General features: G+C 62.0%; 58 protein-coding genes (2 of these 58 running past the window's edge). 32 read left to right on the top strand and 26 right to left on the bottom strand.

Annotation, left to right across the window (positions count from 1 at the left end):
• From MOD31_RS15725 to MOD31_RS15740, 4 genes are all read left to right on the top strand, one after another.
• A protein-coding gene (locus MOD31_RS15725; protein ID WP_250821081.1) for a LacI family DNA-binding transcriptional regulator crosses the window boundary here: on the top strand, positions 1-244 show its final stretch. Its footprint begins 866 nt before the window's first position; 244 of the gene's 1,110 nt are visible here — the last part of the coding sequence; the start codon falls outside the window, past its left edge; its stop codon occupies positions 242-244.
• A gap of 213 nt (positions 245-457) precedes the next feature.
• The gene (locus MOD31_RS15730) at positions 458-1,780 is read left to right on the top strand and encodes an ABC transporter substrate-binding protein (protein WP_142937116.1); all 1,323 of its coding nucleotides are present in this window, start codon (positions 458-460) and stop codon (positions 1,778-1,780) included.
• An 11-nt stretch (positions 1,781-1,791) separates the two neighbouring features.
• Positions 1,792-2,763, top strand: coding sequence for a carbohydrate ABC transporter permease (locus MOD31_RS15735; RefSeq protein ID WP_223941586.1), 972 nt, complete (start codon positions 1,792-1,794; stop codon positions 2,761-2,763).
• Positions 2,757-3,593 carry a carbohydrate ABC transporter permease gene (locus MOD31_RS15740; RefSeq protein WP_142936929.1) on the top strand — a complete coding sequence of 279 codons (837 nt, stop codon included), beginning with the start codon at positions 2,757-2,759 and terminating at the stop codon, positions 3,591-3,593. Before MOD31_RS15735 ends, MOD31_RS15740 begins: the two co-directional genes overlap by 7 nt.
• Positions 3,594-3,610: 17 nt before the next feature.
• Here MOD31_RS15740 and MOD31_RS15745 read toward each other — a convergent pair whose 3' ends face one another.
• Both MOD31_RS15745 and MOD31_RS21980 read right to left on the bottom strand, forming a co-directional pair.
• A complete protein-coding gene (locus MOD31_RS15745; protein WP_250821082.1) occupies positions 3,611-4,336 on the bottom strand; it encodes a PKD domain-containing protein in 726 nt (241 codons plus the stop codon).
• 235 nt (positions 4,337-4,571) lie between these two features.
• Positions 4,572-5,312 carry a DUF6318 family protein gene (locus MOD31_RS21980; RefSeq protein WP_308196382.1) on the bottom strand — a complete coding sequence of 247 codons (741 nt, stop codon included), beginning with the start codon at positions 5,310-5,312 and terminating at the stop codon, positions 4,572-4,574.
• Positions 5,313-5,505: 193 nt separating this feature from the next.
• Between MOD31_RS21980 and MOD31_RS15755 the strand changes: the two genes are divergently transcribed.
• The 11 genes from MOD31_RS15755 (at position 5,506) to MOD31_RS15805 (ending at position 12,052) form a co-directional block, all read left to right on the top strand.
• The gene (locus MOD31_RS15755; protein WP_166840946.1) at positions 5,506-5,649 is read left to right on the top strand and encodes a hypothetical protein; all 144 of its coding nucleotides are present in this window, start codon (positions 5,506-5,508) and stop codon (positions 5,647-5,649) included.
• A 92-nt stretch (positions 5,650-5,741) separates the two neighbouring features.
• Positions 5,742-6,188, top strand: a complete 447-nt coding sequence (locus tag MOD31_RS15760) for an Asp23/Gls24 family envelope stress response protein (RefSeq protein WP_142936926.1) — start codon at positions 5,742-5,744, stop codon at positions 6,186-6,188.
• Positions 6,185-6,376: a hypothetical protein gene (locus MOD31_RS15765; protein WP_142936925.1), complete on the top strand. Its 192-nt coding sequence runs from the start codon at positions 6,185-6,187 to the stop codon at positions 6,374-6,376. Before MOD31_RS15760 ends, MOD31_RS15765 begins: the two co-directional genes overlap by 4 nt.
• Entirely contained in the window at positions 6,373-6,753 is a 381-nt protein-coding gene (locus MOD31_RS15770) for a hypothetical protein (protein WP_142936924.1), read from the top strand. Before MOD31_RS15765 ends, MOD31_RS15770 begins: the two co-directional genes overlap by 4 nt.
• Entirely contained in the window at positions 6,750-7,397 is a 648-nt protein-coding gene (locus MOD31_RS15775; RefSeq protein WP_142936923.1) for a DUF6286 domain-containing protein, read from the top strand. The genes MOD31_RS15770 and MOD31_RS15775 overlap by 4 nt, the downstream gene beginning before the upstream one ends.
• A complete protein-coding gene (locus tag MOD31_RS15780; protein ID WP_250821084.1) occupies positions 7,394-8,005 on the top strand; it encodes a hypothetical protein in 612 nt (203 codons plus the stop codon). The genes MOD31_RS15775 and MOD31_RS15780 overlap by 4 nt, the downstream gene beginning before the upstream one ends.
• A gap of 109 nt (positions 8,006-8,114) precedes the next feature.
• A complete protein-coding gene (locus tag MOD31_RS15785; protein ID WP_142936921.1) occupies positions 8,115-8,981 on the top strand; it encodes a DUF4397 domain-containing protein in 867 nt (288 codons plus the stop codon).
• A gap of 137 nt (positions 8,982-9,118) precedes the next feature.
• Positions 9,119-9,829, top strand: coding sequence for a class F sortase (locus MOD31_RS15790; RefSeq protein ID WP_250821085.1), 711 nt, complete (start codon positions 9,119-9,121; stop codon positions 9,827-9,829).
• Between the two features lie 16 nt (positions 9,830-9,845).
• On the top strand, positions 9,846-10,460 hold the full coding sequence (locus MOD31_RS15795; RefSeq protein ID WP_142937113.1) for an RNA polymerase sigma factor: 615 nt from the start codon (positions 9,846-9,848) through the stop codon (positions 10,458-10,460).
• Positions 10,447-11,262: an anti-sigma factor domain-containing protein gene (locus MOD31_RS15800; protein ID WP_250821086.1), complete on the top strand. Its 816-nt coding sequence runs from the start codon at positions 10,447-10,449 to the stop codon at positions 11,260-11,262. Before MOD31_RS15795 ends, MOD31_RS15800 begins: the two co-directional genes overlap by 14 nt.
• Before the next feature lie 148 nt (positions 11,263-11,410).
• Positions 11,411-12,052, top strand: coding sequence for a DNA alkylation repair protein (locus MOD31_RS15805; protein ID WP_250821115.1), 642 nt, complete (start codon positions 11,411-11,413; stop codon positions 12,050-12,052).
• 9 nt (positions 12,053-12,061) lie between these two features.
• Here the strand turns inward: MOD31_RS15805 and MOD31_RS15810 are convergent, their stop codons facing one another.
• Positions 12,062-12,463, bottom strand: a complete 402-nt coding sequence (locus tag MOD31_RS15810; protein ID WP_024819271.1) for a helix-turn-helix transcriptional regulator — start codon at positions 12,461-12,463, stop codon at positions 12,062-12,064.
• A 260-nt stretch (positions 12,464-12,723) separates the two neighbouring features.
• Between MOD31_RS15810 and MOD31_RS15815 the strand changes: the two genes are divergently transcribed.
• From MOD31_RS15815 to MOD31_RS15830, 4 genes are all read left to right on the top strand, one after another.
• Positions 12,724-14,070, top strand: a complete 1,347-nt coding sequence (locus tag MOD31_RS15815; RefSeq protein ID WP_142936918.1) for an ABC transporter substrate-binding protein — start codon at positions 12,724-12,726, stop codon at positions 14,068-14,070.
• Positions 14,071-14,166: 96 nt separating this feature from the next.
• The gene (locus MOD31_RS15820; RefSeq protein WP_250821087.1) at positions 14,167-15,132 is read left to right on the top strand and encodes a carbohydrate ABC transporter permease; all 966 of its coding nucleotides are present in this window, start codon (positions 14,167-14,169) and stop codon (positions 15,130-15,132) included.
• Positions 15,129-16,091, top strand: coding sequence for a carbohydrate ABC transporter permease (locus tag MOD31_RS15825; RefSeq protein WP_142936916.1), 963 nt, complete (start codon positions 15,129-15,131; stop codon positions 16,089-16,091). The genes MOD31_RS15820 and MOD31_RS15825 overlap by 4 nt, the downstream gene beginning before the upstream one ends.
• A 113-nt stretch (positions 16,092-16,204) precedes the next feature.
• The gene (locus MOD31_RS15830; protein WP_142936915.1) at positions 16,205-17,254 is read left to right on the top strand and encodes a LacI family DNA-binding transcriptional regulator; all 1,050 of its coding nucleotides are present in this window, start codon (positions 16,205-16,207) and stop codon (positions 17,252-17,254) included.
• A gap of 33 nt (positions 17,255-17,287) precedes the next feature.
• On the opposite strand, the gene MOD31_RS15835 is transcribed toward MOD31_RS15830, so the two are convergent.
• The 5 genes from MOD31_RS15835 to MOD31_RS15855 all read right to left on the bottom strand — a co-directional run bounded on the left by MOD31_RS15835 (position 17,288) and on the right by MOD31_RS15855 (position 21,546).
• The gene (locus MOD31_RS15835) at positions 17,288-18,175 is read right to left on the bottom strand and encodes a hypothetical protein (protein WP_142936914.1); all 888 of its coding nucleotides are present in this window, start codon (positions 18,173-18,175) and stop codon (positions 17,288-17,290) included.
• Positions 18,176-18,208: 33 nt separating this feature from the next.
• The gene (locus MOD31_RS15840; RefSeq protein ID WP_250821088.1) at positions 18,209-19,015 is read right to left on the bottom strand and encodes an exodeoxyribonuclease III; all 807 of its coding nucleotides are present in this window, start codon (positions 19,013-19,015) and stop codon (positions 18,209-18,211) included.
• A gap of 62 nt (positions 19,016-19,077) precedes the next feature.
• Entirely contained in the window at positions 19,078-19,644 is a 567-nt protein-coding gene (locus MOD31_RS15845; RefSeq protein WP_250821089.1) for an HdeD family acid-resistance protein, read from the bottom strand.
• A gap of 28 nt (positions 19,645-19,672) precedes the next feature.
• Positions 19,673-20,299 carry a response regulator transcription factor gene (locus tag MOD31_RS15850; RefSeq protein WP_142936911.1) on the bottom strand — a complete coding sequence of 209 codons (627 nt, stop codon included), beginning with the start codon at positions 20,297-20,299 and terminating at the stop codon, positions 19,673-19,675.
• Positions 20,296-21,546, bottom strand: coding sequence for a sensor histidine kinase (locus MOD31_RS15855; RefSeq protein ID WP_250821090.1), 1,251 nt, complete (start codon positions 21,544-21,546; stop codon positions 20,296-20,298). The genes MOD31_RS15850 and MOD31_RS15855 overlap by 4 nt, the downstream gene beginning before the upstream one ends.
• Before the next feature lie 195 nt (positions 21,547-21,741).
• Between MOD31_RS15855 and MOD31_RS15860 the strand changes: the two genes are divergently transcribed.
• Both MOD31_RS15860 and MOD31_RS15865 read left to right on the top strand, forming a co-directional pair.
• Positions 21,742-22,314 carry a heme-binding protein gene (locus MOD31_RS15860; RefSeq protein WP_223941598.1) on the top strand — a complete coding sequence of 191 codons (573 nt, stop codon included), beginning with the start codon at positions 21,742-21,744 and terminating at the stop codon, positions 22,312-22,314.
• Between the two features lie 32 nt (positions 22,315-22,346).
• The gene (locus MOD31_RS15865; RefSeq protein ID WP_250821116.1) at positions 22,347-23,090 is read left to right on the top strand and encodes an ankyrin repeat domain-containing protein; all 744 of its coding nucleotides are present in this window, start codon (positions 22,347-22,349) and stop codon (positions 23,088-23,090) included.
• Here MOD31_RS15865 and MOD31_RS15870 read toward each other — a convergent pair whose 3' ends face one another.
• Genes MOD31_RS15870 through MOD31_RS15880 form a run of 3 tightly spaced genes read right to left on the bottom strand, consistent with a single transcriptional unit; the run spans position 23,091 to position 25,763 of the window.
• Positions 23,091-24,305 (bottom strand): acetyl-CoA acetyltransferase, encoded by a 1,215-nt coding sequence (locus MOD31_RS15870; RefSeq protein ID WP_250821091.1) that lies wholly within the window; start codon positions 24,303-24,305, stop codon positions 23,091-23,093.
• Entirely contained in the window at positions 24,302-25,012 is a 711-nt protein-coding gene (locus tag MOD31_RS15875) for a CoA transferase subunit B (protein WP_250821092.1), read from the bottom strand. The genes MOD31_RS15870 and MOD31_RS15875 overlap by 4 nt, the downstream gene beginning before the upstream one ends.
• A gap of 19 nt (positions 25,013-25,031) precedes the next feature.
• Positions 25,032-25,763: a CoA transferase subunit A gene (locus MOD31_RS15880; RefSeq protein WP_250821093.1), complete on the bottom strand. Its 732-nt coding sequence runs from the start codon at positions 25,761-25,763 to the stop codon at positions 25,032-25,034.
• A gap of 180 nt (positions 25,764-25,943) precedes the next feature.
• Here MOD31_RS15880 and MOD31_RS15885 point away from each other — a divergent pair, with 180 nt between their 5' ends.
• Positions 25,944-26,717: an IclR family transcriptional regulator gene (locus MOD31_RS15885; protein WP_250821094.1), complete on the top strand. Its 774-nt coding sequence runs from the start codon at positions 25,944-25,946 to the stop codon at positions 26,715-26,717.
• Between the two features lie 44 nt (positions 26,718-26,761).
• Here MOD31_RS15885 and MOD31_RS15890 read toward each other — a convergent pair whose 3' ends face one another.
• The gene (locus MOD31_RS15890) at positions 26,762-27,352 is read right to left on the bottom strand and encodes a GNAT family N-acetyltransferase (RefSeq protein ID WP_142936906.1); all 591 of its coding nucleotides are present in this window, start codon (positions 27,350-27,352) and stop codon (positions 26,762-26,764) included.
• 208 nt (positions 27,353-27,560) lie between these two features.
• Between MOD31_RS15890 and MOD31_RS15895 the strand changes: the two genes are divergently transcribed.
• Positions 27,561-28,241 carry a fasciclin domain-containing protein gene (locus tag MOD31_RS15895; protein ID WP_142936905.1) on the top strand — a complete coding sequence of 227 codons (681 nt, stop codon included), beginning with the start codon at positions 27,561-27,563 and terminating at the stop codon, positions 28,239-28,241.
• Between the two features lie 88 nt (positions 28,242-28,329).
• On the opposite strand, the gene MOD31_RS15900 is transcribed toward MOD31_RS15895, so the two are convergent.
• From MOD31_RS15900 to purU, 9 genes are all read right to left on the bottom strand, one after another.
• Positions 28,330-30,270: a BCCT family transporter gene (locus MOD31_RS15900; RefSeq protein WP_250821095.1), complete on the bottom strand. Its 1,941-nt coding sequence runs from the start codon at positions 30,268-30,270 to the stop codon at positions 28,330-28,332.
• Positions 30,271-30,574: 304 nt separating this feature from the next.
• Positions 30,575-31,381, bottom strand: coding sequence for an IclR family transcriptional regulator (locus MOD31_RS15905; protein ID WP_250821096.1), 807 nt, complete (start codon positions 31,379-31,381; stop codon positions 30,575-30,577).
• A gap of 164 nt (positions 31,382-31,545) precedes the next feature.
• On the bottom strand, positions 31,546-32,775 hold the full coding sequence (locus MOD31_RS15910) for a molybdopterin molybdotransferase MoeA (protein ID WP_250821097.1): 1,230 nt from the start codon (positions 32,773-32,775) through the stop codon (positions 31,546-31,548).
• Between the two features lie 112 nt (positions 32,776-32,887).
• Entirely contained in the window at positions 32,888-34,105 is a 1,218-nt protein-coding gene (gene fdhA / locus MOD31_RS15915) for a formaldehyde dehydrogenase, glutathione-independent (RefSeq protein WP_166841187.1), read from the bottom strand.
• 161 nt (positions 34,106-34,266) lie between these two features.
• Positions 34,267-36,585 carry an FdhF/YdeP family oxidoreductase gene (locus MOD31_RS15920; protein WP_250821098.1) on the bottom strand — a complete coding sequence of 773 codons (2,319 nt, stop codon included), beginning with the start codon at positions 36,583-36,585 and terminating at the stop codon, positions 34,267-34,269.
• 10 nt (positions 36,586-36,595) lie between these two features.
• On the bottom strand, positions 36,596-37,495 hold the full coding sequence (locus MOD31_RS15925) for a bifunctional 5,10-methylenetetrahydrofolate dehydrogenase/5,10-methenyltetrahydrofolate cyclohydrolase (RefSeq protein ID WP_223941606.1): 900 nt from the start codon (positions 37,493-37,495) through the stop codon (positions 36,596-36,598).
• Positions 37,492-38,118 (bottom strand): cyclodeaminase/cyclohydrolase family protein, encoded by a 627-nt coding sequence (locus MOD31_RS15930; RefSeq protein WP_250821099.1) that lies wholly within the window; start codon positions 38,116-38,118, stop codon positions 37,492-37,494. The genes MOD31_RS15925 and MOD31_RS15930 overlap by 4 nt, the downstream gene beginning before the upstream one ends.
• Positions 38,119-38,121: 3 nt before the next feature.
• On the bottom strand, positions 38,122-40,614 hold the full coding sequence (locus tag MOD31_RS15935; protein WP_142936897.1) for an FAD-dependent oxidoreductase: 2,493 nt from the start codon (positions 40,612-40,614) through the stop codon (positions 38,122-38,124).
• A gap of 57 nt (positions 40,615-40,671) precedes the next feature.
• The gene (purU, locus tag MOD31_RS15940) at positions 40,672-41,586 is read right to left on the bottom strand and encodes a formyltetrahydrofolate deformylase (protein WP_142936896.1); all 915 of its coding nucleotides are present in this window, start codon (positions 41,584-41,586) and stop codon (positions 40,672-40,674) included.
• Positions 41,587-41,703: 117 nt separating this feature from the next.
• Here purU and MOD31_RS15945 point away from each other — a divergent pair, with 117 nt between their 5' ends.
• Positions 41,704-42,384, top strand: a complete 681-nt coding sequence (locus MOD31_RS15945) for a GntR family transcriptional regulator (protein ID WP_142936895.1) — start codon at positions 41,704-41,706, stop codon at positions 42,382-42,384.
• 28 nt (positions 42,385-42,412) lie between these two features.
• On the opposite strand, the gene MOD31_RS15950 is transcribed toward MOD31_RS15945, so the two are convergent.
• Complete coding sequence (locus tag MOD31_RS15950) at positions 42,413-43,345, bottom strand: LysR family transcriptional regulator (protein ID WP_166841191.1); 933 nt, start codon at positions 43,343-43,345, stop codon at positions 42,413-42,415.
• Between the two features lie 162 nt (positions 43,346-43,507).
• On the opposite strand from MOD31_RS15950, the gene MOD31_RS15955 reads away from it, so the two are divergent.
• The 8 genes from MOD31_RS15955 (at position 43,508) to MOD31_RS15990 (ending at position 52,671) form a co-directional block, all read left to right on the top strand.
• Complete coding sequence (locus MOD31_RS15955) at positions 43,508-44,809, top strand: SRPBCC family protein (protein WP_250821100.1); 1,302 nt, start codon at positions 43,508-43,510, stop codon at positions 44,807-44,809.
• Positions 44,806-46,215, top strand: a complete 1,410-nt coding sequence (locus MOD31_RS15960) for a ferredoxin reductase (protein WP_142936892.1) — start codon at positions 44,806-44,808, stop codon at positions 46,213-46,215. The genes MOD31_RS15955 and MOD31_RS15960 overlap by 4 nt, the downstream gene beginning before the upstream one ends.
• Positions 46,216-46,386: 171 nt before the next feature.
• On the top strand, positions 46,387-46,725 hold the full coding sequence (locus MOD31_RS15965) for a hypothetical protein (protein ID WP_142936891.1): 339 nt from the start codon (positions 46,387-46,389) through the stop codon (positions 46,723-46,725).
• 93 nt (positions 46,726-46,818) lie between these two features.
• Positions 46,819-48,213 carry a deoxyribodipyrimidine photo-lyase gene (locus tag MOD31_RS15970; RefSeq protein ID WP_250821101.1) on the top strand — a complete coding sequence of 465 codons (1,395 nt, stop codon included), beginning with the start codon at positions 46,819-46,821 and terminating at the stop codon, positions 48,211-48,213.
• 140 nt (positions 48,214-48,353) lie between these two features.
• Positions 48,354-49,853, top strand: a complete 1,500-nt coding sequence (locus MOD31_RS15975; RefSeq protein WP_250821102.1) for a CoA-acylating methylmalonate-semialdehyde dehydrogenase — start codon at positions 48,354-48,356, stop codon at positions 49,851-49,853.
• Complete coding sequence (locus MOD31_RS15980) at positions 49,853-50,917, top strand: enoyl-CoA hydratase/isomerase family protein (protein ID WP_250821103.1); 1,065 nt, start codon at positions 49,853-49,855, stop codon at positions 50,915-50,917. Before MOD31_RS15975 ends, MOD31_RS15980 begins: the two co-directional genes overlap by 1 nt.
• Positions 50,918-50,928: 11 nt before the next feature.
• Positions 50,929-51,849 carry a 3-hydroxyisobutyrate dehydrogenase gene (mmsB, locus tag MOD31_RS15985; protein WP_250821104.1) on the top strand — a complete coding sequence of 307 codons (921 nt, stop codon included), beginning with the start codon at positions 50,929-50,931 and terminating at the stop codon, positions 51,847-51,849.
• 42 nt (positions 51,850-51,891) lie between these two features.
• Entirely contained in the window at positions 51,892-52,671 is a 780-nt protein-coding gene (locus MOD31_RS15990) for an enoyl-CoA hydratase (protein WP_142936886.1), read from the top strand.
• A 56-nt stretch (positions 52,672-52,727) separates the two neighbouring features.
• Here the strand turns inward: MOD31_RS15990 and MOD31_RS15995 are convergent, their stop codons facing one another.
• From MOD31_RS15995 to MOD31_RS16010, 4 genes are all read right to left on the bottom strand, one after another.
• Entirely contained in the window at positions 52,728-53,684 is a 957-nt protein-coding gene (locus MOD31_RS15995; protein WP_250821105.1) for a carbohydrate kinase, read from the bottom strand.
• 139 nt (positions 53,685-53,823) lie between these two features.
• Positions 53,824-54,618, bottom strand: coding sequence for an ATP-binding cassette domain-containing protein (locus MOD31_RS16000; protein WP_223941617.1), 795 nt, complete (start codon positions 54,616-54,618; stop codon positions 53,824-53,826).
• Positions 54,615-55,661, bottom strand: a complete 1,047-nt coding sequence (locus tag MOD31_RS16005; RefSeq protein ID WP_223941618.1) for an ABC transporter permease — start codon at positions 55,659-55,661, stop codon at positions 54,615-54,617. The genes MOD31_RS16000 and MOD31_RS16005 overlap by 4 nt, the downstream gene beginning before the upstream one ends.
• An 86-nt stretch (positions 55,662-55,747) precedes the next feature.
• Positions 55,748-55,776: the final stretch of a substrate-binding domain-containing protein gene (locus MOD31_RS16010; RefSeq protein WP_223941619.1), read on the bottom strand. 1,081 nt of this gene lie beyond the right edge of the window; 29 of the gene's 1,110 nt are visible here — the last part of the coding sequence; its start codon lies beyond the right edge, outside the window; its stop codon occupies positions 55,748-55,750.

The raw sequence follows: 55,776 nt of genomic DNA on the forward strand, positions 1-55,776 counted from the left end.
AAACCTGCGTGTACTGAAGGATGTCTCCCTCATCGGCTTTGATGACAGCCCTTGGGCGGCCGTCATGGACCCTCCGTTGACTATGATCCAGCAGCCCATGCGCCAGATGGGCATTGTCGCCTCCCAGCAGCTCATCGCAAGGATCGACGGCGACACTTCTGAACCGAAGAAGCACGTTCTGCCCTCGCAGCTCGTGGCCCGTTCATCAGACGGCCCTGTGCGCGCTGCTCGCGGCGACTCGTAAATTCGCTCCCTTAATTTCCGTTAGGTCTCTTCCACGCTGAGCCAAATCATGATTCACTGTGGTACCGGTATCACAAGTTCCAACCTCCCTGTTCCAACTCAGGACTTACCCCTTCAGCCCGTCAGCGGTGAAGTGCACCCCCAACGGCGGGCGTGACTTCCCACTCCCGTAGGGGACACGGCTGAATCGGCCCTTCTACCGAAAGAAGAAATGATGCGTAAAAGCACCCAATCACTGATGGCATTGCTGGCCGCCGCCGCTTTGGCGCTTACTGGTTGTTCCGACGGCGGAAGCCAGCCGGCCGCTGCCCTGGACCCAAACGCTGAACCTCAGTACACGGGAACGCTCAGCATTCTCACAAAGTTCGGCGGTGACCCGCTTGAGCCGTACTTTGAGGATTTAGCTGCGGAGTACAAGAAGCTACACCCGGAAGTGTCCTTTGAGCTCATCCAGGAGACGGACCAGAGCATCAAGGACAAGACCAAGACGTTGACTGCCTCCCAGGCCATGCCCGACATCTATTTCACATGGGCTGGCAGTTGGGCCAACAACTTCATTGATGGGGGACTCGCAGCAGATCTGACCCCTATCATTGCCCCGGGGACGGAGTGGGGCAATGACTTTGGCGAGTCCGCGCTCAAGGCGTTCGCCAAGGACGGCAAGTACTTCGCAGTTCCGCTCTACAACAACGGCAAGTTCATGGGTTACAACCAGCGCATCTTCAAAGAGCTGGGCCTGACACCGCCGTCCACATTCGATGAACTGATCTCTTCCTGCTCCGTGCTGAAGGGAGCAGGCTACGAGCCGATCTCGTTCGGGAACAAGGACGGTTGGCCGGGGCTCCACTACCTGCAGCAACTGTTCGCTTACGAAGTGCCGGCCGATACGCTGCAAGCCGACTTCAGTCCGGCAACGGCCAAGCTGGAGGACCGGGGCTACCTCAAGGCAATGGACCAGTTCACCCGTTTGGTCAACGAGTGCACCGGCAGCGGCAAGGACTCCAACGGAGTCCTTTACACCACGGCGCAGCAGGCCTTGGCTGAGGGTAAATCAGGTATGTATTACCAGGAGATCCTTGAATTCGACTCCACTGCTTCTGCCGACTCGAAACTCAAGCAGGACGGGTTGGGCATCTTCAAGCTCCCCGCCGCAGCGGATGCCAAGGGCGATACACAAGCGATCGAAGGTTCCCCTGAGGGCTACATCATCAATGCCCGTTCCAAGAACGCCGCACTTGCAGCTGATTTCATGAAGTTCGTTACCAACAGCCAGAACGCTGCCAAGCTCTCTGCCCCGCCGTACGGCCAGCCCAGTGCGGTCAAAGGCGCGGTTTCCACGGAGAACTCTTCCGGACCCGTCATCGAAGGTATCAAGCAGGTGAACGAAGCTTCCGCAGCCATCACATGGCTGGACTCGGTTACTGTTCCTGCTGTTGCTGACGCCTGGTTGGCTGGTGGGGAGGCCTTGGTGGCTGGAACGCAAACCCCGGATCAGGTTCTTGCCTCTGTTCGGGCTGCTTCCAGTGCAGCAAAGTAGCCGGCAACGTCATGACTGTTTCCGATACTGCCTGGAAGCCCGCGGCTTCGCCGCCGGCGCCCGTTTCCGCTAAGTCGCCTCGAAACCGCACCAACAAGTCAGCCCGGTCGCGTCGCTGGCGCAACTTCGTTTGGGTGTTGCCAGCGGTCCTGCTTCTAGGCGTCTTTGCTTACCTGCCACTGGTACAGAACCTGGGCTTCAGTTTCCTCAAGTGGGATATCTACAGTGGCCGCCAGACCTTTGTTGGCGCTGACAACTACGTCCGCATGCTTAACGACCCCATCTTCTGGAAGTCACTCCTTAACAACACCCTTTACGCCATCATCTCCATTGCTTTCCAAGTGTTCGGGGCGATCATCCTTGCAGCGATGATCGAGGGACTACGAAGCCAGCGGTGGCGGGGAATCCTTCGAGCCGTCTATTTCGTACCCTCTGCTATCTCACTGACGGTGGCAGGCCTCTTGTTCTACTTCATCTACGAACCAGAGATGGGCATCCTTAACGCGGCGTTGGATGTCCTTGGCCTGGGGAACTTCACTCAGGCATGGCTGGGACAGGAGAACACGGCCATCTTTGCCATCATCGCCATGAGCCAATGGCAAGGCTTCGGGTATTGCACGCTTCTGTTCTCCGTGGCACTGCAGCGGATCCCTTCCGAACTGTATGAAGCGGCGTCCATCGACGGCGTCGGTCCCCTCCAGCGGTTCTTCTCAATTTCCCTGCCACTCGTCAGGGAAATGACCGGGCTGATGATGATCGTCACCGTATCCGGGGCCTTTCAAGTGTTCAACGAAGTCATGGTGATGACCAGTGGAGGCCCCAACAATTCAAGCCAGGTCCTTGGCACGTGGCTCTACAGAAGCGGATTCGTCCGCAATGACTTTGGCTACGCGGCCGCCGTCGCCACTGCTGTCTTCATCATCACGTTGGTCCTGGCCGTCATACAGCTTCGTATCTCCAAGAAAAGGAGGGTCCAATGGTGACGCGCTCAGCTGTGCTGCTGGTGCTCGGTAGGGTCCTCGTCAAAGCGTTCCTCATTGCACTCGCCGTCGTGGTTGTTTATCCGTTGGTCTGGATGCTGCTCAACGGCGTGAAGTCCAACTCCGAACTGTTCTCCAATCCCTTCGCCCTGCCGGTCGCGTGGAAATGGGACAACTACGTCACCGCATGGAACCGAGGGGTGGGCGACTATCTCACTACAAGCGTCTTGGTCACTGTTGCTTCCACCATTGCCACGGTATTTATCAGCGCTTGGGCTGCCTATGGACTGACCCGGGTAAATATCCCGTTCAACAGGGTGGTGCTGATTCTCATCCTTGGCGGCCTGATGCTCGCTCCCACAGTGGCACTGATCCCGCTGGTCAAGATGTTCCAGAGCTTGGGACTGTACAACAATCTCTGGGCGCTTCTGATTCTGTACACAGCCTTCCGTGTTCCCTTCACGACGTTCCTCATCCGGGCCTACATGATGGATCTGCCCGCAGAGGTGGATGAAGCCGCCTCAGTGGATGGGGCCTCAAAGGCACGCGCGTTTTGGCAAGTCATCTTGCCCATGTGCAAGCCGATCTTGGTTTCGACGGTTCTCCTGAACATCCTGTTTACCTGGAACGAATACCTATTCGCCATGGTGTTCACCAGCGGGGGAGCGCTACAAACCCTTCCCGTGGGGCTCACCAATCTGATGTCCAAGCACGGCACGGACTACCCCGTGGTTTTCGCAGGTATGGCCATTGCGGCAATTCCGGTGATCGTGCTGTTCTTCGCGGGGCAGAGGTATTTCATCCGTGGTCTCGCGGATGGAGTGGGCAAGTAGACGTGTGCGTACTGGGCTTAGCGAGATTCCGTGCCGGGGCAGCCCCAGGAGTTGGGGTTTTCCTGGCAGGTGTCGGCGACGAGTGCTCTTTCTGTTTTCCAGACGTGGATGGTTTTGGTGGGTGTGGTGATGTCCAGGGTGCCGTTGATGGGTAGTGGTGGGCCGTTGTTGACGGAGTAGGTTCCGGTGAAGCTGGTGGTGACTGCTGCTTGGTAGTTGCCGGTTTCTGCGTAGATGTGGCTGGTGCGGGTCTGGTTGTTGAGCCATTCGGCTTCGGGGATGGAGTAGCCGGCGGCTGGTGTGGGGCCGAGGGTGGTGCCGTCGCCGAAGGTGTAGGTGTAGTTGGTGGGTGTGGCGGTGAGGTGGACTGTTTGGCCGAGGATGGTGAGGTCGAAGGTTTGGTCGTTGGTGGTGGTGTAGAAGTTGGTGGGGCCGCCTTTGAGGGTGTGGGGGAAGGGTTGGGCTTGGAGGTTTCCGGGGTTGACGGGTAGTTGGCGGAAGTCGGTGAGGATCCGCGCGGCGATTTTGGGCAGGACGTTTTCGGGTTCGGGGTCATAGAGGCACGTCGGGCCGCTGACCGGGATCCAGTCCGTCCAGCCCGGATTGGTGATTGCTTTGGGGGCCTCCTTCCAGATGACCGGTGTGCCCTCCTCGCCTCCGGGCGCGGTGGCCGGGCATTCGAGGGCATCACAGCCAGGGTCCTTCGTATCGGGACCGTCGGCCCGGCAATGGGTATCGGCCATGTACTGATTGGGGTCGTCGGCTGCGGGCGAGGTTGAAGTTCCGCCGAGACGAGGTTCTAGCTGCCCGCTTGCAGGGTCGATTGTGAACCTGCTGGTTAGGTCAATGGCATCTTGCTGATTGTTGTAGCCTGCCCAGGAATCCGTGTCGGCCTGCGCGGGACCGAATATCGTGAGTGAAAGTATGACGGTCGACATCGCTACGACTGAGGACGTGCGCACTAGCCAAGCGGGACGATTAGTTGATGATGCCAAGGTTGGTCACCGTCCAACCTGCGGAACCATATGTCGCGAATAGGCCAAAAGCAGAGTTTGTGGCCGCTTCCGAGGCACGCCCCGGAGTCCCATCAGCGTTGAAGTAGTCGATCTGCTCTTGGATGACTTGGACCTTCGCTTGTTGGTTCCTTGCTCCGTCTAACCACAGGGACTCAATGGCCGGGATAGAGATGCTGCCGCCGACCGACCACCGACCATGGATGTGGCTATCACTGATGCCTTTCTCTATCCGCTTGCAGGTCTGGCACTCGGGTGCGCTGAGTTGGGACCACATAGATTGATCGCCGGTCTCCGCAGCGTAGTTCTGTTGCGCGTACCAGTACCCAATGAACGCCTCCAGTCCGGCCTTCGAGTTCTCCTTCGCCAGGTCGGGCATGACGGGAACGGGCACGTTCTGTGCTTTCCCCTTGGCATCGGCGGGTTTGTACAAGGCAGGCGCCGTCTCTGTGGTCGCGCTCCCTGGCAGAGCAATCGGTGACGAAGCGCTCGAGGTGGGTGTCGCCGTCGTCGTGCCTGTTGGGGAGGCTGGGCTGCCGGGCGTGCTACTGCCTTGGCAACCGCATAGAAGCACTGCGAAGGCGAGAGCCGCAACTGCCTGCCGGGCGCGAACAGAAGGAAAGGACATAAACGTTTGGCGTGGCATGGTGCGGCTCCCCAGCAGCTGTTTCGGTGATCTGTGCGTCAGTCTAGGTGGGTCAAACATTGGCAACCCAGCCGGAAATTCTCGCTTGTGGATAACTTTCCTGTGGTCTCCGCACAGGTCACCGGCGCACTTGCCTCGCTGGCATGGCAGGCGCCCGCAGCGGAAGTGTCCTCGAATGCAGACTTAGGCGTGAATCCCAGCGTGAACCCAAGCGCATCCACGGGAGCAGGAATTGTCGCAAATGGAGGGCAAAATGCCCGGAGAACTGAAGCCAGTCTCCGAGAAACGTCGTGTTTTCACGCAGTCCGCCGGCTCGGACTTCAGCAAATACGGTGACGGGCAGTTTGAGGAACTTATGAAGCCCATCCAGGACTGGACCGATAAGAACTGCACGTAGCGGGAGCCGGGCGCGTTTCCTTCCCTCCGACGCTTCTCCCAAAGCGTCGGAGCTAGACGCTAGGGTGGTAATCAAGAGAAGGGGAGTGCTCCATGGAAGACCAGAATGTGCAGCTTGATCCCGTGCCCGGGGGCGAAATCCCTGGCACCGGACGCACCATCATCTCCGAGGCCGCCGTCGCCAAAGTTGCGGGTATCGCTGCCCGCACAGTGCCTGGCGTCTACTCCTTGGGCTCCGCTCCGTCCCGAGCGCTGGGCGCTATTCGCGACGCCGTCGGCAGCTCGGACCACGCAGCAGGGGTTCGCGCCGAGGTGGGGGAAACCCAAGTGGCGGTGGACATCACCTTGGTTGCGCTCTACGGTCATCCCCTGCACGGCGTCGCTAACCAGGTCCGCGCCGCTGTATACCGCGCCGTGGAGGAATTGGTTGGTCTTCAAGTGATTGAGGTCAATATCGAAATCACTGATGTTTTCATTGCACCGCCGGCGAAACCCGCCGGAAGCAAGGCAGTGGTAGTGGAAAGGGAGGCACTCCAATGAGCATGACCGTGGTGGGAATTGGTATCGGCGCTTTCGTGGCTTTCATGTCCTTCTCGTTCGGGCTATGGGGTTTCCTGATCTCCCTGCTTTTCATGGGCATAGGCGCCCTGCTCGGCCGCGCGGCTGAGGGCAAACTGGATCTTCGCAGTGTGCTGGATGCCATTACGGGCCGGCGCTCTTCGTCATGAGCGTGGCTGAGGCTGTGGAGAACACCACCAGCCTGGCCGGCCATAACCGGATCAGTACCCAGGCATTGACATCGTTGGCTCGGGCCGCCGCGGCGCAGGCGCTCGGCGTTGACGCCAGCCACATCCGCGCTGATTGGGCGGACGACGACGGCCTGTTGGCTTTGTCCATCGTGGCACCTATCAGCGTCCCGGCTTTGACAGAGGTGTTGCGTGATCCGCAGCGGGTCCAAGGCTTTGGAGGCTCCATCTGGGACCGCGCTGTGGCAGCCAAGGCGTTCGTTCTTGAAACCGTGACCCAGCTCAGCGGATCCCAACTGAGCAGGGTGGATATCAGAATCAGCGGAGCACATGTCACTGAGGGAGGCCGCGTCCAGTGACCCAGGATCAGGAAACACAGCGAGTGAACGCAGCGGATCCGAACAGGGGAGCAAGCCCGGTGGCCGGGGAAGACCCGAGCATGAGCCGTATCCTGCGCCGTGAGACGCATTCGTCCCGCGCGGGAGCGTCCGTGATCGCGGCCGTTCTGGTGATCGTGCTCTGCGGTTACGCTTTGCTCGAAGCAGGAGTCCGCGCCATAGGGCAGCCGCCATGGCTTATCGATCCCACCACGGCCGCGGAGCGCATTATCGCCCTCCCGGAAGGCATCTCACCGCTGCTGCTTGGGGCCAGTGGTGCGGTAATCGCCATGGTGGGGCTGTTCTTCCTGCTGCACGCCGTCCTGCCGGGCAGGCGCGCCCGCCACTTGCTCAGGGACCCGCGCACCGCCGTCGTGGTTGATGACGAGGTCCTGGCCTCGGCACTGGCACGTCGGGCACGAACTGCCGCGAACGTCACCCAGGAACAGGTCATGGTGGTGGTCTCACGGCAACTGGTGGTGGTGAACGTGCGGCCAACGTCCGGCAGCCGTGTCAGCGAAGAAGCAGTATTAACTGCCGTCCAGGCCGAACTTGAGGAAATGTCGCCGGTGCCGATGCCAGCTGTCAGGGTAAATCTGGCGTCCTCGGGGGTGATCGGAGCGTGAACGGAACACCACGGGCCCTTAACCGCATACTTCTTTTCATCATTGGTGTGAAGCTGCTGGCCATCGGGCTGCTTCTCGTGCTGTTGGCCACCGTGCCTGCAGTGGCCACATGGTGGCACGGCTGGTCTGCTTCAGTATGGGCGGGCGCTGAGAATGCCTTCAGGCAGACTCACCTCCCCGGACGTGAAGAGAGCTGGCTGTGGATTGTGGCCGGCGTCGTCCTGGTGGCCATCATCATTGGGATGATCGCCTGGGTTTCCCAGCAAGGAAAAGGCCGCGCCAACCTTCTGGTGGCGAGCGGCGATGACAGCGCGGTTGACGGCGAAGTCCGGATCGGTGGTGGCGTGGCCGAGCAGGCGCTCAGGTCCGCCCTGGCTGAAAGGACGGACCTCGCCGGCGCCTCCGTTGCCACACTCGAAGTGAAGGGCCAGCCCGGACTGCGCATCCGCATCCAACCACGGCAGGGTGTGGCGCCGCATATCCTGGCTGCGGAAGTGTCTCAGCTGGTTGAAGCGTTGGACCTGGTCATCGGTCAGAAGACCCCCGTCCTGGTGCACATGGTTTCCGGTGCCCGGGCAAGGTTTACCAAGGCCGAGAGGGTCCGCTGAGAAACACACCCTCAAAAAATCGAGTGCATCCGCATCCATAACCATCCTCATGTCGGTAGTAGGGGTATCAGCAAAAACCCCGCACGTCGGGCCGATCGAGGAGAAGGACATGCGCAGCAGAATACTTACGGCAGGAGCAGGAGCCAGTGCCGCGGCACTGGCAGCAGCAATCGTTTTGGCTGTCCCCGCGCAAGCGGCGGAGGGCGACGCACATTTGTCTGTACTTCACGGTGTGCCTGGGTTGACCGTTGACGTTTGGGTCAACGGAGCACGAACCTTGGACGACTTCACTCCAGGCACACTGGCCGGCCCGTTGGCACTTCCGCCGGGAGCGTACGATCTCGCAATTACTGCCTCGGACGCCGCCGATGCCTCTGCCCCTGTTATTGGGCCCGTGACGGTGACTTTGGCTGCAAACGGCAACTACACCGCCGTCGCCAACCTCGATGCGGCAGGAAAGCCAACAGCGAACTTCTTCACGAACGACGTCTCGCGCATCGATGCAGGCAAAGGCAAGCTGACCGTCCGACACACTGCAGCGGCACCTGCTGTGGATGTGCTGGCCGGCGGCACGGCCGTTGTGAGCAATCTGGCCAACCCTAACGAGCAAACACTCACACTGGACCCCGGTACGGTCTCAGCCGCAGTGGCTGCAGCGGGCACCACGGCACCTGTCATTGGCCCTGCGGATGTGACAGTGACCGAAGGAACGCACACCATCGTCTACGCGTGGGGAAGTCTCACCGACAAGAATCTTCAATTGGCGGTGCAGACCATTGACGGACTGCATTCGGCACCAGGATCGGTACCCGGCGCACTGGACGGCTCATCGGGCGCTTTGTCTCCAGGTGCCTCGGCAGGTGATGTCTCCACAGAACAGCTGATGCTGGGCGGTGGCCTCGCTGCGGCAACGCTGCTGCTGATCGCTCTGGGGATTCGTAGGGCTCGTGCTGTCACCTCCGGGATCAAGTCCTAAGTCCTTGGAACACGTCCTGGCCGTCCGCAGCGATGGCCAGGGCGTGCCCCGCATCAACAACGGCAGCCGCAGCATCTAGCCGGAGACCCCCAGGAAAACGCGTGATGAAATCAAGTGAGCCACACCAAAGTCGCCCTATGCGCCTCCAAAGCGGTACAGGCCGCCGTCGCAGTGCGCACCAATGGATGGGAGCGCTGGCCGCCGTAGCTGTGCTCTTTCTGACGGCCTGCGGGACCCCGACGCCGTCCACGGCACCGAGTGCCTCCAGCGAGACAAGCGACTCGATCCCCAGCGTGCAGCAGACTCAACCGTCGCCTACTCAACCGTCGATGCCTCCCGCCGAGCCTTCTGCGCCACCTGTCGAAGTCAAGCTGCGGGGCACAACTCCAACGCAGCCCGCGGCGACTCCCCCTCCTGTGTCACTCCAAGTGGCTGGTACGTCCATTGATATGGGCGTAGTACCCGTGGGGGTCGCGCCCGGTGGTGCTATGGAGATACCGGAAACCTTCTATGAGGCAGGCTGGTATCGGTTCGGGCCAGCGCCCGGAGCCGCGGAAGGCTCGGCTGTGCTTGCCGGACACATCGACACCACCTCCGACCAAGCACCGTTCTCCCAGTTGAAATCCTTGCCGGCCGGAACCTTGATCACCGTAGGACGGGAGGGTGCTCCCGCGCTCAACTATCGGGTTGTTTCCGTCACGTTGATGGCCAAGGACGCCTTCGACGGCGAATCTTTGTTCCGTCGCACGGGTCCGCACGAACTCAAGGTTGTCACGTGCGGGGGCAGGTGGCTGGACGAACGAATGGACTACAGCGACAATGTCATTGTCACCGCGGTCCTTGAATAAGTACCCCAACCCGGCCGTGGTCCTCGTCGCTGACGCCGGGAAGGAGTCTCCTTTGGTATCCCCAAACGAGGTTTCATCCGCGTGGGACGATGCTTTGACCACTTCATTTATGGCGGGGGATGAGTCCGCACTTGTGGCCGCTTACAGGGAGTTCGCCCCGCTGGTGCACACGCTCGCCTTGAGGTCTTTGAGAGACCGTTCGGCAGCCGACGACGTCACGCAAGAGGTCTTCATTAGGGTCTGGCGACACCGCGACACCTTCCACCCGGAGGTCTCGCGACTGCCGGCCTGGATAGTGGGCATTGCACGCCACGCCATTGCGGACGCCCATTCTGCCTCTAACCGGGAAGTTCGCAGAATCCTTGCCGTCGCCCAGGTCCAGGACACTGGCGGGGCATCTCCAACAGGGGAAGCGGTTGAGGTAGTGGCCGACAGGCTGCTTCTGGACGGAGAACTGGACCGGCTTGGTGAACCGCAGGGCGCCATCATGAAATTAGCGTTCTACGAGGACCTGACGCATGAGCAGATTTCCCGCAGGCTTGAACTACCCCTTGGTACCGTCAAGAGCCACATTCGACGCAGCTTGATCCACCTAAGAAGCAGACTGGAGGTTGACCGTGCCGCACATTGATCCGGAAGAGTTGAGCCTCCTGGCGCTGTACGGTGCTTGGCTCGATGAGGAGGGCCTACGGCATCTCAATAGCTGCGATGCCTGCTCGGCGGAGTACGCCGCATTGCGCCGCGCCGTGGACGCCATGAAAACCACACCGGACAGCACAAGCTTTGAGGTGCCCGGCCCCAACGTGTGGAGCGGGATTCACCGGGAACTGGGTCTGTCCGATGCAACCCGGGCGGACCCCCTGGGCCCAGCTACGGGCTCCGCAACGGGATCTGCAGCTGGCTCTGCAACTGGGACTGAAACCAGCAAAGCCGGCCACACCGATCCGCCCGAACCAGGGCACCCCCCGGCGCCACCCACAGACATACGTTCCGTCAAGAAGCGTCCCTTGGGGTGGCAACGCCGTGGGACCTGGTTGGCAGTTGCTGCGGCGGGGGCCTTGGTCATCGCGGGTGGAACGCTGTGGAACCTCAATCAAGCGGCAACGCCATTGGCGCGGGCAGAGTTGTCCCCACTCGCACAGCACACTGCCACAGGATCAGCGACAGTCCTTGAGTCCGCGGACGGATCACGAAACCTGGAAGTGAAGCTGAGCAAAGATGAAGCCCAGGGCTACCAGGAGGTCTGGCTCATCGGCACGGACCTTAAACGGCTGATCAGTCTGGGAATCATGAGCTCGGATTCAGGGACCTTCCCGCTTCCGTCAGATCTGAATTTGGACGATTTTCCTATCGTCGACGTCTCTGATGAACCGCTGGATGGAAATCCCGGCCACTCCAGTGTGAGCATCGTGAGGGGTTCGCTAAGTTCCTGAGCCGTCCAAGCGGTTGATGCGCAGCCGTGCGCTGCCCTCGCATTCAGCAACGGGTAGCCTGAATCCCACACCCGAAGGAAAGGAGGCCACGGTGGCTCAAACGACGGCGGCCCAAGAGTTGACGCTCGAAGCGACGGTGTCCGGTCTCATGGCGAAACTTGCGGCATTGGAAGAGCCCCGGGCCCGCGAAGTGAACGAGAAACACGGCGATGACCACGGGGTAAACCTCAGCAAGCTGCGTGCCATCGCGAAGAGGTTGAAGACCCAGCAGGAGCTCTCCCGCGAGCTGTGGAACACCGGTGACACCGCAGCCAGATTGCTGGCGCTCCTGATATGCCGGCCCAAGGCCTTTGACCGGGACGAACTGGACAGCATGTTGCGGGAAGCACGGACCCCCAACGTCCAGGACTGGCTTGTCAACTACGTCGTCAAGAAAAGCCCGCATTCTGAAGAATTGCGGGTTACCTGGTTCGCTGACTCCGATCCCGTGGTGGCAAGCGCTGGCTGGGCGCTGACCTCCGAGCGTGTCGTCAAGAAGCCCGAAGGCCTGGATCTTGTGCAACTGCTGGACGTTATTGAAAGCCACATGAAGGAAGCCCCGGACCGCCTTCAGTGGGCCATGAACCACTGCCTGGCGCAAATCGGGATTGAATTCCCGGAGCAAAGGACCAGGGCCTTGGACATCGGAGAGCGGTTGGAAGTGCTGAAGGACTATCCCACACCGCCCAATTGCACGTCGCCGTTCGCGCCGGCCTGGATCAATGAGATGGTGCGTCGCCAGGCACTGTAGTGTGGCCGATCAGCCTCGGTTGCGGTGCATCATCCGGTAGGTGAGCTCGGCGAGCAGCTCTTCATCGGAGAGGTGCGAGGCCCGGGCAATGGGAGCGCTGGGAACGGTAACCCGGGGAGGTCCCTGCCGTGATTCGTCGCCTGAGCGCATGTCGTCGGGGGTGATCATTTCCGGAGCGAAGTTCGATTTACCTTTGAGGACTTCGGACACCGAACCTGCCCTCCAGCCCAAGGCGTGCTCAAGCTTGCGTTGGTTGATCTCCTGCGTTCGCCGGGTCCCGGATTCCAGTGTGCGGACCGTCTTGATGGCAGTACCTGCCTGCTTGGCCAGCTGAACCTGGCTCAGCCCTTGTGCCAAGCGTTCTTCTTTGATCAGGCGGCCTATGGTTTGCAGTGCTTCAAGTTCATCCACGATTCCTACTTTTCCATAGGCAATAGTAGGCAATCAAATCAGCGAGGCTCGTCAGGCCGCGCGGAGTAGCGCGGAGCAGGCCGTCAACCAGCTCACCGAGCGCTCGAGGACCGCCGCCCGCGGAGAAGCGCAGGCTGCTTGGTATCGATGCGGTTACGTTATGTGTAAGCGCTTGCATTGACTGGCGAATCATGGCTAGTGTGAGCGTCACCACATCAATTGCGCCGCCGAATCTTTGTACTCAGCGAGGAGTCTTTAGCATGAAGAAAACCAAGTACCTGCTACCGGTCGCAGCCGCCGGTGTTCTGGCACTTACCCTTTCCGCCTGTAGCGGAGATGGTGGCGGTGGGGGATCCACCGCCGGCTCGGATGATTGCTCCGCCTACGAAAGCTATGGCAAGCATGACGGGAAGACCGTCTCCGTCTACTCCACCATCGTCGACGTCGAGGCAACCAATCTCGAGGAATCCTGGAAGCAGTTCGAATCCTGCACTGGCATCACCATTAAGTACGAGGGCAGCAAGGAATTCGAAACGCAGATCGGCGTGCGTGCCCAGTCCGGCACCGCCCCGGACGTTGCGATCTTCCCGCAGCCCGGCCTTCTGGCCACCCAGGCACGGGCCGGTTACCTGAAGCCCGCACCGCAGACCGTGTCCGACCTTGTGGACAAGAACTGGTCCCCGGACTGGAAGAAGTACGGCACGGTGGACGGTAAGTTCTACGCCGCTCCGATGCTCGCGAACGTCAAGGGCTTTGTTTGGTACGCGCCCAAGACCTTCAAGGACAAGGGCTGGGAAGTCCCCAAGACGTGGGACGAAATGATCGAGCTGTCCAAGAAGATCGCCGCGGATGACAAGAACATGAAGCCGTGGTGTGCCGGATTCGAGTCCGGAGAAGCAACGGGCTGGCCCGGCACGGACTGGATCGAAGACGTTGTCCTGCGCGCCCACGGCCCCGAGGTCTACGACCAGTGGGTGGCTCACCAGATTCCGTTCAATGACCCCAAGATTGTTGATTCCTTCGACAAGGCCGGCGATATCCTGCTCAACCCGGACATGGTGAACGGCGGCTTCGGTGACGTTCGCTCGATCCTCAGCACCGGGTTCGCCCAGGCCGGCCAGCCGGTCCTCGACGGCACCTGCGCCATGCACCACCAGGCCAACTTCCAGGCAGCCAACTGGCCTGCAGGAACCAACGTGGCTGAAGACGGCGACGTCTGGGCCTTCATCACCCCGCCGATTGACGAAAGCAAGGGCAAGGCAGTCACCGGTGGTGGCGAGATGGTTGGTGCTTACAAGGACACCGCTGAAGTTCAGTCGTTCCTGGCGTACCTGGCCAGCGCCGACTTCGCCAACAACCGCGTGAAGCTTGGCGGCGTGGTCAGTGCCAACAAGGGCTTGGACCCCAACAACGCACAGTCTGACCTGGACAAGCTGACCGTCCAGATCCTCCAGGACAAGGAAACCGTGTTCCGCTTTGACGGTTCGGACCTCATGCCGAGCGCAGTTGGTTCCAACTCCTTCTGGAAGGGCATCGTGCAGTGGATCAACGGCACGTCCTCCCAGGATGTTGCCAACAGCATCGAATCCAGCTGGCCTAAGAGCTAACTCCCAGAGTGCTGCCTCCCCTGACTGGTTGACCCAGCCGGGGAGGCAGTGCTTTTCCCGGAACTTAGTGATTCACTCACGCCCCGGAGGTTGGGTATGGAATTTATTGGAGAAAAACTCCTACAAGTAGTGATAGCCCTTGCGATATTCGCAGCGGTCATCGGCCTCATCATGTTGCTGGTGGACAGGGCGCCTAAGTCAGTCAAAGACAAAGTCACGGTGGCAGGATTCCTTGCTCCTGCGGCAATCCTGATGCTGGTGGGTCTGGTTTATCCGGCCATCCGCACGTCAATGCTGGCCTTCACGGATGCCAGCGGCAACGGCAATGGCTTTGATAACTTCGTGTGGATGTTCACGCAGCCTGAGGCATTGACCACGCTGCGGAACACCGTCATTTGGACCGTCCTGGTTCCACTGCTGTCGACGAGCTTCGGCCTCGCCTACGCAGTCTTCATTGATAAGGCCCGCGGCGAGCGGCTTCTCAAATCGCTGGTCTTCATGCCGATGGCCATCTCCTTTGTGGGCGCCGGCATCATTTGGAAGCTCGTCTACGACTACCGTGGCCCCAACATCGAGCAGACCGGTGTCATCAACTTCTTCAGGGTCGCCCTGGGGATGGATCCCAAGCAGTTCCTGCTGGATGCCCCGGAAAACACCATCTTCCTCATCATCGTGATGGTTTGGATCCAGACCGGCTTCGCCATGGTGATCCTGTCTGCGGCCATCAAGGGTGTCCCGGTGGAACTCATCGAGGCGGCCCGCCTGGACGGTGCCAACGCTTGGCAGCAGTTCCGCAACGTCACAGTCCCCGGCATCCGTGGAGCCCTGGTGGTGGTCTTGACCACCATTACCATCGCAACGCTGAAGGTCTTCGACATCGTGAGAACCATGACCGCCGGCAACTACGACACTTCCGTAGTCGCCAACGAAATGTACACGCAGGCTTTCCGCGCCGGTGAGCCCGGACGGGGTGCCGCGTTGGCCCTGATCCTGTTCCTCATGGTGCTGCCGATCGTCGTGTACAACGCTCGAGTCCTTCGCAAGCAAAGGGAGATCCATTGACAGCCACGCCAGCCCCGAAAGAGGCCTCGAAGGCCACCCGGCAGCGTCCTGGATCCGACCCCACGGAGGACGCCCAGCCCATCATGCGCCGCGTCAAGACCAAGCTCACTTCCAAGTGGGCAACAGCGGCAGCGATCATCATCGCCGTCGTATGGTCCGTGCCGACGTTCGGGCTCTTTGTTACCTCGTTCCGTCCTGCCGCCAAGCAGGTAGGTCCCCGGTCCGACGGCTGGTGGAATGCGTTCGTCGACTGGCAGTTCACGTTCAAGAACTACGCGGATGTCCTCACCCCGGCGGGGTCGCAATCCGCCAACCTCTCGCAATACTTCGTCAACTCCATCGCGATCGTCATCCCGGTCACCATCTTCGTGCTGGTCCTGGCGTCCATGGCTGCGTACGTTTTCGCGTGGGGCAAGTTCAAGGGCCGTGACGCTCTCTTCATCTTCGTCTTTGCCCTGCAGATCATCCCGCTCCAGATGGCCCTGATTCCGCTGCTGCAGTTCTTTACGCAGACCCTGCAGCTCCCGGCGGGTTCGTACGCCCAGCTGTGGATTGCCCACACCATGTTCGGCCTTCCGCTGGGCATCTTCCTGCTGCATAACTTCATCTCCGAAATTCCCGGTGAAGTCATTGAGGCGGCAAGGGTGGACGGCGCCGGACACAGCACCATCTTCTGGCGGATCATCCTGCCGCTGTCGGTACCGGCACTCGCCTCGCTGGCGATCTTCCAGTTCCTGTGGGTTTGGAATGACCTGCTGGTGGCGTTGGTGTTCTCCGGTGGAACGGCAGACGTTGCACCCATTACGCAGCGTCTGGCTGAGATCTCCGGTACCCGCGGTGCCAGGGACTACCTGAACCCGGCAGCAGCGTTCGTCTCCATCATCGTCCCGCTCCTGGTGTTCTTCGGATTGCAGCGCTACTTTGTGCGCGGCCTGCTGTCCGGCGGCCTCAAGGGTTAGGACTGCGGCCTCGGTTACGCAGCGCATTACGCGCCTGCGTAACCGAGGCGGCAATCTACAAATACACATTTAGGGTTTGAAGGCGGAGCAACGGCGGCCGGAGAGGGGAGCCTGTGTCAAAAACAACGGGTAGATCCCAACGCGGCGGCCATACCGGCGTCAGTATTGAGGACGTAGCTGCAGCCGCTGGAGTTTCCACGGCCACCGTTTCACGCGCCGTGCGGGGACTACCGCGGGTGTCTCCCGCCACCCGCGAGAAAATCCTCGAAGTTGCCAGTTCACTGGGATATGTTGCGTCGTCATCGGCATCAGGCTTGGCGACGGGCCGCACCCGCACCATCGGAGTCCTGGCACCTTTTGTGAGCCGGTGGTTCTTCTCCAAAGCCATAGAGGGCGCGGACCGGGAACTCCATTCACGAAAGTACAACCTCTCCCTCTTCAACTTGGGCGGCCACGGCAGCAACCGTGAGCGGCTCTTCAGCTCCACCATGGTCTACAAACAAATCGACGCACTGTTGGTGCTCTGTATGTCCCTGACAGAGGAAGAGCTGGAACACCTCCACAAAATCGACATCCCGCTGGTTGTGGTGGGTGGCCACGTTGAGGACTGCGCGTACATCGGCATCAACGATTACGACGCCGCGTCCACCGCCGTGCGGCATCTGCTGGACCTGGGCCACAAGGACATCGCATTGCTCCATGGCGACGACGAAACGGACCTGAACTTCGACGTTCCCCGCGTGCGTATCCGCGCCTTCCAGGAAGTCATGACCGACGCCGGCCTGGAAGTCCGCCCCGAGTGGGACCAGTGGGGTGACTTCACTGTCGCCAGCGGACAGCAGGCGTTTAACCGGCTCTGGAGCCAACCCGGCCGCAAACCAACAGCCATCTTCTGCTCCTCGGACGAGATGGCTATGGGCGTCATTTTTGAGGCGGGCCGTCATGGCGTCAGGGTGCCGGAAGACCTTTCCGTCATCGGGATTGACGACCACGACTTCTCGTCATCCATTGGCCTGACCACCGTGGGCCAGCGGCCCGACAACCAGGCAGAGCTGGCTACCAAGATGCTGCTGGACGAATTGGACGGCAACCCGGGAGCGGTTCATTCAGAGGTGGCCCCCCACAAGCTGATTGTCCGCGAGACAACGGCCCCGCCCAGCTAAAGGCACGAGCCCAGCTAAAAAGCACGAGCCCAGCTAGGAGGCCCGCGCCAGTTGCCGGATGGGAATCCACCGCGAGGCGAGCCTGCGGTAGGCGGCGGCCGCTCCGGTCATGTCCCCTTCAGCCAGGCACTCGATGCCGAGCCGGACATCCATGGGGGACTCGTCCGGATACACCTTGTCAGCCACGGCACCATAATCCAGCTCCACCATGGACTGGACGTGGAATAGTTCCAGCCACTCCGTGAGCTGTGTCAGGTCATCCAGCATGTCCAAATCAGGTGCGGCCAAGGCCAAATGGGCCACGGCGAAGCGGGCCCTATCCAAGGCTTCAGTAATGGGTGTCCATACCCGGACGGTGAGGATGCGCCCCTCGGACTCCACCACGTCCTTGCGGTCCGACTCACTGAAAAGCGAGAACCAGCTAAACGGAATGCCCCACGTTGAAGCCCGGGTGTGCACCCGTTTTGCGGCCTCCCCGGCGTTGATGCGATCGATCCTGGCTTGGTGCTTGTCACGCTGCGAGACCGGGATAAGGAGATCGGCCAGCGGACTGTGCACGCCATCCATGAGCGCGTTGGCCGCCAAGCCAGCCCGAATCACCAGTTGGCTGGGGCAGAAAAGCAGCCGCCCGGCGTCGTGATCTTCCGTATCCTGGGCCGCAGCGTGCCGTCCTGTGGGCACGCGCGTCATGCGTACCAAGTCCGTGCGGCCGGTGGGGAAAGGGTCGCCGCCGGAACGCGTGATGCGTCCCAGGGAGGCTTGGAGCTCCGCATTTTCGACGGCGGCCCGGGAACCGTTCTTGGTGCCTTCCGCCACGAGCTGTCGCTGCTGTTCGGGCGGGAACGCCTCGATGGGCTCGTAAATGCGCAGTGACGAAGAGAACGGCAGACCCGCCTGGCCCCGATACAGGTTTCCAGTCATATCAACCGCCCCTTTTCGTCAGTGAGCCTGTACTTAGTCCGCCAGCTCCACAATGACCGGAGCGTGGTCCGAAGCGCCTTTGCCCTTGCGTTCCTCGCGGTCGATGGAGGCGCCTGTGACCCGTGACGCCAGGGCCGGGGAGGCGAGGCAGAAGTCGATGCGCATGCCTTCCTTCTTGGGGAAGCGCAGTTGTGTGTAGTCCCAGTAGGTGTAGACGCCGGGGCCCGGGGTGTAGGGACGGACGACGTCGGTGAACCCGGCGGTTTCGAAGGCGTGGAAGGCGGCGCGCTCGGGTTCGCTGACGTGGGTGTAGTTGTTGTTGCGGAACAGCTCGATATCCCAAACGTCCTCATCGAACGGTGCGATGTTCCAGTCACCCATGAGGGCGATCTGGGCGGTGGGCTCGGCTTTGACCCATTCAGCCGCGTGGCCCTGCAGGACGTCCAGCCACTTGATCTTGTACGGCATGTGTTCGTCGTCCAGCGAGCGGCCGTTGGGAACGTACAGGCTCCAGATGCGGACGCCGCCACAGGTGGCAGCGATGGCCCGGGCTTCCTGGGCAGGATCCTTGCCTGCCTTACCGAACGCGGGCTGGTCCAGGAAGGTGCGCTGCACATCTTCCAAGCCCACGCGCGAAGCGATGGCTACACCGTTCCACTGGTTCACGCCGAAGTGCGCAACCTCGTAACCCATGCGCTCAAAGAGCTCCCACGGGAAGTTCTCGTCCTTGCACTTGGTCTCCTGGATGGCCAGGACATCGCAGTCGCTGCGCTCAAGCCAGGCCTCAACGCGGTCGGCACGGGCGCGGAGGGAGTTCACATTCCAGGTAGCTATCTTCACAGCCACTAACTTACCGAACTTGGGGCTGAGCGCATCCCCTGACGGGTTTTTACCTTGACGAACTAGCGGACGTATAGTGCGGAGGAGGATGTGAGTTTGCGGAGCCCGATGCCCGATGCGATCAGGAGCAACCCGGTAACGATCGCGAATCCGGCCAACATCCACACCAGGCCCAAGAGGCCCAGACCCGGATTCACCAGCACCACAATCCCGAACACCGTGGTGATCAGGCCGGTCAGGAACCAAACACCCCAGCTTCGGATGAAGGTCCTCGCGGCCAGCGAAAGAATAATTTGGGAAAGACCCAGGACCAGGGCCCACAATCCGATCAGCACACCGATTGCAGCCGCCGTAATTCCCGGCAAGGCAATTGCAACAATGCCGGCTGCGATGGAGATGAGCCCACCCACTATGGTCCAGCGGGATCGGCCGGCGGGGTCGTAGAAATAGTGGGCCACGCTGGTAATGCCGTCAATAATCGCAAAAACACCGAACATGACAACCACCACCAAAGCGGTGGCACTGGGCACAACAAAGATCAAGAGGCCAAAAACTATGGAAAGGGCTCCCCGGACCAGCAAAGCAGTTCCCGGGTTTTTGAACATTTTGCGATCCGCTGCATCGTCCATAGGGCTCAGCGTAACCAACCGCGTGCCTTTACCGCATCCCCTCACGCCGGATAGCTGTGGCAATTGCTGCGGCACGGGTTTCGACGCCGAGTTTGGCGTAGATATGAGCGAGGTGGGTTTTGACTGTCGCTTCGGAAATGAACAGTCTTTTCCCTAGATCACGGTTGCTGAGGCCCTGGGTTAGGAGGCTGAGCAGTTCGGCTTCGCGGGGCGTGAGAATTTCGTCCGGATTCCGTAATTGTTGGAACAGGCGGGAAGCTACCGGCGCACTCATCACGCTTTTCCCCTGCACCGCGCCACGAACGGCTGCGAAAATTTCTTCCGGCGCAGCATCCTTGAGTAAATAGCCCATGGCACCGGCGTCCACGGCCCGCACAATGTCAGCGTCCGAATCGTAGGTGGTGAACACGATGATGGCTTGCTTCGGGTTCCGCTGTCGCAGCTGTTTGGTGGCTTCAATGCCATCCATTCCAGCGCCCATTGCCAGGTCCATGAGGATTACTGCGGGTGAATGCTCTTGGGTGGCTTTCAGGGCTTCCTCGCCGGAGGACGCCTCCGCGACGACGGCGATGTCACCTTGGGTGCCCAGCAGCGCCTTGAGTCCGCTCCGAACTACCGTATGGTCGTCCACGAGGAGCACCGAGATAGTGTTCACAGGGCCTCCTTCAAAGCATGGGCCGGATCAGCTGGCTGGGTCAGTGGGAACTGCGCCGCGATGATGGTGCCTTCGCCGGGCGAGCTTTCCACGGACAATTCTCCGCCCAACTGCTCAACACGCTGCCGCATGGCACGGAGGCCGTACCCTCCGTTGGCCGACGCCGGAGGTACCGCTGCGGGATCAAAACCGCGACCGTCGTCGAACACGTCCAAGGTGACCGCATCCGGAAGGTAACCGAGCGTCACGCTGGCATGGTCCGCGCGGGCATGGAGTTTGATGTTGGCCACGGCGCTTTGGGTGACGCGGAGCAGGGCATGACGCACCTCGGATGGAAGGGGCCGCGGCTCACCGGTGACGTGGATGCTGACGGTCTCAAAGTATTGCCGTGCCGCATGTTCCAGGGCTTCCGGGAGCGGCCCGGTCTCAAGGCCGGGAGCGGAGAGCTCGTGCACCAGGCTGCGGGTGTCTGCGAGGTTGCGCCTGAGCAAATCTGTTGCTTTGCGGACGTCATGGTGGGCGGATTCGGCTGGCCAGGAGCGTTGGGCGGCCTCGAGGAGGAGCAGGCTGCTGGCCAGGCCTTGGGTGACGGTGTCGTGGATTTCACGGGAAACCCGCTCGCGCTCGGTGGCGATTCCGGCTTCGCGTTGCTTGGCGGCGAGTTGCTCCTGGGCTCGGGTGACGTCGTTGAAGAGCCTGCGTTGCAGTGCCGCATCGCGCTCAATCTTGTCGTAGATCAGCGTGAGCAGGGCGCCCGCCGCGAGAGGCCCCAGCAGCATGGCGATGTCCGTCCAGCCGCTCATGCGGAAGAGCCCGACGGCGGTAGCGGCCGCCGTCGCGCCTCCCGCCACGTAGCCGGCCCAACCGCGGAAGGCCGTGCGCGTGAGGAAGAAAATGGCGAAGGAACACCATGCGAAGCTCGGAGCGACCACCACCAACGCGGCCCACGCTGTCACTAACGCCACCATCCACGGGATCCACAACCGGTGAGTGCGTTGACCCGGCGGCTGCCGGTGAGCCAGTGGTTGGCGGTGAGCCAGCACCGCGGTCACCGCATACAGCGCGCACACGGCCACGGCCAAAGCAACGGTCCACAGGTTGTCCGCGGGGGAGTGTCGCATAACGTACCGGACCGCGGAGGCCACCATCAGGACGGCGAAGCCCAAGTGCACCACAGCATCAATGCGGCCATCAATCCGGCTGCTGTGCTGGTTGCCAGGTTCGAGCCTAGGATGAGCAGTTGGCATGGGTGGTTCCCGTTCCGGGTTTCGGTGGAAGGCGTTCTTTCCATGCTAGATCCCACGCAGTCATTGGTCTCTCCACCTTTTGGCTGATACAGGTGGCGGAAAGGCTGAGCCCGGGAACGGCGCCCGGCCGATGTGGCGTCGGACGGTTCGCGAAAGCATGGAGACGTACCCGATGCTTACTACGAGGAGAACCCTGTGAAGAAGTCCAACAAGATGATCGCCGCCGCCGCTGCCGGAGCATTGCTGCTCACCGGCGGTGTCACTGCTGTGGCCAACGCCGTGTCACCAGCCGCCGCACCCGCCGCGCCCGTGAAAGTTGCCGCAGAAGTTCAGCCGGCACCGGAGAACGTTGTAGCCCAGAACCGCATTTCCGTGGGCGCCTCAAGCGCCGCCGTCAACGCTGCGCTTGCCAAGTGCCAGGCGGACAAGCTGCCGTTCGTGACTGTTGCCCTGGTTGACCGTTTCGGCACCGTTCAGGCCCTGCTCCGCGGTGACAACGCCGCCGAGCACACCATCGAAGCCGCCAAGCAGAAGGCCTACACGGCCGCAGCTTTCGGTGCCCCCACCAGCGAGCTCGCCAAGCGCATCAACGGCAACGGCCCCTCCATCGCCGACCTCCCGGGCACCTTGTTCCTGTCCGGCGGCGTTCCGCTGAAGGTCAACGGCGTTTCCGTTGCAGGGATCGGTGTGGGCGGTGCTCCCGACGGCGCCCTCGACGAAGCCTGTGCAACCGCTGGCGCTGATGCCTTGGCCGTGGCAGCGAAGTAGCCATGAACCCTCTTGGAGTTTTTGTACAGATGATGCCCTTATGGGAGCGTTTTAGGGGCGTTATCTGTACAAAAACGCGGGTGGTGGGGGCGGGCGTGCTGGTGCTCGGGCTGCTGTCCGGATGTACGACGGCGGCGTCCCCGCCTTCCAGCCCGGCCGCGCCTTCCAGCCCGGTGCCGACTCAATCAGTCCCCACCCAAGCCGCGCCGTCGAGCGTAAGTCCCGTCCCGTCGTCGTCGGCTGCTGTACCGGCTCAACAATCAACGGAACTGTCACCGGAGGCCCAACTGGAAATTGACCGACTCCTGATCCTTGCCGCGAAAGCCAACGACGCTGCGAGGGTGCGCGAACTGATCGCGGCCGGCGGCAACGTCAACGCCAAGGACGACATCCAGGACTCCGCGTTCCTTTATGCCGGTGCTGAGGGCTTCAACGAGGTCCTGCAACTGACGCTGGCTGCGGGAGCGGACGTTCGCAGCATCAACAGGTACGGCGGCACGGCCCTGATCCCGGCGAGCGAGCATGGGCACACGGACACCGTGCGGATCCTGATCGCGGCGGGTGTGCCCGTGGACCACGTCAATAACCTGGGCTGGACCGCCCTGCAGGAAGCCATCCTGCTCAATAACGGCGGCCCCAAGCAGCAGGACGTGGTCCGGCAACTGCTCGCGGCCGGAGCCAACCCGGACATCCGTGACCCCCAAGGCCGAACCGCCCTGCAGAACGCAGAGCGGCTCGGGTTCACGGAGATCGCGGCGCTGATCCGGGCGCGCTAGCTACAGCGCTTCCAGCACGCTCACGTAGTTGGCGATGCCCACGCCGCCCATGTTCTGCACAGCTCCGCGGCGGGCGTTCGCTAGTTGCATGTCGCCCGCGGTCCCGCTGAGCTGCATCGCGGCAATAACGTGCTGCGACACGCCAGTGGCACCCACCGGGTGGCCCTTCGCCTTGAGTCCGCCGGAGACGTTGACGGGCAGCTTGCCGTCCTTATAAACCCAGCCTTCCTGGATGGCACGCGCGCCCTCGCCGCGCGGAGTGAGACCCATGGCCTCGTACATAATGAGCTCGGCGATGGTGAAGCAGTCGTGCACCTCGGCGAAGTCCAGATCCTCAATGCCCACGCCCGCCATGGTGAAGGCGCGCTCCCACGAGGCGCGGGTGGCGGCGAACTCGGTAGGGTCGCGCTTCTCCGCCGGGAAAAAGTCGTTGGCATGACCGAAACCAGCAAGACGCACAGGTGCAGTTGCGCCGCCGGTAGCCGACGTTGAAAGCACGACGGCGGCAGCACCGTCCGAGACCGGCGAACAGTCAGTGCGGCGCAGGGGCTCGGCCACCATGGGGTTCTTCTCGGAGATAGTTCGGCAGAACTCCACGCCGAAGTCCCGGTGCATCTGGGCGTACGGGTTGTCCATGCCGTTGTGGTGGTTCTTGGCGGCGATGGAGCCAAGGACATCGCTGAGGCCGTTCTCAAAACCCGGGCCGCTGATTCCAGCGCCGTAACGCTTGCCGTAGTGCTTGGCCACCTCCGCGAACAGGCCCGTGAACCCGGTGGAGGACGCTTTGCCGGCCATCTCGTACGAAGCACCGAGGAGGGCTGCTCCCACGACGTCCGCGCCAGCGTCGGTCATTTTCTCGGCCCCGATCACCAGGACGTTCCGGGCAGTTCCGGCGAGGACGGCCTTGACGCCCTGCTGGAACGCGGCCGATCCGGAGGCGCAAGCATTCTCAGTGCGCGTTGCGGGGACGTTGGCCAGGTCCGCAGACAACTGGAGTGCCAGCGACGACGTGAATCCCAGAGGCTGCATGCCCGAGTTGAACTGTCCAAGGTAGATCTCGTCGATGTCCTTGGGGTCCAGGCCGGAGTTGCTGATGGCTTCGCCGGCAACCTGGACGATCAGCGACTCCAATGTCTCATCGCTCAGTTTCCCGAACTTGCTGTGCCCCCAACCGGTGAGCAGGATGTCTTTGCCGAACTGGTCTTTCAGGCTCATGCGTTGGCTCCTTCAAGCGTGTGTTCCTCAGAGATGGGTTCTTCAGAGGCAAGCGCCACCGCAAACTCAGCCTCGGTCTTGCTACGGATCTCCTCCACCGTGACGCCCGGGGCGAGGCGGGTCAGCAGCAGCCTCGTGCCGCCGTCGTGCGTTTCAGCGTCAGGCACGATGTCGAAAACGGCCAGGTCCGTGATGATCCTGTCCACGCACTTGAGTCCCGTGAGGGGCAGCGTGCATTCGGTGACGATCTTGGCCGAACCGTCCTTGGCATTGTGCTCGGTGAGGACCACCACCCGCGGTGTCCCGGCCACCAAATCCATGGCGCCGCCCATACCCTTGACCATCTTGCCGGGGATGGTCCAGTTGGCAAGGTCGCCGCTGCCGGACACCTGCATGGCGCCCAGGATGGCCACCTTCACGTGCCCGCCGCGGATCATGCCGAACGAGGTAGCGGAGTCGAAAATGCTGCCGCCGGGGGTGATGGTGACGGTCTGCTTGCCGGCGTTGATGAGGTCCGCATCTTCTTCGCCCTCATAGGGGAAGGGGCCCATTCCAAGCAAGCCGTTTTCGCTTTGGAGGACCACCCGCACGCCGTGGGGCAGGTTGTTGGCCACCAGAGTGGGGATGCCGATACCGAGGTTGACGTAGTCGCCGTCGTTCAATTCTTCGGCCGCGATGGTGGCCATCTGGTCACGTGTCCATGCCATGGTGATGTGCTCCTTTGCTTTAGACCGTCAGTGCTTCAGCGCGCTGTGCTTCCGGGCGTTGGCGGACGGTTCGCTGTTCGATGTCCTTGACCCGGTTGGTTGCCTGGACGAGCCGCTGGACGTAGACGCCCGGGGTGACGATGTGGTTGGGGTCCAGCTCGCCCGGCTGCACAATGACCTCCGCCTCGGCGATGGTCACTGTGCCTGCCGTGGCCACCACCGGGTTGAAGTTCCGCGCCGTGTAGCGGTAGATCAGGTTCCCGTCCGTGTCCGCGGTGTGTGCATGAACCAGCGCGACGTCGGCGGTGATGGCGCGCTCGCGGACGTAAGTTACGCCGTCGAACTCTTCCAGCGGCTTGCCTTCGGCAACCAAGGTGCCCACGCCGGTGCGCGTGTAGAAGGCCGGGATACCCGCGCCGCCGGCGCGGAGGCGTTCGGCCAGCGTGCCCTGCGGGGTGAACTCGACTTCGAGTTGGCCAGCCAGGTATTGCTCAGCGAAGAGCTTGTTCTCGCCCACGTAGGAAGCAATGACTTTGCGGACCTGGCCCGCCTCGATCAGCACGCCCAGGCCCTTGCCATCCACACCCATGTTGTTCGAGACGATGGTGAGGTCCTTGGCGCCCGACTCGCGGACGGCGTCGATCAGGTCGGCGGGGATGCCGCTCAAGCCAAAACCTCCGACGGCGATGGTCAGGCCGTCTGCCATCAGGTCGTGGAGCGCTTGGGCTGCGCTTGATTGGATCTTGGCCATGCTGGGCTCCTCTTTGAGTTCGTTTCAGGTGATCCACTTTGTGGACTGTGGTGTCTCTTGAGAAGGAGCCTAGTTTTGCTTGGCAGGACGGTCAATCTTCACTGTGGAAGGAGACTCAGGGTGTGGACGGTACACTGAAAGCTGTCCATATTGTGGATGATTTCTTTTTGAGGGGGTCTCATGGTGGTTCAGGGAGCGCAGGTGGTGGGCCGGGTAGCCCTGCTGCTGCGGCTGGTGGGACGGAAGCCCGAAGGCACGTCACTGGCAGGCTTGGTACGCGAGTCCGGGTTGACCCGGCCAACAGTGCACCGGCTGCTGACGTCGCTGGCTGCTGAGGGATTGCTGGAACACGACTCGGGCTCTGGAAAGTGGGTTCTGGGGCCGGAGATCTTTCTGCTGGGTTCGGTGGCTGCTGCGCGTTTCCCCATGGAGGACATTGCTCGGCCGTCGCTGCGCCGGTTGGCTGCCGAGACAGGGGAGAGTGCCTTCTTTTCCATCCGACGTGGAAACGAAACAGTGTGCGTGCTGCGCGAGGAAGGTTCTTTCCCGGTACGGTCCTTCGTGCTGCACGAAGGCGTGCGCTTTCCGTTGGGAGTGGCGTCAGCGGGGACGGCGATCATGGCTTTCCTGCCTCCCGATGAGCAGGAACTCCTATTGGGGGACTGGCCAGCGCATGCCGGGGAGTTCGCCGTGGGACATCCTGCAGATGTAGTGCGGGAAAATCTCGAACGGACCCGGCTGACCGGTTACTCCGTCAATCCCGGGCTAATCCTTGAAGGTAGCTGGGGCATGGGTGCTGCCGTATTCGACCAGCAGGGACGGCCGGCGTGGGCTCTGTCCTTGACGGGAATTGAACCCAGGTTCCGCCCGGACCGCCAGGATTTCCTTGGCAAGCTGCTGCTCGAGGAAGCACACCGAATGAGCGCGCGGTTGCAGGCCACCGGATCCAACTGAGTCGCATTTGTGCGCGTTTTGAGCGCTCAAAACGCGCTGTGCTGCTACCTTGTTGGGGTGGGTTGGGTGAGGTCCAGGCGCATCAGGACTCGTGGGAAGCCATTAAGGACCGACGTCGTCTCGGTCACCTTCTTGAAGCCAGCCTTTTCGAATAATCTGCGGGTGCCCACGTAGGCCATGGTCAGGTCCACTTTGGAGCCCTTGTTATCCACGGGATAACCCTCAATGGCGGGCGCTCCGTGGCTCTTGGCGAAGTCGATTGCCCCGCGAAGCAGCTCGTGGGAGATCCCTCTGCCTCGATGTCCGGGGCGCACCCGAATGCACCAGACCGACCACACGTTGGTTTCGTCCACGTGGGGGATCTTTCGGTTCTTCGCGAAAGTGGTGTCCGCGCGAGGGTGGACCGCTGCCCACCCCACTACTTGGTCGCCGTCGTACGCCAAAACGCCGGGAGGAGGATCCTCGGCCACCAGCTTCTTCACGAACTTCCCGCGCTCCTGTTTCTGGAGCTCCTGGTTCAGTTTCGACGGGATCCTGTAGCTCAGGCACCAGCACACGTTGGAATCGGGGCTCTTGGGCCCCACCATCGTCTTCACGTCATCGAACACCGTTGCGGGGCGAACCTCGATAGCCATGCGGACCATCCTGTCACCCGCGGTGGGCCTGCGTTCTGCCTATCCCAACAAATTTCAAAACTTTTTCAATCCGGACCCATCCACCCCGTCCCACCCTCCGAATAGCTGGTGAGACACAAACCGCAGGTGAAGCAAAAGCAGCACCTGCAACCCGCGTCCCACCAACCAATGGATCCAACGCCCTGGTTCCAAAAACAAGGAGAATGACATGTTGTCCACAAAGCGCCCCGCCCTCGCCTTCGTTGGCCTCACTGCAGCCGCCCTTCTCGGACTTACTGCCTGTGGTGGTTCAAGCACCACCAGCACCCCGGCAGCTTCCTCTGCTGCTCCGGAAACCTCCATGGCGGCACCGTCGCCGTCCTCCTCCCCCATGAGCAGCGCAGCCATGGATCCGGCCGCTAACCTGGTGGGCCCCGGCTGCGCCGGCTACGCCGCACAGGTTCCGGACGGTGCCGGTTCGGTAGCCGGCATGGCCTTGGATCCGGTAGCCGTGGCAGCGTCGAACAACCCGCTCCTCAAGACACTGACCTCCGCTGTTTCCGGCAAGCTCAATCCCAAGGTTGATCTTGTTTCCACCCTGAATGGCAGCGAATTCACGGTCTTCGCACCCGTTGACGATGCTTTCGCGAAGATCGACCCCGCAACAATCGAGACGCTCAAGACGGACGATGCCCTGCTGAGCAAGATTCTCACCTACCACGTAGTCCCCGGTCAGCTGAGCCCGGACCAGATCGTCGGCACCCACAAGACTGTTCAGGGTGGCGAAGTGACGGTTGCCGGCACCAAGGATGCCCTCACGGTTGACGGAGCTTCCAACGTGATCTGCGGTGGCGTAAAGACCGCCAACGCCACGGTTTACCTGATCGACTCGGTGCTGATGCCCAAATAAGCCATAGGGCTTAGCAACACAAGCAACAAAGCAATACCAACAACAAAGCAGGCGCCGGAATCCGGCGCCTGCTTTGTTGTGTTGGGGACTATCTGTTGGTGTCTTGCTCGGGTTTGCCAACCAAGGGGATGGTGCCTGTGCCTGTTCCTCCGACGCATTCGGTCTCAGTGCACTTTTCAGCGCACTCGTGCCTGGTGACGAGGTCGAACTGAACGCCGCCGTGCTGCTCGACGCCTGTCCGGATGGCCCGTTCCACAACCGAGGTGGCCAAGCGCTTGTGCAACTGCAGGGGGTCGCGCCGAAGGTCCTTGACCAGCGCGAAACAGAGCAGCAGCATGACGATGATGAATGGCAGGGCAGCCACAATGGTCACTCGTTGAAGGCCTGACAATGCTTCCGAGGGTTTGTCGCCGCCGGCAAGCAGCATGACTGCTGCCACGGCGCCGGTGAGGCTTCCCCAGAAGACCACCACTCCGCGCCGCGGGTGCTCAGCACCGTTGGAGCTAAGGGATCCCATCACAATGGAGGCAGCGTCTGCGCCGGTGACGAAGAAGATCGCCACCAGGACCATGGCCAGGACGATCACGGCTGCGGTCAGCCAGCCAGGCATCCCCAGGTTCTTCACGAGGTCGAAGAGAGCGCCGTCGAAGTTGATGGAGGGAGCGCCGTCCACCATGGTCACCAGCCCGGGAGTGCCGGCCTTGTCCGCTTCCTGCTGAACGTGGAAGGCAGCGCCGCCGAAGATACCGAACCAGATCACGCTAACTACGCTGGGCACCAGCAGCACGCCGGTGACGAACTGGCGGATGGTGCGTCCACGGCTGATGCGGGCGATGAACATTCCTACGAAGGGCGTCCAGGAGATCCACCATGCCCAGTAGAAGATGGTCCAGCTCGTCATCCAGCTGCGCAGGGAGTCGTCTCCCACGGCTTCGGTGCGTGAGGACATTTCAGCCAGATCGCGGGCATAGTCACCAACGGCCGAGGGAATCAGGTTGAGGATAAACAGGGTGGGGCCTGCAACAAACACAATGAGGGCCAGGACTACCGCCAGCACCATGTTGATGTTGGACAGCCATTGGATGCCGCGGCTGATGCCGGATACTGCTGATGCCACAAAGCAGAACGTCAGGATGGCAACGATGACCACCAGCACGGGAGTGCCGATTTCACCCAGCCAGCCGTTGGAGGTCATGCCGCTGCCGATCTGCAGGGCACCGAGGCCCAGTGAGGCGGCGGTACCGAAGAGCGTGGCGAAGATGGCCAGAATGTTGATGAACTTGCCCAGCGGGCCCTCCACCATGCGAATGCCAAAGAGTGAGGTGAAGGCTGCGGAGACCAGTTGCTTGCGTCCCAGCCGGTAAGTGCCGTAAGCCATGGCGATGCCGACTACTGCGTACATGGCCCAGGGGTGCAGGGTCCAGTGGAAGATGGATGTGGCCATCGCAGTCTGGATTGCGGCCGGTGTGCGGCCGTCCACTGTTCCCGGCGGTGGCGAAATGTAGTGGTAGAGCGGCTCGGCCACACCATAGAACATGAGTCCGATTCCCATGCCGGCGGCGAACATCATGGCCACCCAGGAGACGGTTCGGAACTCGGGCTTCTCACCATCCTTGCCCAGTGGGATGTTGCCGAACTTGCCCAGGGCGAGCCACAGGACGAAGACGACGAACAAGGAGGCGAGGACCATGAAGAGCCAGCCTGTGTACTCCATGACCCAGTTCAGGGCACCTTTGGAGGTATCGGAGAGGCTGTCGCGTCCCACAAAGCCCCAGATCACGAAGGCGACGGCGATGGCGCCCGTGATCCCGAAGGTGACTTTGTCCAGGGTAAGTTTGCGGTTCCGGCGGGCTGAAACAGCCTGCTCGGTCTTGGCGTGGCGCAGCTCTTCCATGATCTGTTCGTGTTCTGCGGAATCAGGAAGTGCCTCTGCGCCTCCGTCCTCAGCGTTGAGCGCGGCCAAGGTGGTGTCGGGGTCGATAGGTAATTCCTCGGGTGTCAGCGGTTTTGTGTCACTGTTTAAGGCCATGAGCGGGTCCTTTGCTCGGCGTGTCATGAGGCTGCGTTTCTTACGGGCCTTGGTTAATGGATTGGTGGGGAGGTGGGGTGCTTCGCGGAGTGTTCCGCAGGAATCAACAACATCCGCGCTATGCAACAGAGTGCGCTCCGTCACATGCAAAGTCAAGGGATTTTGGCTCTTTGACAGCAGATTGATATATCAATTGGCTGGAAGTAGCTGAGTTGCGTATCATGGGCTCCGTTGCGAATTGCGCATCGTGAATGGCGCCGCGGTAGCAGTCACCCCGGACGGTTGTGAGGTTATGGCCGAAGGGCTAGCGGTGCCTGTAGCCCATGCGGGCGCTGATGGTCAGGCCGGCCTCCCGAAGGCCCTCAATGAGTCCGGGCTGTTCCTCCGGAGAAAAGCGGAACGACGGCCCGGAAATGCTGACGGCGGCTATGACGCTGCCGGCGTGGTTGAAGATCGGCACGGCAATGGCAGTAAGGCCGATTTCAAACTCTTCGTGGACTGTGGCGTACCCGTTCCGGGCCACGTCCAGCAGCTGCTTCTCCAGATCGCCGCGGTTCGTGACAGTTCGAGGCGTCCGTGCGGGCAGGCCCACTGCCTTGAAAACCTGGGCTCGTTCATCGGCGGTCAACGCCGCAAGAAGGACTTTGCCGCTGGAGGTGGCGTGCAGCGGCGTCAGGCTTCCCACCCAGTCGTACGTGGCCAGCGTTGAGGGCCCCATGGCCTGATCCACGTTGACGGCGTAGTTTGACCGCAGGACGGCGAGGTTGACCGTCTCCTTGTATTCGGCGGCCAGCGACTCCAAAACCTGGCGTGCCTCGTGCACCACGCTGAGCCTGCCAGGAATGGACGATGCGAGGCGGAGGATTCCGAAACCCAACTGATACTTGCCGCGTTCACTGTTCTGCCGGACGATCTCACGGCTGACCAAGGACCCCACCAACCGGGACACCGTGGATTTGTGGATGCCCATTTCCTCGGCGATTTCACTCACTCCGGCATCGCCTTCGCGGGCCAGGATTTCCAGGATCTGGAGCGCACGGTCCACCGATTGCACGCCGCCACCTGGGGCGTCCACGTCCTTGTCAGGGTCCGGGTTGTTGTTTGCGGCCATGGTGCCTCGTGTCATTGTCCAAGCAGGCCGCCGTAAGCCGGTAGCCATGTTCGGCCTGCACCCTCGTCTTTCCTCATCCTAGACGGAGTTTTCCACGGGCCTCGACTCGGACCACGGACCCTTTCACACCACGGGCCTCGACTCACACCATGGGCAGCGACCAGCTAAGTCCAGGGCAGCGGCAGCACCGGCACGGGCGCTCCGGCTGCCACGCCTTCAGGAGGCACTGCCATGTATCCATGTGCCCAGGCAAGCCCACGCATCATTCCCGGACCCGTGTGGGAGGCCGGGAACACCAGGCCATGAACTACGGTGCAAGGAATTAGCCGTGTTCGCCGTGGGTCCGGTTCAATGTCAGCCCCGGACGTCATGGGGCTGGCTTCAGTGAGGGGCCTGTTTCCCAGCGCAGCCAGCAGGGGTTCGCCAAGGGTCATCAGCGCCATCATGGCCGCCAGCGGGTTCCCCGGAAGCCCGATGATGAACCGACCATCAGGAAGTTCCGCCAGCACTGCCGGATGTCCCGGGCGCATGGCTATCCCGTCCAGTAAGAGCCTGCCGCCCAGCGCCGTGACGGCGTCGCGGAAATGGTCCGTGCCTGATTTCCCTGTTCCGCCGGTGGTAATCGTGACGTCCGGCCGTTCGGCGTCGGGAACTGAGCCTTCAGGAGCGCCGCTCAGTGCCGCCATCCACTCGTCATACGAGTCGCCGATTCTTTGCTGTCCGCGAGGCTCCCCGCCCAGTTGCGAAATGACAGTATCCAAGTGGGGACCGAAGGCGTCGCGGACCTGTCCCGGTGCAGGCTCACCTGAGGTGACTACTTCGGAGCCGGTAAGCACGACGGCGACCCTCGGCTTGCGTTGTATCCGGACGTGATCGTGGCCTGCTACAGCGGCCAGGGCGATGTGTGCCGGGTTGAGGAGGGTGCCGGCGTGTATGAGGACGTCGCCGGTGGTGGCTTCTTCTCCGGCCGGACGAATGTGACGGCCGGGGAGTGTTTCGTCGGGCGTTGAATCGGGCCTGAGGGTGAGGTGCCCGGCGTCGGAGACGCGGCCGCTCTCCTTGCGCAGGATGGACGTGGCACCTGCGGGGACGAGCCCTCCGGTGGCGATAGCGCTGGCTTGCCCTGCGGCGAGCGGCCCACCCGGCGTGGTTAACTTCCATGGGCCGCCGCCGTTAATGGCCCAACCGTCCATGGCAGATGAGGCATAGTGCGGGAGATTTCGTGGCGCGGTGACGGGGCTGGTGAGCGTGCCGCCGATTGCTTCGCGGAGGGTAACTGCCACGGAGGGTAGCGGCGTGGCGCATGTGTAGGACAGCTGCCGCGCTTCGGCCCAGGTAGGCGCATGCCGCCGGACATGGGTGGTGCCGGGGGCGGCTCTTTCTTGGGTGAGCATGGTTCTTCGCTTCCTGGGGTAGTGCTGCTGTTCCAACGCAGATACCGGGGACTGCACGGCCTTCCCGTAATGCGTGCCGCGCAGTCCCCGGTATCAGTTGATGCGTACTGTATTAGCCCTTCACGTAGCCGTTGGGGTTCAGCACGAACTTTGTTGCCGATCCGGCGTCGAACTCGGCGTAGCCGCGCGGAGCGTCCTCGAGCGGGATGGCCTTGGCGTTGACGGCCTTGGCGATCTGGACCTTGTCATGGAGGATGGCCATCATCAGCTGGCGGTTGTACTTCATGACGGGGCACTGGCCGGTGGTGAAGGACAAGGACTTTGCCCAGCCGGTACCGAGGGACAGTGAGAGGGAGCCGTGCTTGGCTGCCTCGTCGATTCCACCCGGATCGCCAGTGACGTAGAGGCCCGGGATGCCCAGGGAGCCGCCGGCGGCGGTGATGTCCATGAGGGAGTTCAGCACGGTCGCCGGAGCCTCGTGGGAGGCATCCTTGCCGTGGCCGCGGGCTTCGAAACCAACAGCGTCCACGCCGCAATCCACTTCCGGAACTCCAAGGATCTGTGCGATCTGCTCCTTGGGATCGCCGTTGGAGACGTTGACGGTTTCGCAGCCGAAGGATCGCGCCTGCGCCAGCCGGTCCTCGTTCATGTCGCCCACAATCACGACGGCGGCGCCAAGCAACTGGGCGCCGACGGCGGCGGCAAGGCCCACAGGCCCGGCACCAGCGATGTAAACCGTGGATCCTACGCCCACGCCGGCAGTAACCGCGCCGTGGAAGCCGGTGGGGAAAATGTCCGAGAGCATGGTCAAGTCCATGATCTTTTCCAGGGCCTGATCGCGGTCCGGGAAGCGCAGCAGGTTCCAGTCAGCGTAGGGAACCAGCACGAACTCTGCTTGCCCGCCTACCCAGCCGCCCATGTCAACGTAGCCGTAGGCGCTGCCAGGACGGTCGGGGTTGACGTTGAGGCAAATGCCGGTCTTCTGTTCCTTGCAGTTCCGGCAGCGGCCACAGGAGATGTTGAACGGTACGGAGACGATGTCGCCTACCTTGATGAACTCGACGTCGGGTCCCACCTCCACCACTTCGCCGGTGATTTCGTGGCCGAGGACCAGGTCCTTCGGAGCCGTGGTGCGGCCGCGGACCATGTGCTGGTCCGAACCGCAGATGTTGGTGGTTACCGTCCGGAGGATCGCGCCGTGCGGTACTTTCCTTCCGACGTTGGCAGGGTTGACGCCTGGTCCGTCTTTGAGCTCAAACGTGGGGTAGTCAGTGTCGATGATCTCAACGACACCGGGTTCCTTGTAGGCGACTGCTCTGTTTCCTGACATGGTCACTCCCTATTCTTTGGCTGTTACTGACATTGCTGCCCAATGGACCGAAAACGGCGCTTCGATGAGGAAATACCTCCCCAGGTTTCAGGCACCGAAGCACCTTTCACGGCCCACTGGACGGGTGGAAAAACTGGACGGATGAAAATCTCGTTCTGGATCTACGCTTTCTCCAGCCGGATGATCACCGACTTCGAGGTGGGTGTTCCACTGGTATCGGCCACGGAATCCAAGGGCACCAGGACATTTGTTTCCGGGTAGTAGGCGGCGGCGCACCCTTTCGGCGTCGAATAGGACACGATGCGGAAGTTCTCGGCCCGCCGGTCCGTCCCTTGGAACTCGGAAATCAGGTGGACCATGTCGCCGTCGGAGAATCCCAGCTCGGTGATGTCGTCGGCGTTGATGAGCACCACGCGACGGCCACCGTGGATTCCGCGGTAGCGGTCGTCCTTGCCGTAGATGGTGGTGTTGTACTGGTCATGTGAGCGCAGGGTCTGCAGGACCAGCCGGCCGGGCGGGATCTTGATGAACTCCAGCTCGTTGCCCGTGAAGTGTGCTTTCCCGGATGCGGTGTGGAACTTCCTGGCGTCGCGCGGTGGGTGTGGCAGCACGAAGCCGCCGGGGTGCTGGATGCGTGCTTCAAAGTCCTCAAAACCATCGAAGACGGCCTCAATGTGCTTCCGGATCAGGGTGTAGTCGTCCCGCATGGCCAGCCAGGATGCCTGGGGTGTGTTGGGCAGGCGCCCGTGACCGTCCGTAAACAACCTGTCCGCGAGATTGCAGACGATTGCCACTTCCGAGTGGAGGTGGTCGCTTGCAGGTTTGAGGCGTCCCCGTGAGGCGTGGACGGCGCTCATGGAGTCCTCCACGGTGACCCGCTGGTCGCCCGTGCGTTGCGTGTCCTTCTCGGTGCGGCCGAGGGTGGGCAGGATCAAAGCCCGCCGACCCGTGGACAGGTGTGAGTGATTCAGCTTGGTGGAGATCTGCACGCTCAGGCCAGTGTTGGCCAGGGCCTGCTCGGTAACCTCTGAATCGGGGGCGGCCCGCACGAAGTTGCCGCCCATCCCCATGAAGAAACGGACTTTCCCGTCGCGCATGGCGCGGATGGCTGCCACGGTGTCGTAGCCATGCTCCCGGGGGGAGCGGAACCCGAATTCCTGGTCCAGCCGGTCATGGAACGTCGGAGGCATCTTTTCGAAGATGCCCATGGTGCGGTCGCCTTGAACGTTCGAGTGCCCGCGCACGGGGCACACGCCGGCGCCGGGCTTGCCGATATTGCCTTGGAGCAGGAGAACGTTGACCACATCGCGGAGGGTGGGGACGGAATGTTTGTGCTGGGTCAGTCCCATGGCCCAGCACACGATGGTGGCGCTGGAGGCGAGCAAGCGCTCACCCGTCGCATGGATCTGCTCCAGGGTCAGGCCGGTTGCCTCCACAATGTCATCCCACTCCACCTTCTCCAGGTAGCGCAGGTAGTCATCGAGACCCACGGTGTGGTTGTTGATGAAGTGGTGATCCAGCACGGTGTCCAGGCCCGGAGTGTTCCGTCCCGCAGCTTCGGCCTCCAGAAGGTATTTGCCCAGTCCTTGGAACAGGGCTTGGTCTCCACCGGCCCGGATCTGCAGGAAGTCGTCCGTCAGCTGGGTCCCTTGAATCATGCCGGCCAGGTGCTGGGGGTTTTCAAAGTGCAGGAGCCCGGCCTCGGGAAGCGGGTTGACGGACACGATGATCGCGCCGTTCTTCTTCGCTTTTTCCAAGGCGCTGAGCATGCGCGGGTGGTTGGTGCCGGGGTTCTGTCCAGCGACGAAGATCAGTGACGCCGTCTCCAGGTCCGTCAGGCTGACGGAACCCTTGCCGATGCCAATGGTTTCCACCAGTGCGGAGCCGGAGGATTCGTGGCACATGTTGGAGCAGTCCGGCAGATTGTTGGTGCCCAGGCCGCGAACCAAGAGCTGGTACACGAACGCGGCTTCATTGGAGGTCCGGCCGGAGGTGTAGAAAACCGCTTCGTCCGGGTGTTCCATGGCCCGCAACTCTTCGGCCATGAGGTCATAGGCATCTTCCCACTCAATGGTCCTGTAGTGAGTAGCGCCTTCATCGAGGAACATCGGGTGGGTGATCCGGCCTTGCTGGCCCAGCCAGAAGTCATCGCGGGTTTTGAGCTCAGCAACGGAATGGTGGGCAAAGAACTCCGGCGTGACGCGGCGGCGGGTGCCTTCCTCAGCCACTGCCTTGGCGCCGTTCTCGCAGAACTCTGCCGCATTACGCTTTTCATGCTCGGGCCAGGCGCATCCCATGCAGTCGAACCCGTCCAGCTGATTCACAGCTAGAAGGGTCTGAACGCTTCGCAGCGGTCCCATCTGTTCCAGCGAAATTTTCAGGGCGTTGGCAACAGCTGGGATGCCAACGGCCTTGGTCTTGGGTTTGGTGACGGTCAGCTTTGACTCGTCAATGTTCTCGCGTGGAGCTTTGGAATGCATGGGAACCCCTTCAGATCCGGGAAGTGGAAGCGGCCAGCAACCCGCTGTGGGACTGCTGCCGGGCGGCTTCCACAGTGTGCAGGAGCAGGAGCGCGGTGGTCACTGATCCCACCCCGCCCGGGACCGGACTCAGCCCGGCCGCCACGCCGGTGACACTGGCCTCGTCAACGTCTCCCACCAGGGAACCGTCGGCCAGGACGTTCGTGCCGACGTCGATCACCACAGTCTTCTCCGAGACGTGATTCCCGGTCAAGAGCCCGGTCCGCCCAGCAGCAACAACCACGACGTCGGCGGGCCGGGTGTAGTGTTCCAGCGCCCCGGATTTGGAATGGCAGACGGTGACGGTCGCGTCTTTCGCGAGGAGCAGCAAAGACAGCGGCTTGCCCACCACGGCGGAACGCCCGACGACGGCCACGTTCCGTCCCGCTACCGGGATCTGGAAGTGGTCCAGCAGTTCCACCACTGCCCGGGCGGTAGCGGGGGCGAAGGCGGGCTGTCCCACAGCCAAGCGACCGAGACTGAGGGGATTGGCGCCGTCGATATCTTTATCCGGGGCGATGAGCCCCACCAGCCGGTCAGGTCGCACGGCAGCGGGCAGGGGAGTCTGCAGGATGATGCCGTGAACGGTGGGTTCGGCGCTGAGGTCCGTAAGGACGTTGGCCAGGACCTGCTCGGTGGCGTCGTGGCCAAGATCGACTATCCTGCAGCCGATGCCTGCCCGCCCGGCTGCACGTTCAATGGACCGAACGTACCAGTGTGTGGACTCATCGTCCGTTGCCACAACAACAGCCAGCACCGGGTGGAGGCCCTCATCGTCCAAGAGGGTTGACTCCTGCTGGGCCCGCTGCTGGATGAGGGCAGCGAGCGGCTTGCCGGAAAGTACTTCGGTGTTCCCCTGCACTGCGGTCATGAGAGGATCCTTTCGCGGACGCGCTTCACCAAGGCATCTGCCGCCAGCACCACCTTTTCCTCAATCCCGTCCGTCTGTTCTGCCAGGCGGGAGCGGGCATCGCCGTGCTTAATGGCCACGACGTTGATGTCGATGTTGACCCTGGCCGTGGTTGCAGCTGCGCGTGCTGCGTCCGCGGCAGCCGCGACGTCGCTGATGACGTTGGGGTTGGCCACATCAAAGAGTTCGGTGGCAAGGTCCACCACTTCACCGGCAACGTTGATCAACTGCGCGGGAGTGTGGGCCGCCTGGACCAGCGCTTCCTGGATGGCAGCAGACTTTATTGCCTTAAGTTCATCGCTGTCTGACGCGAGCTTGTAGGAGTCGATGACGGACTGGAAAGCGTGCTCATCGGCGTCCGCCAGGCGCAAGGACTCCACCATCAGGTGGTCGGCGGCGCTGGTGATCCGGTTGACCAGAGCGGCGTGTTCCTCATACTTTGCGCCGGTGGTGTATCTGGCCACCATGGCTACCAAAGCGGCACCTTGGGCGGCATGCAGGGCTGCGGCCGCGCCCCCACCGGGGGTGGGCTGGCGTGAGGCAAGCCTGGAGAGGTAATCGTTGATGGCTTCTGAACTGATCATGGATTAGCCCCGGAGCCGGCTCATGGTGGGGTCGTACAGCGGATCTTCGGTGACGGTTGCCTGGATGCGGCGGCCGAAGTATTCGATTTCCACGGAGTCCCCCAAGGACACTGCAGAGGGCAGGTAGGCGTAGGCGATCGGCTTGCGGACCGAGTAGCCGTAGGCGGCGCTGGTTACATAACCCACGGCCTGGTCCTTGTAGAACACCGGTTCCTTGCCCAGCACCAGGCTCCTGCCGTCGTCGACGGTCAAGCAGCGCAAGCGGCGGGCTGAGCCTTCCTCGGTGCGGCCTTCCAAAGCGGCCTTACCGACGAAGTTTTCCTTGGTCATTTTTACGGCAAACCCGAGGCCCGCTTCGTAAGGATCGTGCTCGGTGGTCATGTCCGAGCCCCAGGAACGGTAGCCCTTTTCCAGTCGCAGCGAGCTGAACGCGGCACGGCCTGCGGCAATGACGCCGAACGGCTGGCCGGCCTTCCACAGGGCGTCCCAGAGGCGCTGCCCGTTGTCTGCGCTGGTGTAGAGCTCCCAGCCGAGTTCACCCACGTAGGAAAGGCGCATCGCAGTGACGGTGACCCCTCCGATGGTGACCTTCTTGGAACGGAAGTACTTCAGGCCGTCGTTGCTGAAGTCGTCGCTGCTGACGGTGCTGATGAGGTCGCGGGCCAACGGACCCCACAGGCCGATGCAGCAGGTGCCGCCAGTGGTGTCACGCACCTGGACCCAGTCGCCGGCGTCGCCGTTCTCCGTTTGGTGCCGTGCTGCCCGCTCGAAGTAGGCGGTGTCCATGTTGCCGTTGGCGCCCAGCTGGAAGGTGTCTTCGCTGAGGCGGGCCACCGTGATGTCACTTCGAATGCCGCCGGCCTCGTCCAGAAGGAGCGTGTACGTTACCGCGCCGGGCTTCTTGGACATGTCACCGGTGGTCAGTTCCTGCAGCAACTTCACGGCTCCCGGGCCGGAGATCTCGAGGCGCTTCAGTGGCGTCATGTCATACATGGCAACGGCTGTGCGGGTTTTCCAGGCCTCGGCTGCGGCGATGGGCGAGCTGAACATTCCGGACCAGGCGTCACGGGCCGGGGGCTGCCAATCGTCCGGCATTTCCTTGAGGAGTTCAGCGTTGGCTTCGAACCAGTACGGACGTTCCCAGCCGGCGCCTTCCAGGAAGTAGCCGCCCAGCTGCTTGTGGCGGGCGTGGAATGGGCTGACGCGAAGATTGCGGGGGGAGAGCTTGGGCTGGAGCGGATGCATCACATCGTAGATTTCCACGAAGTTCTGCTGGGACGTTTCGCTGACATATTCGGGGGTCAGCTGAACCTCTTCGAAACGGTGGATGTCGCAGTCTCCCAGATCAATCTGCGACTTTCCGTCCACCAGCAGTTCGGCCACAGCGCGGGCAATGCCGGCGGAGTGGGTCACCCACACGGCCTCTGCAACGAAGAACCCGTCCACTTCCTTGGATTCGCCCACCAGTGAGCCACCGTCCGGGGTGAAGGAGAAGATGCCGTTGAAACCATCCTCGATTTCACTTTCGCGCAGTGCCGGCAGGATCTGCTTGGTGGCCTCCCACGCAGGAAGGAAGTCCTCCAGCGTGAAGTCCAGGCGGGAGGGCATGTTGTGTTCGCTGATGCTGCTGGGCTCGTAGCTACCCAGCTCGTCAAGGTCCACGGGCATGGGGCGGTGAGCGTAAGAGCCAATGCCGTACCGCTCGCCGTGCTCGCGGTAGTAGAGGTCCTGGTCCTGGTGACGCAGGATGGGCAGCTGGGCGCCGTTGGGCAGTTCGTTCTTGCCCTTCTGGGCGGGAACCGGCGTCGTTTTTACGTACTGGTGAGCCAGCGGGAGGAGCGGAACGGACATTCCGATCAACTCGCCCACCTTGGCGCCCCAGAAACCGGCGCAGGAAACCACGATGTCCGCGGGGATCACGCCGTCGGCGGTTTCGACGCCGGTCACGCGGCGGTTGGTCTGCTCAATTCCGGTGACCTCGGTGTTGCCGATGTACTTCACCCCGGCAGCTTCGGTGCGCTTGATCAGCAGCTGCACGGCACGGGCTGCAAGCGCCAGGCCATCGGTGGGGACGTGCAGGCCACCGAGGATGTCTTCCTCATTGATCAGCGGGTAGAGCGCCTTGCACTCCTCGCGGGAGAGGATCTTGCCGTCGATGCCCCATGACTGTGCGTAGCCGAGCTTGCGCTTCAGGTCAGCCAGGCGGGTCTCCGTGGTGGCTACTTCCAGTCCACCCACCTGGTTGAAGCAGCTCTGGCCATCCTCCGTGAGGGACAGGAGCTTTTCCACCGTGTACTTGGCGAACAGTGCCATGGACTTGGACGGGTTGGTCTGGAAAACCAGGCCCGGTGCGTGGGACGTGGAGCCACCGGGCATGTTCAGGGGTCCTTGGTCCAGGACAGTGATGTTGTTCCAACCGCGGGTGACCAGTTCGTCGGCGAGGTTGGTGCCAACAATCCCAGCTCCAATGATGACAATGCGAGGCGTGGATGCCATGGGGTTCTCCTGCTGAAGTTAAAAAGGGGTGAGTCTGCTGGTGTTCTGGGGCGGGGTTTAGCGGAAAACCACTGTGCTGGTCTGGTCCAGCAGCACGCGGTGTTCGCAATGCCACTTCACGGCGCGGGACAACGCCAGGGCTTCGGCGTCCTGGCCCACGGTGGAGAGGGTGGTGGGGCCGTAGCTGTGATCGACGCGGATGACTTCCTGCTCGATGATGGGTCCCTCGTCCAGGTCCGCGGTGACGTAGTGGGCGGTTGCACCCACCAGCTTCACGCCACGGTCGTAGGCCTGGTGGTAGGGACGGGCGCCCTTGAATCCCGGCAGGAAGGAGTGGTGGATGTTGATGGCGCGTCCCTCGAGGGCGCGGCACAAGTCGTCCGAAAGCACCTGCATGTAGCGAGCCAGTACTACGAGGTCCACGTTGTACTCCTCCACCAGGTCCAGGAGCTGCTGCTCGGCTTCAGCCTTGGTGTCAGGCGTGACGGGAATGTAGACGAAGGGCAGGCCGGCGGCTTCTGCCATGGCGCGGTGGGTCTCATGGTTTGAGGCAACCACCACCAGGTCACCGCCGAGGCTGCCGCCCCGCCAACGGAAGATGAGATCGTTCAGGCAGTGCCCGAACTTGGACACCATCACCAGGACCCGCTTCTTGGTTTGGTCGTGGAAGCTGAACTTCATCTCGAAGCGGTCGGCAATTGCGCTGAATTCTTCTTCGAGCCGCTCCGGCGAGTAGGACAGTGGTCCGGAGAAAGCGGTCCGCAGGTGCAGCGTCTGGCGGAGGCCGTCGTCGAACTGCTGGTGTTCTTCAATGTTGAAACCGCGTTCGAACAGGAAGGTGGTGACTGCCTGAACGATCCCGGCCCGTTCGACGCACGACAATGTGAGTACGAACTTCTGTGCCTGCTCGTCTTTGAGCGCTTCCGGCTTGGGCAGTGTGCTTACGGGTGAGTCTGTCGCCATGAGGGTCATGTCGCCTCCTTTAGATATATTCCTGAGTCCCGAACTGATATATTAGGATTGGATTCAGCGTATACTGGTCATTCAGGCAGGTCAATAGATTTCTTTTGGTTGGAAGGAGAAGGCGCCGTGACTTTTGGAACTCTGGCAATCGCCGGTGACGACACGAAGAAATCCCTGGCCGACATCGCCTATGAACGCCTCCGGGACCGGCTCCTGATGTTGGACATCAAGCCCGGCGAGCTCCTCAACGACGATCAGCTGGCCAAAGACCTGGAGGTAGGTCGGACTCCGGTGCGGGAAGCATTGAAACGCCTGGAGCTGGACCGGCTGGTGATTACCTATCCAAGGCGGGGGACGTTTGCCACGCGCGTGGATGTGACTGACCTGGCCTTTATTTCCGAGATCCGGGCACAATTGGAACCCCTCGCTGCTGCGAGGGCGGCTCGCGTTGCATCCGCTGCCACCAAAGAACATCTTCGTGAAGTGATGCGCGCAGTGGAGGACTTTGACGTCGATGCTGCGTCGGTGGTCGAAACTTTGCGGCTCGACGCCAGCGTTCACCGGGGAATCTACGCGGCGGCCGCGAACCCGCACCTCGAAGACATCCTGATTCGCTACGACAATCTGGCAACCCGGATCTGGTGCATGGTCCTGGATCGTTTGCCGGATCTTGAGCACCACGTGCGTGAGCACCTGGATCTGCTGAAGGCTGTCCTTGACGGCGAAGAGGACAAGGCTGCAGAGCTGGCCCGTGTGCACGTCAGTGGCTTTGAGCATGCTGTACGTCAGGCCCTTTTCGCGGCGTAGTTACCGTCTGCAGCCTCGCGCCGGATTGTCAGCGATCGTCTTCCGGCCGGGCCGTGAGGATCCTCTGTGCGCTCTCCTGCAGGATGCCCAGCGATTCCTGGATCAAAGGCGACGCGATGCTGCCCCTGCGCACCGCTGCCACAATTCGGCGTGCGGGCTTGCCTTTACCGGTAATGCGTAGCCGGACCACGTTCTCTGCATTATGCAGGGGTGCGAGTCGCGGCAGCAGGCCAACGCCCAGCCCTGCGCCCACGAAGGCGATTTGGGTTTCCCATTCAACGGCCTCATGAGCTACTCGCGGTGTTACACCAACAGCCGTAAAGGCCGCTGTAAAGAGGGCGTGGTACGTGGATCCGGCGGCTTCTGTGATCCATGGTTCTGCAGCCAGTTCTTCAAGGGTCACAGTTTCCCGTGATGCCAGCCGGTGGGTACCGGGAATGATGACGTCCAGGGGATCGTCCAGCAAGACGGTCTGTTCGAACCGGGGATCGTCCTCCACGTAGGTGTCTGACTGCATGGCAACAATCACTGCAAGGTCTATTCGCTCGGCCACCAGCAAATCGAAGCAGCGGGCCGGATTTGCTTCCAGCACCTGCACCTCCAGCAGGGGACGCGTGGAGCGAAGGGTGGCGGCCAGCGGCGCCAGCAACTGGGCGGCCGCCGTCGAGAAGCCGCCGAGCCCAAAACGTGACTGCACCTGATCGCCGGCCTCCATCGCCGCTGCGCGCAGGCTCTCCCATTCGGCAATGAGGGTGTCCGAACCGGCCACCAGAAAGCGGCCCGTGGCGGTCAGCCGCACGCCCCGGCCGTCCTTGGTCAGTAGCTGCATTCCCAGCATGCGCTGGAGCTCCCGCAGCTGAGCGGAGACGGCGGAAGGAGAGTATCCGGTGAGCTCCGCGGTGGCGCCAATGGTGCCGCAGCGGGCAAACACCCGGAGTGTGATGAGCCTCGCATCGATCATGCACCTATTGTGCACGGTTATCTTCTGAATCTTGCGCTTTTGTTGTGGTTCAATGATCCCTAATCTCATGATTACAAGGTTTTCGACATCGCCGCTCGCCCCCCAAGCAGCAGTGCTCCCCACGAAACACACTCTGACCCACGCCTCCCGGGAGGAAAACATATGTCTGCTCCAGTCTTGCCCCTCAACTCACGCGGAAAACTCGCCTCTTCTTTGCCTGCAGAGCAGCTGGCAGAGATCAGCGCGTTGTTCGAGTTCCGGCGCAAGGGTTATTCCCTCGACGCGCCCTTCTACACCGATGCCACGATCTTCAAGATGGACATGGAAGCCATTTTTGGCCAGCACTGGATCTTTGCCGGCAGCGTCGCCGAGCTACCGGAGCCGGGCGACTACATCACGGTTGACTACGGTCCTTACTCCCTGATCGTTCTGCGCAATGACGACGGCGGCGTGAACGTCCTGCACAACGTCTGCCGCCACCGCGGCGCACGGGTCCTCACCGAGGCTGCAGGGGCCACTGGAAACCTGGTGTGCGGCTACCACTCCTGGACCTATTCCCCCGAGGGCAACCTGATCCATGCCTCCGCTCCCGGCGAGGCCAAGTTCGACAAGAATTGCTTCGCCCTGAAGCGGGCACACGGCCGCGAGGTTGCCGGGCTCATCTTCGTCTGCATTGCCGATGAGCCGCCCACCGATTTTGACGAAACCTCAAAGATCTTTGAGCCGTACCTTGCGCCCCACGATCTGTCCAAGACGAAGATTGCCTACCAGCAGAACATCATCGAGGAGGGCAACTGGAAGCTCGTCATGGAGAACAACCGTGAGTGCTACCACTGCGACGGCCACCCGGAGCTCGCCTGTTCGCTGTTTCCCACGTGGGGACTGACGGAGGGCCTGATCCCGGCCCACCTCGAGGAAGTGTGGGACCGCAACAAGGAAGCACAATCCTCGCTTGAGGAGCGTTGCCGCCGCTATGGCCTTCCCTACGAGGTGGTGGAGGAGCTGGACACCCGCATTGCAGGAATCCGTATTTCACGTGAATCCCTCGACGGTGAGGGCGAATCGTTCTCGGCCGACGGGCGCAGGCTTTCCAAGAAACTGCTTGGTGATCTGCCGGACTTCCGCCTTGGCCGCTGCTCGATGCACCTGCAGCCCAACAGCTGGTTCCACTTCCAGAGCGATCACGTCATCACGTTCGGTGTCTTCCCCATCAACGAACACCAGTCCTTGGTTCGCACCACCTGGCTGGTAGCTGACGACGCAGTGGAAGGCGTGGACTACGACCTGGAGAAACTCACCTACACCTGGAAACAGACCAACCTGCAGGACAAAGCGTTCGTGGAACTGTGCCAGACCGGAGCCGGCAGCCCTGCCTACGAGCCCGGCCCGTACATGAAGAGCGAATACCAGGTGGAGGCATTCATCAACTGGTACGTGCAGCGTGTCCAGGAGCACCTGGCATGACCGAACTCCTCACTGAGACCATCGTCCAGGAGCCACATCGCATTCGCGGTCTTGAAATGCCGTGGAACAGGGTGATGGGCAGCACCGAGGGACCCGCCAGCGCAGCCCGCGCCCTGGGTCCCTGGCATCCGCAGGAGTTCATGGCCGAATGCGTGGAAATCGTTCCCGAAGTGGGCGGAATGATGACTTTCGTGTTCCGCCGCTGCGACGGTGCGCCCCTGGCGTTCCGGGCCGGCCAGTACGTGAACGTTGCCTTCCCCGTGAACGGCGAGGACCAGGATCCGGCGGACCGAAGCTACTCGTTGTCCAGCGCCCCCACCAAGCCGTGGACTTTCGACATCACGGTCAAACGCGATCCCACGGGACTGGTTTCGCCGTGGGTGCACCAGAACATCAAGCCCGGCACTGTCCTTGAGATGTTGGGACCCGTGGGTGCCTTCCACCTGCCCGACGCTGACCGGCGGGCACGCTACCTCCTGCTGGCCGCCGGCGCCGGCATCACGCCGATCATGTCCATGGTGCGGACCATCCACTCTCTGCCCGGACAGGCCGATGTGGTTGTGCTGTACCACGGGGCGGCGGACGAGGGTTTTGCCTTTAATAAGGAGCTCGCCTACATCGCCTCGGTGGACTCGCGCATCAAGGTCTTCTACTCCTTGGGCGACCGCGCCAAACCCGCGGACTGGGAAGGGCTGAGCGGACGGCTGACGGCGGCCATGCTGAACGAGGTTGCGCCGGACGCCAACGGGCGGCAGGTCTACGCATGTGGCCCCGAGGGCTACCTGAACACGGCCACCGAACTGTTGGGGAACGTGGGAGTGGATGACACCTCCATCCATATGGAGTTCTTCACCGGGGACCGCCAGACCATCCTTGAGTATCAGGCAGAGCTGGCCCTTGCGGTGGACATTGCTGAGGAGATCGCAGAGGAAATCGCGGATTCCGCGGAGGACTACTATGAGGGCCAGCCCGCAGCGTTCGGGCTCTACGAGCCCGGCTACGACGCCGAGGGGACCCTGCAGGCCACGGGGATGCCGCTGGAAACGGTTGACCCGGATGCGCCTGAAACCTCCGATGCCGGTTCGGATGCGGGGGCGGAGGTCTCAACTCCCGATGCTTCGAGTTTCGAGACAGTAGGCACGGGAAGCCTCACCTTGTCCTTCATGCGCACGGGGATCAACGTGCGCGTGGATCCCACTGAGCACATCCTGGGCCCTGCCCAGCGTGCCGGCGTCAGGATCGGTGCCAACTGCAAAGAGGGCATGTGTGGCTCCTGCAAGGTGGTGAAACTTTCAGGTGAAGTGGAGATGAACCACCAAGGCGGAATCCGGGCACGAGAGATTGACGCAGGCAAGTTCCTGCCCTGCTGCTCCACCGCGCGGACCGATATGGTGATTGACGCTTAGTCCTAATCATCCCTGTTTTCCCGCATTAGCACGGGCATTTGGCCGTGCGCAACCCAGAGTTAATCTCATTTCCTCGTTCAGACCCCCGGAACGGGTCTATAGTGAGGGAACAGGACATTCGCTGATGCAGACCGGCGGCCCGTTATTTCTTCCGACGCCGGAGGCCCCGTAATGACCGACACCCAAATTGGTAGCTTTATTCGCGACTGTGTGGTGTTTGAGGACGACACTGACAACGGCTTGGACTTTGACACGTTCTATGGCTTGTACATCAGCTGGTGCGTCCTCGGACGCAAAATCCCCATTCCCGACTCCGCCTTCAAGACCGCTCTGGAACTCGAGGGCCATAAGCCCGTCAAGGAAAATGGCCGGCGGATTTACCCGGGCATGACCATGGTTGGGCCGGCCGCCAGGGACTACGTGGTAAATAGTGTCCCGATGTGGACCGAAACTGCCACCGACATTCCGGTTTCCGAGATCCGCCAGCAAGCCTTGGCATCCATCGCCTGATTTCATACCAGCGAGCTTTCAGCCCATGCCCCTAGGATTTCTTAGGGGGCATGGGCTGTTCCTGTTTCCCAGGGTTTTCGCTGAAAGGTACTCATGAAGCCGTCCATTGTTTGGTTTCGCGACGATCTGCGGGTCGCCGACAACCCGGCCTTGCGTGCCGCCGTCGACGACGGTGCGGCCGTTGCCCTCTACGTCCTTGACGAAGAATCGCCGGGCATCCGCCCTCACGGCGGGGCCTCGCGGTGGTGGCTCCACCACTCGCTGACCAGCCTCCGTGAGGAGCTGGACAAGCTCGGTGTTCCATTACTCCTCCGCCGTGGCCCGGCGGCGGACATCGTGCAGAAGACCACGACGGCGATTGGTGCCGGCGGGCTGTACTGGAACCGGCGGTACGGTTCCGCTGAGCGGACGGTGGACGCCGGCATTAAGGCTTGGGCGGGCGAGGCGGGACTGCACGTCTCGAGTTTCCAGGCCTCCCTTCTTCATGAGCCGTGGGAAGTCACCACCAAAACGGGCGGACAGTACAAGGTCTTTACCCCTTTCTGGCGGACCGTTTCTGCGCAGGATTTCCGCGAGCCCTTGGCTGTCCCCCAAGCGGGCCACGGATTCACGGGAAAGCTGCCCGCCTACGAGCAGCTGGATTCGTGGCATCTGCTGCCCACAACGCCGGACTGGTCAGGTGGGCTGGCCGAGATGTGGACGCCGGGAGCTGCTGCCGGGCACAAGCGGCTCGCCAAGTTCGTGGATGACGGCCTGTCCAACTACAGCGAGGGCCGCAACCGCCCCGATACCGATGGCAGCAGTTGTCTCTCGCCCTACCTTCGCTGGGGTGAGCTCAGCCCGTTCGAGGTGTGGCATGCCCTGGGGTCCAGACGCTCCGAAAGCGCCTCTATTTATGCTTCCGAGTTGGGCTGGCGTGAGTTCTGCTGGCACCAGTACTTCCACAACCCGGAGTTGGCAACGGCCAACCTTCGCACTGAGTTTGATCGCTTCCCGTGGGCGTGGCCGGGTAGCGCCAAAAATGGCAGTAACAAGCATCCCGGCCACGAGTCGGCACCCGAGGAGTTCCGGGCCTGGCAGCAGGGCCGCACCGGTTTCCCCATGGTGGACGCGGGGCAGCGGCAGCTGTGGCATACGGGCTGGATGCACAACCGCGTCCGCATGGTTGCCGCCAGCTTCCTGGTGAAGAACCTCGGCATCCATTGGCAGCTGGGGGAGCAGTGGTTCTGGGACACCCTGGTGGATGCGGATCCTGCATCGAATCCCGCCAACTGGCAGTGGGTAGCCGGCTCCGGCGCGGATGCTTCACCGTTCTTCAGGATCTTCAATCCGGAGGCTCAGCGCGTCAAATTCGATCCTCAAGGGAAGTACATCGCCCGCTGGATTCCGGAGTTCGGGACACCGGAGTACGCAGAGGAAATCGTGGACCTCAAAACCACGCGGGCCGAAGCGCTGGAGGCGTACAAGGAGATGAGGGAGGTCCACTAGTACCCCTCTGGAAATTAGTAGGAAGTCCGAGTATATTCGGATTCAGAGATGACCTGGATCACAGTTGGTCACGTGTTCGGCAACGGTCACAGCACCCGGCGGCACGGCAGTCATTCACCGATGCAAAGGAGCATTTCACCATGGTGCGCGAGCTTTCCCACTACGTAGACGGCCAGAGGATCGACGGCACGTCCGGCCGGTTCAGTGATGTCTACGATCCCTGCACGGGCGAAGTTCAGGCACGGCTTCCGCTGGCCAGCGCGGACGAGGTTCGCAACGCCGTCGCAAATGCAGAAAAGGGCCAGCTCGAATGGGCGGCCATGAACCCGCAACGCCGGGGACGCATCCTCCTGAAGTTCGTGAACCTGGTTAACCAGAACATGGACGAACTCGCCAAGCTCTTGTCCTCCGAGCACGGCAAGACCTTCGCGGACGCCAAGGGCGATATCCAGCGCGGCATCGAGGTAGTGGAGTTCTCCGCCGGGGCGCCGCACCTGCTCAAGGGCGAATTCTCGGACAACGCCGGGCAGGGGATCGATGTCCATTCGCTCCGCCAGCCGCTGGGCGTGGTAGCAGGCATCACTCCCTTCAACTTCCCGGCCATGATCCCGCTGTGGAAGTCCGGCCCGGCGCTCGCAGCCGGCAACGCGTTCATCCTCAAGCCCTCCGAGCGGGACCCGTCAGTTCCCCTGCGCCTTGCGGAACTGTACAGCGAGGCCGGCGTGCCCAACGGCGTCTTCAACGTGATCAACGGCGACAAGGAAGCCGTGGATGCGCTGCTGGAAGATCCGCGGGTCAAAGCCATTGGATTTGTGGGCTCCACGCCCATCGCCCAGTACATCTACGCAACTGCTGCAGCACACGGCAAGCGTGCGCAGTGCTTCGGCGGTGCGAAGAACCATATGGTGATCATGCCCGACGCCGATCTGGACATGGCAGCCGACGCCCTGATTGGTGCCGGGTACGGTTCCGCCGGCGAACGCTGCATGGCGATCTCCGTTGCCGTTCCAGTGGGGCAGGAAACCGCTGATGCGCTGGTGGCCAAGCTGACCGAACGCGTCAAGGACCTCAAAGTGGGCCACAGCCTGGACAAGGATTCGGACTTCGGCCCCGTGGTGGCTGCTTCTGCCAAGGAGAGGATCGAGGGTTACATCCAGTCCGGCGTGGACGAGGGCGCAACGCTGGTCACTGATGGTCGTGGCCTCTCCGTGGATGGATACGACGGCGGCTTCTGGGTGGGCCCCACCCTCTTCGACAATGTCACCAAGGACATGAAGATCTACAAGGAAGAGATCTTCGGGCCGGTCCTCAGTGTGCTGCGTGCGGCTGACTACGACGAAGCGCTCAGGCTCTGCAGTGAGCACGAGTTCGGCAACGGCGTCGCAATTTTCACCCGCGACGGCGACTCCGCCCGCGACTTCGCCAGCCGCGTTGAAGTGGGCATGGTGGGCATCAACGTGCCCATTCCCGTGCCGATCGCGTACTACACGTTCGGCGGCTGGAAGGCGTCCGGCTTTGGCGACCTCAACCAACACGGCGCCGATGCTTTCCGCTTCTACACCAAGACCAAAACCGTGACGTCGCGGTGGCCTTCCGGCATTCGCCAAGGTGCAAGCTTCGTGATGCCGGCTGGCAGCTGATGGGGGCTGAAGAGGTAGAGGAAGAAGTCCTGTTTGAGCGTCGCGGCCACCTCGGCATCGTGACCCTCAACCGCCCCAAGGCAGTCAATGCGTTGAACGCGGGAATGGTGAAAGCCATGCTCCGTCAGTTGACCGTTTGGGCTGACGACGACGCCGTTGCCACCGTTTTGGTGCGCGGCGCGGGCGACCGGGGGCTGTGTGCCGGTGGCGACATCGTGGCTATCTATAAAGACATGCTCCACGGTGGCTCCGAGACAGCCGAATTCTGGGCTGACGAATACCGGCTTAACGCGCTGATCTCGCACTATCCCAAGCCTTACGTCGCGTTCATGGACGGACTGGTGCTGGGCGGCGGGGTGGGCGTTTCGGCTCACGGTTCCGTCCGCATAGTTACTGAGCGGACGCGCACCGGCATGCCGGAAACCACCATCGGATTCGTTCCCGACGTCGGCGGCACCCTTCTTCTCTCACGCGCACCGGGGGAGGCGGGCACGCACGCAGCCCTCACCGGGGCGCACCTGTCTGGCGCGGACGCCCTGTTCCTGGGGCTCGCGGACCACTTCGTCCCGTCCGAAAGCCTCCCCGCGTTGGCGGAAGCGCTGGAAAGCTCGACGGCGGAGGCCGCCGTCGAGCACTTTGCCCAAGCGGCGCCGGACTCGGCACTTGCGGCACAGCGGGACTGGATTGACGCAGCCTATGCGCATGACGATGCGGAGGAGATCGTCCGAAGTCTGCGCACGGGCTCCGGTGAAGCCGTTGAGGCAGCCGAGACCATCGAGGCGAAGTCGCCCACATCGGTCAAAGTCACCTTGGAATCCCTGAGACGCGTCCGCGGGCTCTCTCTGGAGGAAGCCCTGGACCAGGAATACCGCGTGGGCTTGCGATGCCTGGCCGGGCCGGATTTCAGGGAGGGCATCCGCGCGCAAGTGGTGGACAAGGACCGCAACCCGCAATGGAAGCCGGCCACCCTGGCCGAAGTCCGGGAGTCCGACGTCGAGGGCTACTTTGCGCCGCTCGGCGAACGGGAGCTGGGGCTTTCAGCCAGTCCAGTCGAAGCGAATTGAAGGAGACGATCATGACAGAAAACGCAGCGGCAACGGGACTCATCGCCTTCCTTGGGCTGGGGCATATGGGTGGCCCCATGGCGGCTAACCTGATCAAGGCCGGGCACGATGTGATTGGCTACGACCCCGTTCCAGCGGCCGTAGAGGCTGCTTTGGCACACGGAATTCCCATGGCTTCCACGGCGCATGAGGCTGCGGCGGAGGCCGCAGTGGTGTTGACCATGCTGCCCAGCGGCAAGCACGTGCTGGACGCTTACCGCGGCGTGGACGGGCCGGGGCTGCTGTCCATCGCCAAACCGAACACGCTGTTCCTGGACTGTTCCACCATCAACGTAGATGAAGCCCGCGAGGCGGCCGCTCTTGCTGTGGATGCCGGTCACCGATCTGTGGACGCTCCCGTGTCCGGTGGTGTTGTGGGGGCTGAGGCCGGAACCTTGACCTTCATGGTGGGTGCCTTGCCGCAGGATTTCGAGACCGTGAAGCCCGTTCTGGAGCTCATGGGCAAGAGGATCGTTCACTGCGGTGATCATGGGGCCGGTCAGGCCGCGAAGGTTTGCAACAACATGATCCTGGGTGTGTCCATGATCGCCGTTGCCGAAGCGTTTGTTCTAGGTGAGAAGCTGGGGCTCACGCACCAGGCACTGTTCGACGTCGCATCCAACGCGTCCGGCCAATGCTGGGCGCTGACCACCAACTGCCCAGTTCCGGGTCCGGTTCCCACCAGCCCGGCTAACCGCGACTATCAGCCGGGCTTTGCCGGTGCGTTGATGGCCAAGGACCTGCGTCTGGCCCTGAACGCGCTGGAAAGCACAGGAGTTGCTGCGGAAATGGGTCCCCTGGCTTCGCGGATTTACGACGCTTTCGCCGCAGGAGAAGGCGCCGGGCGGGACTTCTCGGGGATCATCACGGAGATCCGCGATAAGTCGGTGTGAGAGATTGTCCGTGTACTTGAGCGTTTTTACGAGAGGGAAAGCATGACGGAGCAGTACCAGAACATTGTGGTGGAACGTCGGGGACGCGTGGGCTTGGTGACGTTGAACCGGCCTGAGGCGCTGAACGCGCTCAATACTGCACTCATGAACGAACTCGTGGACGCTGTTTCTTTGATGGACACTGATCCGGATGTTGGGGCTGTGGTGATCACGGGATCGGCCAAAGCATTTGCTGCCGGCGCCGACATCAAGGAAATGTCCTCCAACACCTACATGGACATGTACGCAGCGGACTGGTTCCGGCACTGGGAGGACCTCACCCGGCTGCGCATACCCGTAATCGCGGCAGTGTCCGGTTTTGCATTGGGCGGCGGCTGCGAACTGGCCATGATGGCCGACATCATCATTGCCGGCGACAACGCAAAGTTCGGCCAGCCCGAGATCAACCTCGGAGTGATTCCCGGAATGGGCGGTTCGCAACGGCTCACCCGCGCCGTGGGCAAAGCCAAGGCAATGGACATGATCCTGACCGGCCGGTTCATGGACGCCGAAGAAGCCGAACGCTCCGGCCTGGTGTCCCGTGTGGTTCCTGCCGCTGAGGTGGTTGATGAGGCCATCAAGGCCGCCGAGGTCATTGCCTCCAAGTCCAAGCCCGCCGCGATGGTGGCCAAGGAAGCCGTGAACGCAGCCTTCGAGATGGGCCTGTCACAGGGTGTGCTGTTTGAGCGCCGTGTGTTCCACTCCCTGTTCGCCACGGAGGACCAGAAGGAAGGCATGGCAGCGTTCAGCGAGAAGCGCCAGCCGGAGTTCAAGCACAGGTAGCTGGTTTCGCGAAAAACAGGCCTCCGTCGTGCTGTTCGTTCCCTTTGCCGGCCGAACTACACAGCGGCGAGAGGCGCCTGTTGGTGTTCGTCCAGCCGCGTTTGAAGCTCTGCCGAGGTGGGAGGGTTGGCACCGGGCCGACTGACGGTGATTGCGGCAGCAAGGGCTGCGGTCTGTCCAATCATCTCAAGGGCCGATGCCGCAAATGCGTTCTCACCCCTGGCCAGTAGTTCGAAGATGAGGGCGGCCATGTATGAGTCGCCGGCACCGATGGTGTCTGCAACGTTGGTCTTCGCTGAGGGGACGCTAAGGCGTGTACCGGGGATTGCAAGGAGCGCACCTTCGCCGCCCCGGGTGATAACTGCCAGCCGTGCTCCCTGTTTGAGGAGCCTGGATGCGACGTCGTCCGGCGACAACGTGGGATAAAGCCAATGAGCGTCTTCGTCACTGAGCTTGATGACGTCAGTGAGGGGAATCAGATCTTCGAAGATCTGCAATGCTTCGGCGTGGCTGCCAAGCAGGGCCGGGCGAATGTTGGGGTCGTAGGTAACCAGGCAGGAGTTGTGGCCTTGTTCGAGGAGGCTACGCACGGTGGCAGCTCCCGGTGCCAGGAACGTGGCGATGGATCCGGTGTGGAGGACTTTCGGGATCAAGGCCGGTGCTACGGGTGCGAGGTCCCAGCGGATGTCGAACTCGTAGCTGGCCGAACCGTCCGTGGCGAGTGTGGCGGTGGCGGTGGCGGTGCGCTCGAGGGACTTTGATCCTGGAAGCAGCCGGACGCCTGCGCTGTGAAGGTGAGCGGCGATGGAGGTGCCGTGTTCGTCGTCGCCGATTGCCGTGAGCAGCCCGGTGGGTACTCCCAGACGGCCCAAGCCGTAGGCCACGTTCGCAGGGGAACCGCCAGGGTAGCTGATGCTTCCTTCCCGGGTGTTCACAATGTCCACCAAGGCTTCGCCGATCACAAGAACGTCGAGTTGGTCGTGGGCGGAGCTGCCCGGGTGAAGGTTGTGCATCTTGGTACTTTCGTCAGGTTGCCGCCTATTTGTGTGGCTTTGTGCGGCGGCAGAGGTATGGGTCCGTCCGCGGACCTGTGGGCAGGTCCGCGGAGGGGGTTCGTGGGGTCCGAATGGAACGGTAGATCCGGCGCGGCCCTTAGGCTTTGGCCGCACCTGTCATGATGGCGACAGCATCGGTCATGGTGTGCGATTGCGGGGTGATAGTCGCCGCACATTTGCCCAAGCGCTGGATGTGGATGCGGTCTGCGACGTCAAATACGTGCGGCATGTTGTGGCTGATCAGGATCACCGGCAGGCCTCGGTCGCGGAGGTCCCGGACCAGCTGAAGTACCTGGTTGGACTCGCGTACTCCCAAAGCGGCTGTTGGTTCGTCGAGAACCACCACCTTGGAACCGAAAGCCGCTGCACGGGCCACCGCGACGGCTTGGCGCTGGCCGCCGGAGAGATTCTCCACCGGCACGGTGACGTCCTGGAGCGTGGAGATGCCCAGCCTGCTCAGCTCTTCCTTGGCTTTCCTGCGCATGCCTTTGGTGTCGAGCATTCTGAAAAGGCTTCCCAAAGGTCCGGGGAGACGCTCTTCGCGGCCGAGGAACAGGTTGGAGGCAACATCCAGGGCCGGCGAAACGGCAAGGTTCTGGTAGACGGTTTCTATGCCGTGGACGCGGGCGTCCTGCGGCCGTTTGAAGTGCACCTGCTGTCCGGAGACGAAGAGTTCGCCGGTGTCGGGAATTTCAGCACCGGTGAGGCATTTGATAAGCGTGGACTTACCGGCGCCGTTGTCGCCGATGACAGCCAGAACCTCGCCGGGGTAGAGGTCCAGGCTGACGCCGTCTAGACCAACAACGCGGCCAAAGGTCTTTACGAGGTTCCTGGCTTTAAGGATGGGCTCGCGGGTTTCGGTTCCGGGGGCTTCAAATTCTGTGGTGGTCATGACTTGACCTTTCGGATCCATTGATCGACGGACACGGCAATGATGATCAGGATGCCTACGGCGAGGGTCTGATAGAGCACGTCCAAGCCGGCGAGCGAGAGACCGTTGCGGAAGACACCAACAATCAGTGCTCCGAGCAGCGAACCCCAGATCGAGCCACGGCCGCCGAAGAGGCTGGTGCCGCCAATCACGACGGCGGTGATGGAGTCCAGGTTCAAATCGACACCGGCGTTGGGGCTGGCGGCGTTGGTGCGGCCGATCTGGATCCACGCACCGATGGCGAGGACGGCACCGGCGGCAAGATAGACGCTCATCAGGACACGGTTGACGGGAATACCGGCAAGTCTGGCAGCTTCCTTGTCATCTCCCACAGCGTAGACGTGCCGTCCCCAAGCGGTCTTGCCCAGAATGTAGGCCATGGCAACGTAGAGGAGGAGCATCATGACCACGCCGGTGGAGATCCGGACGGGTCCGATCGGGAAGGTGCTGCCAAGCCATGTGAGCATGTCCGGCATAGCGGAGCCACGCACGGTGCTTCCGCCGGAGTACAAGAGCGTCAGGGCGATGAAAATGTTCAGGGTTCCCAGTGTGACGATGAACGGTGGGAGCCGGAATCTTGTGACGAGGAAGCCGTTCAGAGCACCGGATCCCAATCCGACAGCGAGACCGGCAATCAGCGCGATCGGCCCTGGAATTCCGTTGCTGACCGCGAGCTGCGCGATCACCATTGAGGACAGGATCATCACTGCACCGACGGACAGGTCAATTCCGGCGGTCAGGATGATCAGGGTCTGGGCGATTGCCAGGGTGCCCACCACGGCCACCTGCTGGGTAATCAGAGACAGATTCTCAACGCGCAGAAACCGATCGTTGAGGAGTCCGAAGACCACCACTGCGATCAGCAGGACGATGGCCGGGCTGAGGGCTGGGTATCGGTGGAGAATATTGCGGATTCTGCTGAGGGGAGTCTGGCGGTCGAGGAATTCCTCGGCCAGGTCAGCATGCGCGGCGCTCGGGGGGCCGGCGGTCTGTTGCTGGGTCACTTAGATTGCTCCTGAACTTCCATGTTCTGTAACTGCTGGGCGCGGGGAGACGCTGCTTGGCTCGTCTCCCCGCGTTCGGTGAGGTCCTATTTGCCCCAGCAGACCTGGGATGCTT

The sequence above is a fragment of the Paenarthrobacter sp. TYUT067 genome, from assembly GCF_023656375.1.
Classification (GTDB): Bacteria; Actinomycetota; Actinomycetes; order Actinomycetales; family Micrococcaceae; genus Arthrobacter.

Excerpts from the sequence above, each read along its gene's own strand:
- MOD31_RS15730 (WP_142937116.1), top strand. The coding sequence starts at position 458 with ATGCGTAAAAGCACCCAATCACTGATGGCATTGCTGGCCGCCGCCGCT.
- MOD31_RS15870 (WP_250821091.1), bottom strand. The coding sequence starts at position 24,305 with ATGAGCCTGAAAGACCAGTTCGGCAAAGACATCCTGCTCACCGGTTGG.
- MOD31_RS15875 (WP_250821092.1), bottom strand. The coding sequence starts at position 25,012 with ATGGCATGGACACGTGACCAGATGGCCACCATCGCGGCCGAAGAATTG.
- MOD31_RS15980 (WP_250821103.1), top strand. The coding sequence starts at position 49,853 with ATGGGGGCTGAAGAGGTAGAGGAAGAAGTCCTGTTTGAGCGTCGCGGC.
- MOD31_RS15910 (WP_250821097.1), bottom strand. The coding sequence starts at position 32,775 with ATGCTCACCCAAGAAAGAGCCGCCCCCGGCACCACCCATGTCCGGCGG.
- MOD31_RS15990 (WP_142936886.1), top strand. The coding sequence starts at position 51,892 with ATGACGGAGCAGTACCAGAACATTGTGGTGGAACGTCGGGGACGCGTG.
- MOD31_RS15855 (WP_250821090.1), bottom strand. The coding sequence starts at position 21,546 with ATGCCAACTGCTCATCCTAGGCTCGAACCTGGCAACCAGCACAGCAGC.
- MOD31_RS15820 (WP_250821087.1), top strand. The coding sequence starts at position 14,167 with ATGGAATTTATTGGAGAAAAACTCCTACAAGTAGTGATAGCCCTTGCG.
- mmsB (WP_250821104.1), top strand. The coding sequence starts at position 50,929 with ATGACAGAAAACGCAGCGGCAACGGGACTCATCGCCTTCCTTGGGCTG.
- MOD31_RS15865 (WP_250821116.1), top strand. The coding sequence starts at position 22,347 with ATGCCCTTATGGGAGCGTTTTAGGGGCGTTATCTGTACAAAAACGCGG.
- MOD31_RS15895 (WP_142936905.1), top strand. The coding sequence starts at position 27,561 with ATGTTGTCCACAAAGCGCCCCGCCCTCGCCTTCGTTGGCCTCACTGCA.
- MOD31_RS15815 (WP_142936918.1), top strand. The coding sequence starts at position 12,724 with ATGAAGAAAACCAAGTACCTGCTACCGGTCGCAGCCGCCGGTGTTCTG.
- MOD31_RS15765 (WP_142936925.1), top strand. The coding sequence starts at position 6,185 with ATGAGCATGACCGTGGTGGGAATTGGTATCGGCGCTTTCGTGGCTTTC.
- MOD31_RS15885 (WP_250821094.1), top strand. The coding sequence starts at position 25,944 with ATGGTGGTTCAGGGAGCGCAGGTGGTGGGCCGGGTAGCCCTGCTGCTG.
- MOD31_RS15845 (WP_250821089.1), bottom strand. The coding sequence starts at position 19,644 with ATGGACGATGCAGCGGATCGCAAAATGTTCAAAAACCCGGGAACTGCT.
- purU (WP_142936896.1), bottom strand. The coding sequence starts at position 41,586 with ATGACCCTCATGGCGACAGACTCACCCGTAAGCACACTGCCCAAGCCG.
- MOD31_RS15930 (WP_250821099.1), bottom strand. The coding sequence starts at position 38,118 with ATGATCAGTTCAGAAGCCATCAACGATTACCTCTCCAGGCTTGCCTCA.
- MOD31_RS15925 (WP_223941606.1), bottom strand. The coding sequence starts at position 37,495 with ATGACCGCAGTGCAGGGGAACACCGAAGTACTTTCCGGCAAGCCGCTC.
- MOD31_RS15880 (WP_250821093.1), bottom strand. The coding sequence starts at position 25,763 with ATGGCCAAGATCCAATCAAGCGCAGCCCAAGCGCTCCACGACCTGATG.
- MOD31_RS16000 (WP_223941617.1), bottom strand. The coding sequence starts at position 54,618 with ATGACCACCACAGAATTTGAAGCCCCCGGAACCGAAACCCGCGAGCCC.
- MOD31_RS15900 (WP_250821095.1), bottom strand. The coding sequence starts at position 30,270 with ATGGCCTTAAACAGTGACACAAAACCGCTGACACCCGAGGAATTACCT.
- MOD31_RS15805 (WP_250821115.1), top strand. The coding sequence starts at position 11,411 with ATGGCGAAACTTGCGGCATTGGAAGAGCCCCGGGCCCGCGAAGTGAAC.
- MOD31_RS21980 (WP_308196382.1), bottom strand. The coding sequence starts at position 5,312 with ATGTTTGACCCACCTAGACTGACGCACAGATCACCGAAACAGCTGCTG.
- MOD31_RS15920 (WP_250821098.1), bottom strand. The coding sequence starts at position 36,585 with ATGCATTCCAAAGCTCCACGCGAGAACATTGACGAGTCAAAGCTGACC.
- MOD31_RS15755 (WP_166840946.1), top strand. The coding sequence starts at position 5,506 with ATGCCCGGAGAACTGAAGCCAGTCTCCGAGAAACGTCGTGTTTTCACG.
- MOD31_RS15965 (WP_142936891.1), top strand. The coding sequence starts at position 46,387 with ATGACCGACACCCAAATTGGTAGCTTTATTCGCGACTGTGTGGTGTTT.
- fdhA (WP_166841187.1), bottom strand. The coding sequence starts at position 34,105 with ATGTCAGGAAACAGAGCAGTCGCCTACAAGGAACCCGGTGTCGTTGAG.
- MOD31_RS15935 (WP_142936897.1), bottom strand. The coding sequence starts at position 40,614 with ATGGCATCCACGCCTCGCATTGTCATCATTGGAGCTGGGATTGTTGGC.
- MOD31_RS15960 (WP_142936892.1), top strand. The coding sequence starts at position 44,806 with ATGACCGAACTCCTCACTGAGACCATCGTCCAGGAGCCACATCGCATT.
- MOD31_RS15995 (WP_250821105.1), bottom strand. The coding sequence starts at position 53,684 with ATGCACAACCTTCACCCGGGCAGCTCCGCCCACGACCAACTCGACGTT.
- MOD31_RS15905 (WP_250821096.1), bottom strand. The coding sequence starts at position 31,381 with ATGGCCGCAAACAACAACCCGGACCCTGACAAGGACGTGGACGCCCCA.
- MOD31_RS15760 (WP_142936926.1), top strand. The coding sequence starts at position 5,742 with ATGGAAGACCAGAATGTGCAGCTTGATCCCGTGCCCGGGGGCGAAATC.
- MOD31_RS15785 (WP_142936921.1), top strand. The coding sequence starts at position 8,115 with ATGCGCAGCAGAATACTTACGGCAGGAGCAGGAGCCAGTGCCGCGGCA.
- MOD31_RS15790 (WP_250821085.1), top strand. The coding sequence starts at position 9,119 with ATGCGCCTCCAAAGCGGTACAGGCCGCCGTCGCAGTGCGCACCAATGG.
- MOD31_RS15975 (WP_250821102.1), top strand. The coding sequence starts at position 48,354 with ATGGTGCGCGAGCTTTCCCACTACGTAGACGGCCAGAGGATCGACGGC.
- MOD31_RS15745 (WP_250821082.1), bottom strand. The coding sequence starts at position 4,336 with ATGGCCGATACCCATTGCCGGGCCGACGGTCCCGATACGAAGGACCCT.
- MOD31_RS15740 (WP_142936929.1), top strand. The coding sequence starts at position 2,757 with ATGGTGACGCGCTCAGCTGTGCTGCTGGTGCTCGGTAGGGTCCTCGTC.
- MOD31_RS15890 (WP_142936906.1), bottom strand. The coding sequence starts at position 27,352 with ATGGCTATCGAGGTTCGCCCCGCAACGGTGTTCGATGACGTGAAGACG.
- MOD31_RS15735 (WP_223941586.1), top strand. The coding sequence starts at position 1,792 with ATGACTGTTTCCGATACTGCCTGGAAGCCCGCGGCTTCGCCGCCGGCG.
- MOD31_RS15955 (WP_250821100.1), top strand. The coding sequence starts at position 43,508 with ATGTCTGCTCCAGTCTTGCCCCTCAACTCACGCGGAAAACTCGCCTCT.
- MOD31_RS15770 (WP_142936924.1), top strand. The coding sequence starts at position 6,373 with ATGAGCGTGGCTGAGGCTGTGGAGAACACCACCAGCCTGGCCGGCCAT.
- MOD31_RS15950 (WP_166841191.1), bottom strand. The coding sequence starts at position 43,345 with ATGATCGATGCGAGGCTCATCACACTCCGGGTGTTTGCCCGCTGCGGC.
- MOD31_RS15970 (WP_250821101.1), top strand. The coding sequence starts at position 46,819 with ATGAAGCCGTCCATTGTTTGGTTTCGCGACGATCTGCGGGTCGCCGAC.
- MOD31_RS15835 (WP_142936914.1), bottom strand. The coding sequence starts at position 18,175 with ATGACTGGAAACCTGTATCGGGGCCAGGCGGGTCTGCCGTTCTCTTCG.